Source organism: Carnobacterium sp. ISL-102 (genome assembly GCF_018612935.1).
Taxonomy (GTDB): Bacteria; Bacillota; Bacilli; order Lactobacillales; family Carnobacteriaceae; genus Carnobacterium_B; species Carnobacterium_B alterfunditum.
The window spans coordinates 1-57,671 of record NZ_JAGGRF010000003.1 but is presented as its reverse complement, the minus strand read 5'-3'; the positions used below and the strand labels follow the sequence as shown (position 1 = coordinate 57,671).

At 36.2% G+C, this 57,671-nt stretch carries 57 protein-coding genes and 1 tRNA gene (1 of these 58 running past the window's edge); 7 read left to right on the top strand and 51 right to left on the bottom strand.

Annotation, left to right across the window (positions count from 1 at the left end):
- From dprA to obgE, 10 genes are all read right to left on the bottom strand, one after another.
- Positions 1 to 515 carry the 5' portion of a DNA-processing protein DprA gene (gene dprA / locus J7E16_RS01965; protein WP_214888114.1) on the bottom strand. 355 nt of this gene lie to the left of the window's left edge, so the window shows 515 of its 870 coding nt (coding positions 1-515); it begins with the start codon at positions 513 to 515; its stop codon lies beyond the left edge, outside the window.
- Between the two features lie 156 nt (positions 516 to 671).
- Complete coding sequence (locus J7E16_RS01960) at positions 672 to 1,184, bottom strand: adenine phosphoribosyltransferase (RefSeq protein WP_214888112.1); 513 nt, start codon at positions 1,182 to 1,184, stop codon at positions 672 to 674.
- A 23-nt stretch (positions 1,185 to 1,207) separates the two neighbouring features.
- On the bottom strand, positions 1,208 to 3,289 hold the full coding sequence (recJ, locus tag J7E16_RS01955; protein WP_214888109.1) for a single-stranded-DNA-specific exonuclease RecJ: 2,082 nt from the start codon (positions 3,287 to 3,289) through the stop codon (positions 1,208 to 1,210).
- Positions 3,290 to 4,072: 783 nt separating this feature from the next.
- Positions 4,073 to 4,369 (bottom strand): single-stranded DNA exonuclease RecJ, encoded by a 297-nt coding sequence (locus tag J7E16_RS01950; RefSeq protein ID WP_214888107.1) that lies wholly within the window; start codon positions 4,367 to 4,369, stop codon positions 4,073 to 4,075.
- Between the two features lie 196 nt (positions 4,370 to 4,565).
- Positions 4,566 to 5,432: a DegV family protein gene (locus J7E16_RS01945; protein ID WP_034548735.1), complete on the bottom strand. Its 867-nt coding sequence runs from the start codon at positions 5,430 to 5,432 to the stop codon at positions 4,566 to 4,568.
- 2 nt (positions 5,433 to 5,434) lie between these two features.
- Entirely contained in the window at positions 5,435 to 6,028 is a 594-nt protein-coding gene (locus tag J7E16_RS01940; RefSeq protein WP_214888104.1) for a DUF1836 domain-containing protein, read from the bottom strand.
- Positions 6,029 to 6,251: 223 nt separating this feature from the next.
- Positions 6,252 to 6,677 (bottom strand): LapA family protein, encoded by a 426-nt coding sequence (locus J7E16_RS01935; protein ID WP_214888101.1) that lies wholly within the window; start codon positions 6,675 to 6,677, stop codon positions 6,252 to 6,254.
- Between the two features lie 85 nt (positions 6,678 to 6,762).
- Positions 6,763 to 7,566 (bottom strand): SDR family NAD(P)-dependent oxidoreductase, encoded by an 804-nt coding sequence (locus J7E16_RS01930; protein WP_214888100.1) that lies wholly within the window; start codon positions 7,564 to 7,566, stop codon positions 6,763 to 6,765.
- A gap of 21 nt (positions 7,567 to 7,587) precedes the next feature.
- On the bottom strand, positions 7,588 to 8,526 hold the full coding sequence (gene rnz / locus J7E16_RS01925) for a ribonuclease Z (RefSeq protein WP_214888097.1): 939 nt from the start codon (positions 8,524 to 8,526) through the stop codon (positions 7,588 to 7,590).
- 159 nt (positions 8,527 to 8,685) lie between these two features.
- On the bottom strand, positions 8,686 to 9,993 hold the full coding sequence (gene obgE / locus J7E16_RS01920; protein ID WP_214888831.1) for a GTPase ObgE: 1,308 nt from the start codon (positions 9,991 to 9,993) through the stop codon (positions 8,686 to 8,688).
- Positions 9,994 to 10,422: 429 nt separating this feature from the next.
- Between obgE and J7E16_RS01915 the strand changes: the two genes are divergently transcribed.
- The 5 genes from J7E16_RS01915 to J7E16_RS01895 all read left to right on the top strand — a co-directional run bounded on the left by J7E16_RS01915 (position 10,423) and on the right by J7E16_RS01895 (position 16,014).
- Positions 10,423 to 11,172: a peptidylprolyl isomerase gene (locus J7E16_RS01915; RefSeq protein WP_214888095.1), complete on the top strand. Its 750-nt coding sequence runs from the start codon at positions 10,423 to 10,425 to the stop codon at positions 11,170 to 11,172.
- 243 nt (positions 11,173 to 11,415) lie between these two features.
- A complete protein-coding gene (locus tag J7E16_RS01910) occupies positions 11,416 to 12,168 on the top strand; it encodes a DeoR/GlpR family DNA-binding transcription regulator (protein WP_214888093.1) in 753 nt (250 codons plus the stop codon).
- On the top strand, positions 12,165 to 13,079 hold the full coding sequence (gene pfkB, locus J7E16_RS01905) for a 1-phosphofructokinase (protein WP_214888091.1): 915 nt from the start codon (positions 12,165 to 12,167) through the stop codon (positions 13,077 to 13,079). Before J7E16_RS01910 ends, pfkB begins: the two co-directional genes overlap by 4 nt.
- Positions 13,080 to 13,098: 19 nt before the next feature.
- A complete protein-coding gene (locus J7E16_RS01900) occupies positions 13,099 to 14,988 on the top strand; it encodes a PTS fructose transporter subunit IIABC (protein WP_214888089.1) in 1,890 nt (629 codons plus the stop codon).
- Between the two features lie 141 nt (positions 14,989 to 15,129).
- On the top strand, positions 15,130 to 16,014 hold the full coding sequence (locus tag J7E16_RS01895) for a cation diffusion facilitator family transporter (RefSeq protein WP_214888828.1): 885 nt from the start codon (positions 15,130 to 15,132) through the stop codon (positions 16,012 to 16,014).
- A 106-nt stretch (positions 16,015 to 16,120) separates the two neighbouring features.
- Here J7E16_RS01895 and J7E16_RS01890 read toward each other — a convergent pair whose 3' ends face one another.
- Both J7E16_RS01890 and J7E16_RS01885 read right to left on the bottom strand, forming a co-directional pair.
- On the bottom strand, positions 16,121 to 16,846 hold the full coding sequence (locus tag J7E16_RS01890) for an amino acid ABC transporter ATP-binding protein (protein ID WP_214888087.1): 726 nt from the start codon (positions 16,844 to 16,846) through the stop codon (positions 16,121 to 16,123).
- Positions 16,839 to 18,320 carry an ABC transporter substrate-binding protein/permease gene (locus tag J7E16_RS01885; protein WP_214888085.1) on the bottom strand — a complete coding sequence of 494 codons (1,482 nt, stop codon included), beginning with the start codon at positions 18,318 to 18,320 and terminating at the stop codon, positions 16,839 to 16,841. The genes J7E16_RS01890 and J7E16_RS01885 overlap by 8 nt, the downstream gene beginning before the upstream one ends.
- Positions 18,321 to 18,548: 228 nt before the next feature.
- Between J7E16_RS01885 and J7E16_RS01880 the strand changes: the two genes are divergently transcribed.
- A complete protein-coding gene (locus J7E16_RS01880) occupies positions 18,549 to 18,719 on the top strand; it encodes an SPJ_0845 family protein (protein ID WP_214888083.1) in 171 nt (56 codons plus the stop codon).
- A 29-nt stretch (positions 18,720 to 18,748) separates the two neighbouring features.
- Here J7E16_RS01880 and J7E16_RS01875 read toward each other — a convergent pair whose 3' ends face one another.
- From J7E16_RS01875 to J7E16_RS01725, 31 genes are all read right to left on the bottom strand, one after another.
- A complete protein-coding gene (locus J7E16_RS01875; RefSeq protein WP_034548747.1) occupies positions 18,749 to 19,066 on the bottom strand; it encodes a nucleoside triphosphate pyrophosphohydrolase family protein in 318 nt (105 codons plus the stop codon).
- Positions 19,067 to 19,090: 24 nt separating this feature from the next.
- The gene (gene hemL / locus J7E16_RS01870; RefSeq protein ID WP_251006041.1) at positions 19,091 to 20,335 is read right to left on the bottom strand and encodes a glutamate-1-semialdehyde 2,1-aminomutase; all 1,245 of its coding nucleotides are present in this window, start codon (positions 20,333 to 20,335) and stop codon (positions 19,091 to 19,093) included.
- Between the two features lie 28 nt (positions 20,336 to 20,363).
- The gene (hemA, locus tag J7E16_RS01865) at positions 20,364 to 21,779 is read right to left on the bottom strand and encodes a glutamyl-tRNA reductase (RefSeq protein WP_214888080.1); all 1,416 of its coding nucleotides are present in this window, start codon (positions 21,777 to 21,779) and stop codon (positions 20,364 to 20,366) included.
- A 119-nt stretch (positions 21,780 to 21,898) separates the two neighbouring features.
- Positions 21,899 to 22,486 (bottom strand): ribosome biogenesis GTP-binding protein YihA/YsxC, encoded by a 588-nt coding sequence (gene yihA, locus J7E16_RS01860; RefSeq protein WP_214888076.1) that lies wholly within the window; start codon positions 22,484 to 22,486, stop codon positions 21,899 to 21,901.
- Between the two features lie 188 nt (positions 22,487 to 22,674).
- Positions 22,675 to 23,922, bottom strand: a complete 1,248-nt coding sequence (clpX, locus tag J7E16_RS01855) for an ATP-dependent protease ATP-binding subunit ClpX (protein ID WP_214888073.1) — start codon at positions 23,920 to 23,922, stop codon at positions 22,675 to 22,677.
- Positions 23,923 to 24,147: 225 nt separating this feature from the next.
- The gene (tig, locus tag J7E16_RS01850) at positions 24,148 to 25,428 is read right to left on the bottom strand and encodes a trigger factor (protein ID WP_214888070.1); all 1,281 of its coding nucleotides are present in this window, start codon (positions 25,426 to 25,428) and stop codon (positions 24,148 to 24,150) included.
- Positions 25,429 to 25,590: 162 nt separating this feature from the next.
- Positions 25,591 to 26,550: a tetratricopeptide repeat protein gene (locus tag J7E16_RS01845; RefSeq protein WP_214888067.1), complete on the bottom strand. Its 960-nt coding sequence runs from the start codon at positions 26,548 to 26,550 to the stop codon at positions 25,591 to 25,593.
- A 600-nt stretch (positions 26,551 to 27,150) separates the two neighbouring features.
- Positions 27,151 to 27,921: an acetyl-CoA carboxylase carboxyl transferase subunit alpha gene (locus J7E16_RS01840; protein ID WP_214888825.1), complete on the bottom strand. Its 771-nt coding sequence runs from the start codon at positions 27,919 to 27,921 to the stop codon at positions 27,151 to 27,153.
- Between the two features lie 51 nt (positions 27,922 to 27,972).
- Complete coding sequence (gene accD, locus J7E16_RS01835; RefSeq protein WP_214888064.1) at positions 27,973 to 28,821, bottom strand: acetyl-CoA carboxylase, carboxyltransferase subunit beta; 849 nt, start codon at positions 28,819 to 28,821, stop codon at positions 27,973 to 27,975.
- A gap of 61 nt (positions 28,822 to 28,882) precedes the next feature.
- Complete coding sequence (locus tag J7E16_RS01830; protein ID WP_214888060.1) at positions 28,883 to 30,250, bottom strand: acetyl-CoA carboxylase biotin carboxylase subunit; 1,368 nt, start codon at positions 30,248 to 30,250, stop codon at positions 28,883 to 28,885.
- A gap of 4 nt (positions 30,251 to 30,254) precedes the next feature.
- A complete protein-coding gene (fabZ, locus tag J7E16_RS01825) occupies positions 30,255 to 30,686 on the bottom strand; it encodes a 3-hydroxyacyl-ACP dehydratase FabZ (protein WP_034548756.1) in 432 nt (143 codons plus the stop codon).
- Between the two features lie 13 nt (positions 30,687 to 30,699).
- Positions 30,700 to 31,188 (bottom strand): acetyl-CoA carboxylase biotin carboxyl carrier protein, encoded by a 489-nt coding sequence (gene accB / locus J7E16_RS01820; RefSeq protein ID WP_214888056.1) that lies wholly within the window; start codon positions 31,186 to 31,188, stop codon positions 30,700 to 30,702.
- Between the two features lie 2 nt (positions 31,189 to 31,190).
- Positions 31,191 to 32,429, bottom strand: a complete 1,239-nt coding sequence (fabF, locus tag J7E16_RS01815) for a beta-ketoacyl-ACP synthase II (RefSeq protein ID WP_214888052.1) — start codon at positions 32,427 to 32,429, stop codon at positions 31,191 to 31,193.
- An 18-nt stretch (positions 32,430 to 32,447) separates the two neighbouring features.
- Positions 32,448 to 33,185 carry a 3-oxoacyl-[acyl-carrier-protein] reductase gene (fabG, locus tag J7E16_RS01810; RefSeq protein WP_214888050.1) on the bottom strand — a complete coding sequence of 246 codons (738 nt, stop codon included), beginning with the start codon at positions 33,183 to 33,185 and terminating at the stop codon, positions 32,448 to 32,450.
- 21 nt (positions 33,186 to 33,206) lie between these two features.
- Positions 33,207 to 34,151 (bottom strand): ACP S-malonyltransferase, encoded by a 945-nt coding sequence (gene fabD / locus J7E16_RS01805; RefSeq protein WP_214888047.1) that lies wholly within the window; start codon positions 34,149 to 34,151, stop codon positions 33,207 to 33,209.
- 155 nt (positions 34,152 to 34,306) lie between these two features.
- On the bottom strand, positions 34,307 to 35,266 hold the full coding sequence (gene fabK / locus J7E16_RS01800) for an enoyl-[acyl-carrier-protein] reductase FabK (RefSeq protein WP_214888045.1): 960 nt from the start codon (positions 35,264 to 35,266) through the stop codon (positions 34,307 to 34,309).
- A gap of 26 nt (positions 35,267 to 35,292) precedes the next feature.
- Entirely contained in the window at positions 35,293 to 35,523 is a 231-nt protein-coding gene (locus J7E16_RS01795; RefSeq protein ID WP_214888042.1) for an acyl carrier protein, read from the bottom strand.
- 76 nt (positions 35,524 to 35,599) lie between these two features.
- Positions 35,600 to 36,574 carry a beta-ketoacyl-ACP synthase III gene (locus tag J7E16_RS01790; RefSeq protein ID WP_214888039.1) on the bottom strand — a complete coding sequence of 325 codons (975 nt, stop codon included), beginning with the start codon at positions 36,572 to 36,574 and terminating at the stop codon, positions 35,600 to 35,602.
- Positions 36,575 to 36,591: 17 nt separating this feature from the next.
- Positions 36,592 to 37,041, bottom strand: coding sequence for a fatty acid biosynthesis transcriptional regulator FabT (gene fabT / locus J7E16_RS01785; RefSeq protein WP_214888037.1), 450 nt, complete (start codon positions 37,039 to 37,041; stop codon positions 36,592 to 36,594).
- 320 nt (positions 37,042 to 37,361) lie between these two features.
- Positions 37,362 to 37,706: a DUF2187 domain-containing protein gene (locus J7E16_RS01780; RefSeq protein WP_034548765.1), complete on the bottom strand. Its 345-nt coding sequence runs from the start codon at positions 37,704 to 37,706 to the stop codon at positions 37,362 to 37,364.
- 178 nt (positions 37,707 to 37,884) lie between these two features.
- Complete coding sequence (locus J7E16_RS01775) at positions 37,885 to 38,325, bottom strand: MarR family winged helix-turn-helix transcriptional regulator (RefSeq protein ID WP_245792792.1); 441 nt, start codon at positions 38,323 to 38,325, stop codon at positions 37,885 to 37,887.
- Between the two features lie 1,251 nt (positions 38,326 to 39,576).
- Positions 39,577 to 40,140 (bottom strand): NADPH-dependent FMN reductase, encoded by a 564-nt coding sequence (locus J7E16_RS01770; protein ID WP_214888822.1) that lies wholly within the window; start codon positions 40,138 to 40,140, stop codon positions 39,577 to 39,579.
- 201 nt (positions 40,141 to 40,341) lie between these two features.
- Positions 40,342 to 41,019 carry a CBS domain-containing protein gene (locus J7E16_RS01765; protein ID WP_214888034.1) on the bottom strand — a complete coding sequence of 226 codons (678 nt, stop codon included), beginning with the start codon at positions 41,017 to 41,019 and terminating at the stop codon, positions 40,342 to 40,344.
- Between the two features lie 27 nt (positions 41,020 to 41,046).
- Positions 41,047 to 41,601 (bottom strand): CDP-alcohol phosphatidyltransferase family protein, encoded by a 555-nt coding sequence (locus J7E16_RS01760; RefSeq protein ID WP_214888032.1) that lies wholly within the window; start codon positions 41,599 to 41,601, stop codon positions 41,047 to 41,049.
- Positions 41,602 to 41,764: 163 nt separating this feature from the next.
- Positions 41,765 to 42,439, bottom strand: coding sequence for a lipoprotein (locus J7E16_RS01755; protein ID WP_214888030.1), 675 nt, complete (start codon positions 42,437 to 42,439; stop codon positions 41,765 to 41,767).
- 650 nt (positions 42,440 to 43,089) lie between these two features.
- A complete protein-coding gene (locus tag J7E16_RS01750) occupies positions 43,090 to 44,040 on the bottom strand; it encodes a DUF975 family protein (RefSeq protein ID WP_214888028.1) in 951 nt (316 codons plus the stop codon).
- Between the two features lie 243 nt (positions 44,041 to 44,283).
- Entirely contained in the window at positions 44,284 to 45,246 is a 963-nt protein-coding gene (gene nrdF, locus J7E16_RS01745) for a class 1b ribonucleoside-diphosphate reductase subunit beta (protein ID WP_214888027.1), read from the bottom strand.
- 15 nt (positions 45,247 to 45,261) lie between these two features.
- Positions 45,262 to 47,439 carry a class 1b ribonucleoside-diphosphate reductase subunit alpha gene (gene nrdE, locus J7E16_RS01740; protein ID WP_214888025.1) on the bottom strand — a complete coding sequence of 726 codons (2,178 nt, stop codon included), beginning with the start codon at positions 47,437 to 47,439 and terminating at the stop codon, positions 45,262 to 45,264.
- Positions 47,432 to 47,797, bottom strand: coding sequence for a class Ib ribonucleoside-diphosphate reductase assembly flavoprotein NrdI (gene nrdI / locus J7E16_RS01735; RefSeq protein ID WP_214888023.1), 366 nt, complete (start codon positions 47,795 to 47,797; stop codon positions 47,432 to 47,434). The genes nrdE and nrdI overlap by 8 nt, the downstream gene beginning before the upstream one ends.
- Complete coding sequence (gene nrdH, locus J7E16_RS01730; RefSeq protein ID WP_034548774.1) at positions 47,794 to 48,027, bottom strand: glutaredoxin-like protein NrdH; 234 nt, start codon at positions 48,025 to 48,027, stop codon at positions 47,794 to 47,796. The genes nrdI and nrdH overlap by 4 nt, the downstream gene beginning before the upstream one ends.
- Positions 48,028 to 48,494: 467 nt before the next feature.
- A tRNA-Arg gene (locus J7E16_RS01725) sits at positions 48,495 to 48,568 on the bottom strand.
- Between the two features lie 159 nt (positions 48,569 to 48,727).
- Here J7E16_RS01725 and J7E16_RS01720 point away from each other — a divergent pair.
- Positions 48,728 to 49,105 carry a PH domain-containing protein gene (locus J7E16_RS01720; protein ID WP_214888021.1) on the top strand — a complete coding sequence of 126 codons (378 nt, stop codon included), beginning with the start codon at positions 48,728 to 48,730 and terminating at the stop codon, positions 49,103 to 49,105.
- 51 nt (positions 49,106 to 49,156) lie between these two features.
- Here J7E16_RS01720 and glnA (J7E16_RS01715) read toward each other — a convergent pair whose 3' ends face one another.
- The 8 genes from glnA (J7E16_RS01715) to J7E16_RS01680 form a co-directional block, all read right to left on the bottom strand.
- The gene (gene glnA / locus J7E16_RS01715; protein ID WP_214888019.1) at positions 49,157 to 50,497 is read right to left on the bottom strand and encodes a type I glutamate--ammonia ligase; all 1,341 of its coding nucleotides are present in this window, start codon (positions 50,495 to 50,497) and stop codon (positions 49,157 to 49,159) included.
- Positions 50,498 to 50,536: 39 nt separating this feature from the next.
- Positions 50,537 to 50,929, bottom strand: coding sequence for a MerR family transcriptional regulator (locus tag J7E16_RS01710; protein WP_214888017.1), 393 nt, complete (start codon positions 50,927 to 50,929; stop codon positions 50,537 to 50,539).
- A gap of 233 nt (positions 50,930 to 51,162) precedes the next feature.
- A complete protein-coding gene (gene glnA, locus J7E16_RS01705) occupies positions 51,163 to 52,497 on the bottom strand; it encodes a type I glutamate--ammonia ligase (protein ID WP_214888015.1) in 1,335 nt (444 codons plus the stop codon).
- A 79-nt stretch (positions 52,498 to 52,576) separates the two neighbouring features.
- Positions 52,577 to 52,942, bottom strand: a complete 366-nt coding sequence (locus tag J7E16_RS01700; RefSeq protein WP_214888012.1) for a MerR family transcriptional regulator — start codon at positions 52,940 to 52,942, stop codon at positions 52,577 to 52,579.
- 112 nt (positions 52,943 to 53,054) lie between these two features.
- On the bottom strand, positions 53,055 to 54,308 hold the full coding sequence (locus J7E16_RS01695) for a methionine gamma-lyase family protein (RefSeq protein ID WP_214888819.1): 1,254 nt from the start codon (positions 54,306 to 54,308) through the stop codon (positions 53,055 to 53,057).
- A complete protein-coding gene (gene hflX, locus J7E16_RS01690; protein ID WP_214888009.1) occupies positions 54,305 to 55,567 on the bottom strand; it encodes a GTPase HflX in 1,263 nt (420 codons plus the stop codon). The genes J7E16_RS01695 and hflX overlap by 4 nt, the downstream gene beginning before the upstream one ends.
- Positions 55,568 to 55,611: 44 nt before the next feature.
- Positions 55,612 to 56,565: a tRNA (adenosine(37)-N6)-dimethylallyltransferase MiaA gene (gene miaA / locus J7E16_RS01685; protein ID WP_214888006.1), complete on the bottom strand. Its 954-nt coding sequence runs from the start codon at positions 56,563 to 56,565 to the stop codon at positions 55,612 to 55,614.
- Positions 56,552 to 57,298, bottom strand: a complete 747-nt coding sequence (locus J7E16_RS01680) for a glycerophosphodiester phosphodiesterase (RefSeq protein WP_214888003.1) — start codon at positions 57,296 to 57,298, stop codon at positions 56,552 to 56,554. Before J7E16_RS01680 ends, miaA begins: the two co-directional genes overlap by 14 nt.
- Between the last annotated feature and the right edge of the window lie 373 nt (positions 57,299 to 57,671).

Here is a 57,671-nt window from a genome sequence, read left to right as displayed (position 1 = left end):
ATAACAGCTATTGTTCGGCCGCCTAATTCAATTGTTTTTTTGTGGGCCTTCTGATCGATCCCTTTAGCTAAACCACTAACAGTGATGATATTGTTAGTAATCAATTCTGGTAACAAAAGTGCTAAGGCTTCTTCGCCGTATGTGCTGTTTAAGCGGGATCCTACGATTGCTAGCAAATTACCAGTTAGGAGGGTGAGATTTCCTTGATAAAACAATAATGCCGGCGGATTATAAATATGTTTTAAATACTCTGGATAAGACTTATCCAGAATCGATACCCATTTGATTTGTTTCTTTTGGTACTCATCCAGGCTTTCTTCTATTCTAATAGCCGCAAAACTATCTAAAAATAGTTTTTTATTTGCCGAATTTAATTGGGCACATTTTGCTAAATCGTGAGCCGTTAAGCGAGGATCATCTATCAGTGATGAGAGCATACGAATACGACTGGTGGCCCCAATTCCTTTACATAATGTTAAGTGAAATAATAGTTGATCAAGATTTGTTGTTTGCATTTTACACTCTCCTTTATCATTGCAAAATCAGTTAGTATGCTAAAGTTAAAGTCCGCAAATTAAACAAAAAGATATTAAAAAAGGCTCTAGAAGATTAATCTTCCAGAGCCTTAAATTATTTTTTCAATCATTGATCGATTAGATATAGAATTTTTATTAGAACTCCATTAAAGCTAAAACGTCATAGCCCTTAATTCTGTCACGACCGTATAAATCCTTTAGTTCAACTAGAAAAGCAGTACCAACGACTTCTCCGCCTAGTTTTTCGATCAATTCGATTGTTGCAGCGATCGTTCCGCCTGTTGCTAATAAATCATCACAAACAAGAACTTTTTGCCCAGGTTTGATAGCATCTTGATGGATCTGTAACGTATCTTCACCATATTCTAAACCATAAGTCACTTCGATTGTTTTACGAGGCAATTTTCCTTTTTTACGTGCAGGTGCAAATCCGATCCCTAATTCATAGGCAACAGGACAGCCCACAATAAATCCGCGTGCTTCAGGTCCAACGATCATTTCAACGCCTTTGTCTTTTGCATATTTTACTATTTCATTCGTAGCAAAGCTGTAAGCCGCTCCATCCGCCATTAAAGGCGAAATGTCACGAAAGACGATCCCCTTTTCTGGATAATCTGGGACATCAGCGATATATTTTTTTAAATCCATTGAAAATTTTCCTCCATTCAATTTTAAGATGTTGCAATTGCTTGTTGTTTCATCCAATCTTCTAACTCAGAAAAATGACTGTAAACAAAAAAATTTTCAGCTTGAATTTGTTTTAGTCGTTTTTGATAGGTTGTCGCTTGGGTCAACTCTCTTTTTTCAACATCCTTAGTAACATTCATCACACCATCTGTCATTGTAACAAATCCTATCTCTAAAAACACTGAAATAATAAAAATCAAATTATTTTTTTTTATTTTTAAATGCGTTGCCAATAAATTCAATTTATTTCGAACATCAATATCGACATGTGCAGCTGTATATTTAAAAACTTGGCCAAATTGGTTTCGACTCGGCATCCCATTTAAATAAAGCTCTTCACGACTATAAAAACAAGCAATGATTTTTTCTGGATTTGCTCCATTTAATAAAATTTTGACCCATTCACTATCAGAAGGACAGTCTATAAAAATCAGTTGCGTTGTTTTCATTGCAAACTGAGCTAGAGCTTCATCATCCAGTAAGTGATGACTATAACTGGTATCTGGTAAAAGATGATTGTATTTTTCAAAATTCAATTGGTCAAAAAAGATGAAATCAGCGTGAGCTGTGTTCCACAATGCTGCAGGAATATTAGTGCTTCTAGAATCAAAAACTTGAACTCCTTCAATCGCTAAATCTTCTAGCATCAACTGCGTCTTACGTGACCCATTCCACTCATTTATGGCTAATTTTCCAACGACAGAAACCTCTGAATGTGACCCTATTTCATCCGCAATAGAACCAAATTGAAAACCGATGACATCTAAAAAGGCTTTTTCTTCAACAAGTTTCATCTTTAAGTGGGTTTGATCGCCACCAATCTGGCGAATATCTTGAGCTGTCATATTTTTGAAGAGAAAAGTTGGTTTACGATTCGCTGTACCAAAAGGAGCTAATCGATTTAGTTCCTCAACGACCTCAACAGTGGCTTCTGTTAGCTTAAGTTGTCCATCTACTGGTGTTTCTTCGCTCAGCTCTTCTGAAAGACCCGTTGCAGCAGCATAGTGATTCAGTTCATTTTGGATACTTTCGATATTTTCTAAAGGAATGGTTAAACCAGCAGCCATGTGGTGTCCGCCGAATGTAGTTGTGAGTTGACGAGCACTATCCAAAGCATTATATAAATGGAATGCTGGTATGCTTCTTCCAGAGCCTTTTGCCAGACCTTTAGCTTTATCGATCGTCATGACAAGAGTCGGTTTTCCAGTCTTGCCCACGATTTTACTCGCAACGATGCCTAGTACACCTTCATGCCAATCTTCTTTTGCTAAAACATACACGTCTGAGTCGGCATCTAAATCCTCGATCATCTGAAAAGCTTCATTTGTTATGGCAGAAACATAAGCTTGTCGTTCGGTGTTCTTTTCTTGAACGAACTGTGCTAAGGAAAGGGCTTTATCATCATCAAAAGTAGTCAATAATTCTACAGCCGGAGCTGCGTCACCTAAACGTCCCACGGCATTCAGACGCGGTCCTATGATAAACCCGATTGTTTCTTCATCGATCTCTTCTCGTTTGATTTTTGCTAATTTAAATAAAGCCGTTAAGCCAATGCGTTGCGTATTTTTCAAAACGACTAACCCCTGCATGACTAATGCTCTATTTTCATCCGTTAACGAGACCAGATCGGCAACAGTACCTAATGCAACCAGATCCAATAATTCAACGGGTACTTCTCCTAATAAAGCCGTTGCCAACTTAAATGCGACACCAACTCCAGCTAATTCTCCAAACGGATACGAACCTTTTGGATGTCTGGGATGGATCACAGCATATGCAGCAGGTAATGTTTTTGGCAATTCATGATGATCGGTTACAATAACATCTATTCCTAGAACTTTTGCTCGTTCTATCGCAGCATGTCCAGCGACACCGTTATCACACGTTACAATAAGTTGTGTCCCTTGTTCAATCAAACGCTCAAAGGCTTTTGTATTCGGTCCATATCCATCTGTGAAACGATTAGGGATATAGTAGTTGACTTCTCCCCCTATCATTTCAATCGTTTCTTTTAAAACGGCCGTACTTGTAACACCATATAGTGATAGGTAACCTTTTGAAGTCATCTTCAGGTTTTCCCCCACTCCACACCGTGCGTGAGACTTTCACCTCACACGGCGTTCCATCGTTTTAGAATGTCCGCTATAAATAATCTGCAATAAAGAAAGTATAATTGCTGGGAAATTAGCGTAAATAACCATTCATAAACCGACTTGAGCCCCTCCCTCGACTGCTTGTTATCACAGTTTCATTGGTACTATGGCTCTACTTTCACTTAGATAAATTAGCTTATTATACTCTCACGAGCTTTTCGTCTAAACTGTTTCATCTGCCGGTAAAAGCATCCGCATTCTAAGCTTCATACGTTCCAATTAAATTATCTTGTTCTATAGATCCTTAGGTTTCTTCTATGGGCCGTTGCACTTGATCATCCCTATAAGATAATATGGTATTTCATAACGTCAGATTTTTACTCTACCACATGCAAAGAGGATCGACTTTTGGCGCAATCCTGGCGCTGCATTTCTACACCGCTTACGTATCGACTCGTACATTCGAAGATTCGTCAGTTCCTAGTTAAGGAACATTCTAACCATAGATCATTTATAAGACCCCCAGCCTATAGGAAGCAACATCCACCTCTGGACTTTTTTCGTATAAGAATCTATCTTATCTACGGCTTCTTTCAGCTGACTTCACCGAGCTTTATACTGTTGATTATTTACCTTTCAAAAGCATATCGGAGGATTAGGGAAACCGTTTCAAGACGTTACGCTCTCATTCCAGCTTTCATTTAATCAGTTCTCCCTGTCTTTGTTAAACCAAAGACAGGTGCACAAGCTTTTCACTTATGAACGTATCGCACCTGCATCATAATCGCCGTAAATAGTGATTTGTTCATCCTGCTCAACTGCTTCAGTGATACGAGATACCGCACTTTCCATATCGTACATCAAATAAGGATCATGGATCCATGTTTCATCAGGCTGCATAAAACGTTCTATTTTTTCTTTGGAATCAAGTCCTCTTTGTAGACACAGCTCAATAAACAAAGGAGATAAACTTAAAGTATTACTTAAGTCTATTACTTTTTCCTGATCAGCTATGCGTTCATTTAATTTCCATTTTGTACGTGATTTCAACAAATTTCATCACTCCTAACTGAATCATTATAGCAAAATTATACTTGTAGTTATAGTTATATTCTAATTAAGATACTCCATAAAAAGAATCAGATAAACAGCAGCATTTGCCCTTAGCGTTACAAGAACCTATTTAAACAGCAAAAAGAGATTGAAACATAAAAGTTTCAATCTCTTGATCCACTTATAAAGTCAATTTTTAATCTTCAATAATTTGAATACCGATCCCAATTAAGCCTGGGCCCGTATGAACTCCTAAAGCTGGGCTGACTTGATCTTCAAAAATTTCAACAAAATTTGGCAATGCCTTTTTAAGGTCTGCTCGTATATCATCTAATTGTGCTTCAGCTGTTTTACCACCAAATGCAATCGCTAAGTGGTATTTTTTGGCATCCCCAGCAAATTCAGTTGCTAAATCGATTGCTTTTTGAATACTCTTTTTGTTTCCGCGTACTTTTGCAGCCGTATAATAGATGCCGTTTTCGTTACAAGAAATGACCGGTTTTAAATTCAAAACATTTCCTAGGATAGATGACACTAATCCGATACGGCCGCCTTTTTGTAAATATTCTAAAGTTGGAACATGAAAAAACATTTTTGATTTTTTTACATCATCTTGTAATTTTTCTTTGATGACTTCCCAATCCAGCTCTTTTTCAACATAATCAGCCGCTTTTACAGCTAAAAGACCACTGCCGACTCCAATATTTTTAGTATCTAAAGTAAAGACATCTAACTCTTTAACATTTTCAGCCATTAAACGTACCATGTTATTCGTACCGCTTAGTCCACTCGAAATAGTGATCGCGATTACTTTTTCATAACCTTCATTTTTAAATTCTTGCAAAAGTTCACTAATGATTTCTCCACTTGGTAAGGATGTTTTAGGGATTTCTTCATCTAGACGATCATAAACATCTTGAGCATGGATATCCACTTTATCGGTATATTCTTTATCTTTATAAATGATTTTTAAAGGGATCACTTTCATATTTGCTTTTTCAAGGATCTCTAAGGGAACATCTGATCCAGAATCAACTAAAAAGCCTATCTTTTGTTTGTTCATATTTATTCCTCCAACTTTTTGGTTTTATTTTTTTTCTTTTCTTTTTCTATTTCTTCTTTTTGTTTTTGAGCTATAGAAATCACTTTTTCAGTGACAATTTTTGTAGCTACTGCTATCGTAGCTGTTCGAACGATGAAGGTAGTATTATTTGTATTATCTGGCAACAAGGGTTTTCTATCTTCCTGTTTTATATGAGAAGCAATTGCTCTTAACGCGTATTCTTGCTCAGTACAAAACAAGTCATAGGCCTCTCTAATACCGCTTATTGAAGCCTGATAAAGAATGCCTTCTTTTACTTCAGAGATCGTCACAACTTGTTTTAAAATGGAAATCGCGATCAAATACGCTAAATGCTTCTTAGTGTATTTTTTCTTTATGGGTGGAGGGATCAATCCCAATTTAACATAATTGTTGATCATAGAAGAAGTAATGATCTGTTTTTGATCACCAACTTTAAAAATAGCCAAATAGCGTTCAATTAAATTTAAAACTTGATCCATATAAAGATCAAAGTCTGGTAATTCTTCCCATCTGGGGAAAGTATATTCGCTTATCTCATTTGACCAATCTAATAAATCTTCCTTGATTTTATGCATATAATCACCTTTTTTATCTATTTTCTATCGTATATAGTTTAACACAATTATATTCACTAGACAATCTAGTTTTATAAACTAGATTGTCTAACCCATAAAATAAACGTCTCAAAAAAGAGAACGAATACATTTTGAAAGAAAAAAGAATAAACCCTGAAGTTTATTCTTTTTTCTTTCAGTCTTTTATAAGTAAAGTGACTGATAGTTATCAGTTGATTTGTTTTTATTTTAAAGAATCATTCGGCTGATTTGCAGCGTTGACCGTTGGTTGAGTCATTCGATTGACTAATTCTTTTTCTAGACTACTGATTTTATCTGTTTGTTCACGGATGATAAGGTCTTTTTGAGTTAGCTTTTCATCATATTCGGTTCTGATTTGTGCTAATGCTTCTTCTTTTTTATTTTCAGCATTTTCTAACTCTTTTTTTGTATTCTTTAGTTCTTTTTTATTTTTATAAGTAGTACCCATAGAAATTAAAACTGTCGCTAAAGCTCCGACTAATAGTGACCCTAAAATGATCATGATCAAAGGCCAAGCTACTACTCCAAAACCAAAATTAACTGGAACTGAATCAACATTGATAACAGCAAAAAAAGCTACAACTGCAATAAGAATAATTGCTAATATCGTTCCCCATTGTCTTTTCATAACTTATGAATCTCCTTTCGATATTTTTATAACTCTATTTTAACATATTGCCACTTGTAAAAACTATGAAAGATACTCGACCCTATTATTTATTGTTAAATAGATTTCCAGCTAAGTAATCTCCGATTCGAGGGAAAAGCATATAAAATTTTCCAGCGACTTCTAGAAGTGCAGGCATATTCAATTCTCTTCTAGCTGTACCCATTAATGCAACGATACGATCAGCTACAATTTCAGCATCCAATACATAATTACCCACTTTTTCTAAATAAGTTCCGCTTTCGTCAGCGATACCAAAAAAGTTTGTCTCAATAGGACCTGGATTTACAGTTGTTACAAAAATGTTCAAAGGTTTTAATTCCAAACGCAAAGCATTTGAATAACCAATCACTGCAAATTTACTTGCAGAGTAAATAGATGATTTTGGCGTTGCCATCTTTCCTGCTTGAGAAGCGATATTGATAATATGACCTTGGTGTCGCTCAGCCATTTCAACAGCTACTAATTGTGTCACGTACATCAAGCCTAAAACATTCACGCGAAACATTCTTTCAGCTATATCCATATCAAATGTCAACGCTTCTTCAAAATGTCCAAAACCGGCATTATTGACAAGGACATCGACTACACCAACTGTTTGATAAATCTCTGTGATCACTTGCTTGACTTGTTCAGGATCTGAAACGTCCATAGGGAAAGCGTAGGCTTTTTTACCTGAATACTTTTCGCATGTTGCTTTGACATGCAAAAGTAAATCTGCTCTTCTAGCACTTAGTATCACAACAGCACCTTTTTTTGCAGCTTCATAGGCTATTTGTTCTCCTAATCCTGTTGAAGCACCTGTAATAAAAACAACTTTATCGGTAAGTGTAACTAAATTTTTTTTCATACTGAACTCCTTTTATTTGTTTTATTTATCCGTTCTAATAAGTGGGATATCGATTTCATCAAAGTCATTCACGACTTTAGTATTAGGGAATATTTTTTTAGCTTCTTTTTCTAATAAATAAATATCTCTGCCTAAATAACGAGCGCTGATATGAGTTAGCAACAGCCTGCCGACATTGGCTTCTTTAGCCACTTCAGCCGCATCTAGATTTGTGGAATGATTATAGTCTCTTGCCATCTTACGATTCGTTCCATCAAATGTACTTTCATGAACCAAAACAGAAGCATTCTCGGCAAGTAGTATGCAATTTTTTGTTTTCTTAGTGTCGCCCAAAATTGTCACAATACGGCCTTTTTGAGTTTCTCCAATAAAATCGTTGCCATTGAATACTCGGCCATCTTCCAAAGTGATTGTTTTTCCTTGTTTTAATTTTCCGAATAACGGGCCAAATGGTATTCCCGCCTCTTTTAACTTGTCGGCTTGCAGTGTTCCTTGATGATCGGCTTCTTCGATTCGGTAACCAAAGGATTGGATACCATGTTTTAATTTGCGACAAATCACTTTGAAGTGCTCATCTTCAAATAAAATGCCCTCTTCTTGTATTTCATGAAAACGCAAAGAGTATTTTAAAACGGTTCCTGATATTTTTAGAGAAGTCATTACGTAGTTTTTGATCCCCACAGGACCATAAATCGTTAAAGGGCCATCTCCTCCTTGGAAAGATCGACTACTTAAAAAACCAGGTAATCCAAAAATATGATCCCCGTGTAAATGAGTAATAAAAATTTTATCTACCTTACGCGGCTTTAAAGTCGTGTGGAGTATTTGTTGTTGCGTAGCTTCACCACAATCAAAAAGCCAGATCGTATTTCGTTCTTCTAATAATTTTAAAGCAATGCTGGTTACGTTTCGTTGTTTAGCTGGGACACCTGAACCTGTCCCTAAAAATAATAATTCCATTTTATCCTGTCCTAACCATTTAAGTATCATTCATACGAGCAAAACCCCGTATTCATCTAATCTATTTATTTTAACAAATATTCACTGAATAAGCGATAATGAGTTAAAAAAACGTCCAAGCAATCTATTTGGTGATTGCTTGGACGTTTTGATTACGTTCTATTCGACAAATTCGAATTCATATTTCATGATACGGACTAAGTCTCCATCTTTAGCTCCGCGCTCACGCATTTCTTCATCTATTCCCATCGTTCTTAACTGACGAGCAAATCTTAATACTGAAGCATCATGATCAAAATTCGTCATCTTGAATAATTTCTCAAGTTTTTCTCCACTCAATACCCATGTAGCATCAGAATCTCTGGTAATTTCGTACCCTTTTTCTTCAGCAGTATGTTTATACATAACGGTTTCCTCTTCTTGATCCAATTCATATAATGGAAATTCTGAGGTCACGTCTAATACATCGGCTGTAGCGTTCAATAAGTTTTGCGTTCCTTGATGTGTTACAGCTGAGATAGCGAAAATTTGAAGATCTTCTTCATATTCATCTTTTTTAAGAGCTTTTATTTTTTCTTTGAAAGCAATCAAATTTTCTTCTGCGTCAGGCATATCCATTTTATTTGCAACAATAATTTGTGGACGCTCCATTAAACGAAGATTGTGTGTTTCCAACTCGTTATTGATAGCCATATAATCATCAAACGGATCACGGCCTTCACTACCACTCATGTCTATCACATGTAATATGACACGAGTACGTTCAATATGGCGCAAGAATTGCGTTCCTAAACCAATTCCTTGCGAAGCTCCTTCAATTAATCCTGGTAAATCAGCCATAACAAAACTACGTCCATCTGGTGATTGAACCATACCTAAATTAGGGACTAACGTTGTAAAATGGTAGGCTCCAATTTTAGGACGAGCTGCAGATACAACTGAAAGCAAAGTAGATTTTCCTACAGAGGGAAATCCAACTAATCCTACATCAGCTAAAACTTTTAATTCCATATCGATTTTATATTCTTCTCCTGGTTCACCATTTTCGGCAATTTCTGGAGCTGGATTTCTAGGCGTAGCAAAACGGCTATTTCCACGTCCGCCACGTCCACCTTTAGCAACAACAAGTCTGTGGCCATGATGAACTAAATCACCTAAAAGCTTTCCTGTTTCTGCTTCTTTGATCGTTGTACCAGGAGGCACTTTAATAATATTGTCCCCTGCTCCTCTTCCATGCATGTTTTTACTCATACCATTTTCACCGTGTTCTGCTTTAAAATGACGATTAAAACGGAAATCCATTAATGTACGTAAACCTTCGTCTACGATAAAAACGACATCTCCACCTCTGCCACCATCTCCACCAGCAGGACCACCATCTGGTACGAATTTTTCACGACGGAAAGCGACCATTCCGTTACCGCCATCGCCGGCCTTTACATTAATTGTTACTTGATCTAAGAACATTGACATTTTTATTTTCCTCCTCATTTTTTAAATGTATGAGATTTAGTTATTTTCTAGGTTACACAATGGATCTGGCGCTTCATCTCAATATTACATTTGTTCCAATGATGTAAATAAGAAAGCCAATTATCACATATCCTCTAAAAATGAAATACATATCAGTGTAATCAAATTTAGTCCATTATCTATTGTACGTTTATTTTATTCGTTTGTCCATTTTTAATGAGGATATTATCACAATAATGGTCAATAAAGCAAAAAAAAAAATATCTGTACTCATTATCCCATCATTTCATTTTAACTATTTAATTCATCTCTCATTTGTAGTAAGATTTAAAAGGAACTTTTTCTATATCATTCGACTTTTATATAGAAGAGTTAATTTTTATTATTAAGCTAGTCAGTTTAACCAATATAAGGATGTGTATCATGAAGAGGAATAAAGGTTATATAATTGGGGCTACATTATTTATCATCGTAATAGGTTTAATGGTTTTTGGAGTCCACACACTGTCAAAAAGTACCGGAGCAAGTTTCACAACGATGTTTTCTCCTGAAAGTTCGCTGACTCAAACGCCTTCGCTTGATGAAGACCAAATAGATTTGCCCCAACTCACTAAAGAAGTGAATGAAAATGAAATAGAAATTAAAATCATTACAACTTTAGGGACTATTCGAGCCAAGGTATTCCCTGATTTGGCTCCAAAGGCAGTAGAAAATTTTCTTACCCATAGTGATGAAGGCTATTATGATGAGACAACTTTCCACCGCATCTTAACTAATTTTATGATCCAAGGCGGTGATCCTACCGGAGATGGCACTGGTGGTGAAAGTATCTGGGGGGAACCATTCGAAACAGAAATCTCTTCTCAACTATTCCATATACGTGGCGCTTTAGCTATGGCTAAAACGAATGCCCCTGTTTCGATAGGGAGCCAATTCTATATCGTTCAAAATCCATCAGATGTCAGTGCATTAGCTGATCCTTCTAAGACGCCAGATAAAATAATCAATGCTTATACTACAGGTGGCTACCCTTCACTAGATCAACTCTATACCGTTTTTGGTCAAGTGATCGAAGGCATGGACGTCGTTGATGCAATAAGCGAAGTTGAAACGGATTCGCTCGACAAACCAGTACAAAAAGTCAAAATTGAATCTATTGAAGTAATAGATTGAGCTTTCTTAAAAAACAATTGAAAGCAGCTCACACTAGAAAAGAAATCGAAATGATTTCTTTTCTTTTTTTGTCATTAGTTAACTGTTCAAACATAATTTACTCTGATGTGAATTGGTATACATCAATTATCTGCTCATTGCAATTGTTTTTTTAAAAAAAACGTTAAAAAACAATGAAATCGGTTTATATTTGATTGCTTTTGACTGGTTTTGGTGGTAAAGTAACGCTATTGGAGGGATGACATGCTTACCGAAGAACGTTACAACTTCATAACAGAAAAATTGGATCATTATGGAGTGATTAAGTCTCAAGAACTCATGTTAGAAATGGATTGTTCAGAGTCCACGATCCGACGCGATCTGGCTTCGCTGGAAGAACAAGGAAAACTTATACGTGTGCACGGCGGCGCTAAAAGAGTTTATACTGTGGAACAAGAACAAACGCTTAATGAGAAATCAATCAAAAACATCCAAAACAAGAAAAAAATTGCGGAATTGGCAGCCTCTTTTGTTGAAGATGGGGATACTATTTTTTTGGATGCCGGATCAACAACTTTTTTTATGGTACCTTTTTTAAAGGAAAAAAAGATACGCATTGTAACGAATGCAGTTCAGCATGCTCTTCTGCTTTCAGATCAAAACAATGACGTTTCATTAATTGGTGGAAAGTTAAAAAATACTACCCAAGCCATTATTGGAGCTGCAAGTATCGAACAATTAGCTCGCTACCGCTTTACGAAATCTTTTTTAGGTATGAATGGCGTGGATAGAGATTTTGGGTTTACCACTCCTGATCCAGAAGAAGCTTCAGTTAAACAGCAAGCTGTGATGAACAGCTCAAAAGTGTATGTTTTAGCTGACAAAACAAAATTTGATAAAGTTACTTTTGTAAAGGTTTGTAATATCGAAGATGCTTTGATTATTACAGATCATCTAACAGATAAAAATCATCAAAGTTATTTTAATAATACAACCATATTGGAGGCAAAATCATGATATATACCGTAACACTAAATCCATCGATCGACTACATTGTTCATGTCTCTTCTGTGCAATTAGGCGCATTGAATCGGATGGATAAAGATTTAAAACTTCCCGGAGGCAAAGGAATCAATGTTTCTCGCGTCTTAAACCACATCAACCAACCGTCAACAGCTTTAGGCTTTCTAGGCGGCTTCACTGGAAATTTCATTTCTGACTGGTTAGAAAAAGAAGGCGTCCATACACAATTCGTTTCTATTGAAGGCGATACACGTATCAATGTTAAATTAAAGTCGGATACTGAGACTGAATTAAACGCTCAAGGTCCGGTCATTACAAAATCGGAAGCAGATCAATTAATGGATCAAATAGAGTTAATGACAGCTGAGGATATTATTATTTTTTCCGGAAACAAACCCCCTTCTTTACCTGAAGATTTTTATCAAAAAATGATTGCGAAAATTGTTTCAAAAAAAGCAAATTTTGTGATCGATACTGCAGGTACAGAATTATTGAATGCATTAGCACATAAACCGTTGTTAGTGAAACCAAACCACCATGAGTTAGCTGATCTTTTTGGTGTTGCGATTGGATCAGTTGAGGAATCTATTCCTTATGGGAAAAAACTTCTTGCTTTAGGTGCCCAACATGCACTTGTTTCAATGGCTGGTGATGGAGCTTTATTCTTCACCGGGGAAAAAGTTTACCGAGCAACTGTTCCTAAAGGGATCGTGAAAAATTCAGTGGGAGCTGGAGATTCTATGGTCGCTGGTTTTATTGGAGCGTTAGTTGACACTAAAGATCCGCTAAAAGCTTTCAAAAAAAGTGTTGCTACTGGAAGTGCCACCGCTTTTTCTGATGATCTAGCAACTCGTTCTGAAATAGAAAACTTATTAAAAGAAGTTATAGTAACAGAAATCACTTGATAAAATAGGAGGAAAAACAATGAATATTATTGACTTATTAGTTAAAGACGCTATGATATTGAATCTAAGAGCAACAACAAAAGAAGGCGTTATTGATGAAATGATTGCCAGCTTACAGGCGAATAACCGTATCAATGATGCTACTAAATTTAAAGAAGGCATCATGCATCGCGAATCACTTACTTCTACTGGTTTAGGAGACGGAATTGCTATGCCGCATGCTAAAACAACTGCTGTAAATGAGGCGACCGTTTTATTTGCTAAAAGTACGAATGGCATTGACTATAATTCATTAGATGGCCAACCTGCTCATTTATTCTTTATGATCGCAGCTCCTGAAGGTGCAAATGATACTCATTTACAAGCACTGGCTAATCTTTCTCGCTTACTGATTCATCCTGAGTTTGTTTCATCTTTAAAAGAAGCAAAAACAGCTGAAGAAGTCGTTTCACTCTTTGCAGCTGCTCAAGAAGTCCAAGAAAAAGAAGCTACCGCTGAAATCAAAGCAGCTAAAGCTCCAAAATCAGAGCAAGATACAAAAAAACCGTTTGTTATCGCAGTAACAGCTTGCCCAACAGGCATTGCACATACGTATATGGCTGAAGATTCTTTAAAGAAAAAAGCAGCTGAAATGGGTGTTGAGATCAAGGTTGAAACAAATGGTTCTGATGGAATTCAAAATCGTTTGACAGCTGAGGATATTAAAAGAGCTGACGGTGTGATCATTGCAGCAGACAAAAAAGTAGAATTAGCTCGTTTTGATGGAAAACCTATGCTGCAGCGTCCAGTCAGTGATGGAATTCGTAAATCAGAAGAATTGATTACAAAAGCTATGAACAAACAAGCTCCTATTTACTCATCAGATGGTCAGAAAGATGAATCAAATGAAGAAGTATCTGGTTCATGGGCCAATAAGATTTATAAAGATTTAATGAATGGTATTTCTACCATGCTTCCTTTTGTTGTAGGTGGAGGAATATTGTTGGCTATTTCTTTCTTAGTTGAAAGAACGTTGGGTGACACGAGTTCACTATTCTTGTTCTTAAACAGTGTTGGAGGCAATGCCTTTAACTTCTTGATCCCTATCTTAGCTGGTTATATTGCATTAAGCATTGCAGATCGTCCTGGTTTAATGCCTGGTATGGTTGGTGGATTGATTGCTGTAAACAGTAATGCTGGTTTCCTTGGTGGACTTGCAGCAGGTTTCCTAGCAGGTTACACGATCCTAGCCTTGAAAAAAGGACTAAAAGGATTACCACAGTCTCTTAATGGATTAAAATCAATCCTCTTCTACCCTATTCTTGGTTTATTGATCGCTGGTGGGCTAATGTTCTTTATCGTTGGGCCAATCTTCGCAACTATCAATGTTGCAATGATCTCTTTCTTAGAAAATCTTGGGACAGGTAATGCAGTACTCTTAGGGGCTTTACTTGGTGGCATGATGGCCATTGATATGGGTGGTCCTTTCAATAAAGCCGCTTATGCTTTTTCAATTGGTATTTTTACCGATACTGGTGATGGAAGTTTAATGGCTGCAGTAATGGCTGGTGGAATGATTCCACCATTAGCGATCGCTTTATCAAGTACATTCTTTAGAAATAAATTTAATGAAGATGAAAAAAAATCTGCATTGGCAAACTACGTGATGGGATTATCATTTATTACAGAAGGTGCAATTCCTTTCGCAGCTGCTGATCCTATGCGTACGATTGGTTCTTCAATTGTTGGAGCCGCTATTGCTGGTGGATTGACACAATTTTGGGACATTACGATCCCTGCTCCACATGGAGGAATTTTTGTTGTAGCACTTTCAAATCATTGGTTCTTATTCTTAGTAGCCTTAGCTATTGGATCTGCTATCTCAGCAATCATTCTTGGCCTTTGGAGAAAACCAGTTACGACTAATTAATAAACGATCTACTGAAACCCATGAATTTTTTCATGGGTTTTTTTGTACCCTACTATAAATAAATTGCTAAAAAAATTCACGTTAGGTATACTAGTTGTTATTGTTTCATTTTTATTTTGAAAGGAAGAAACTAGTATGACGATGATAAATGATCGTTATGAAGAATTAAAACATGCTGAACGCGGTGCTTTGCTCAGCATTGTAACTTATCTATTTATTGCTACCTTAAAACTGATTGTTGCCAACTATTCAGGTTCGAGCGCTTTACGAGCTGATGGATTGAATAATACAACAGATACTATTGCTTCAATAGCTGTTCTTATTGGTCTAAGACTGGCTAGAAGACCGCCAGATGACAACCATCCTTATGGTCACTGGAAAGCTGAAACAGTTGCCAGCATGGTTACTTCTTTCATTATGCTAGCTGTTGGACTAGAGGTTCTTATTTCTGCAGTACAGCATTTTTTAAATCCTGAAAGAACCTCTCCTGATTTAATTGCAGGCTATGTGGGACTATTCTCTAGCGTTGTTTTGATGTCTGTTTATCTATACAATAACAAATTAGCCAGAAAACAAAAAAGTCAGGCCTTAAAAGCTGCTTCAAAAGATACTTTTAACGATAGTTTGATCAGTTTATCAACAGCGATGGCTATTTTTGCTTCTAATTTCAATATGGCCTGGTTAGACAGTATAATGGCTATTTTTGTTTCACTTATTATACTAAAGACTGCCATTGAAATATTTAGAGGAAGTGCTTTTGAATTATCTGATGGATTTAATGAAGATAGCCTAATAAAATTTCAGCAAACTATCCTAACGTTGCATGAAGTTTTAGAAGTTGAATCCATTAAAGGAAGAACTTATGGAACCATTATCTATGTCGAAGTCATTATAAAAACTAATCCAGAAATGACGGTTAAAAGAAGTCACGAATTAACAGAACAAGTTGAAAATCTTTTAGCAGCTGATTTTGGTGTCTTTGATACAAAGGTCCATGTTGAACCAAGCGACCTAAATGATAATTAATTTGCTCCAGAATGGTGCTTTTATGGAGCAGCAAAAGACCTGCAATGTTTTATTGCAGGTCTCTTTTATACGATTTTAGTTCATAAAATAGGCCATTACTGACTCGTCATAATATTTTAGCTAAAAAATCTTGCGTTCTTTCGTGTTGGGGATCATTAAAAATCTCTTCGGGTCTCCCCTGCTCAACAATATAACCGTCATCCATAAAAACCACACGATCAGCCACTTCTTTTGCAAATCCCATTTCATGAGTCACAACGACCATAGTCATGCCGGAATCAGCTAATTCTTGCATAACTTTCAACACTTCTCCAACCATTTCAGGATCTAACGCTGAAGTGGGTTCGTCAAAAAGCATTACATCTGGATTCATAGCTAATGCACGTGCGATCGCGACCCGTTGTTGTTGTCCACCGGATAGACTTGCAGGATAAGCATCAGCTTTATCTGATAAGCCAACTTGTTCTAATAGTTTGATGGCTGTTGATTGTGCTTCTTCACTAGCCATTCCTTTGACTTTTATAGGTGCTACTTTTAAATTTTCTAAAACAGTCATATGGGGAAATAAATTAAAACCTTGAAATACCATGCCCATTTTTTCACGTAATTGATTCATTTTTGTTTCATTTAAACCGGTTAAAGCAGTCCCTTCAAAGATGATCTCTCCACTCGTTGGTATTTCTAACAAATTCAAGCAACGAAGCAATGTGCTTTTTCCTGATCCTGACGGGCCTATGATCACCACTACTTCTCCTTTTTTTACTTCTTGGTTGATGTCTGTTAATACTTCATTAGCACCAAAAGCCTTTTTTAAATGATTTATTTTAATCATGATCCATCTTCCCTTCGTAATGATTTAATAGCTTAGTCAAACTGAATGTTAAAATAAAGTAAATGATCATTGTAATAACTAAAGGAGCGATCCCTCTATATGAAATAGATGTTACAACTTTCGTCTGGAAAATTAGATCACTTACACCAATAATAGAGACGATAGAGCTTTCTTTAATAACGGTAATAAATTCATTTCCTAATGCCGGCCAAATATTTTTAAGTGCTTGTGGGAAAATGATTTGACGCATCGAAATCTTTTGACTCATGCCTAAACTTCTTGCTGCTTCAGCTTGTCCTTTAGGTACCGAATTTAAACCAGAACGGATAATTTCACAAATATACGCTGCACTATTTAATGAAACAGCGATGATACCTGATGCTAAAGCCGGAATATTTATCAGGTAACCTACTGCGAAATAGATAAACATAACTTGGATCATCATAGGTGTTCCACGAACAAATTCGACATAAGCTGTTGCTAAAAATTTTATGATTTTGTTCTTACTCGTTCTCATAAAGGATAAAATGACTCCTAATATTGAACCGAAAAAGACACTCACAACTGAAATAAGAATGGTATATCCTGTACCATTTAAAAAGTACCGCCAATAGTTGAAAATACTATTGCTGCTATCCGATTCTTCATCTGTTCCTTGTGATGCAGCTTGTAAATGAGATCCAGCTTCTTCCAGATAACTAGCAATCAATTTTTCTTCCTCGATTGCTTTTAAGGAAGTATTCACAGCAGCTACTAAAGATTGCGTATCTTTTTTGAAAGCAATCGCCGATCCTTGTTCTCCTTCTTCTAAAATAAATTCTCCATCAAACGTTACTAACTGACTATCATTTTCAATGTAAGCTTCTGCACTGGGTTTTTCCATCAAGATGGCTTCAATTTTATTTGTTTTTAAAGCTAAAATCAAATCTGTCATTTTTGATAAACTCAATAGCTCGGAATCGAGCATTTGTTCTTGAGCAATCGTTTCTTGGAGAGAAGCTGTTTGAACACCCACTTTCATTCCTTTTAAATCACTCGTACTTGTGTGGACATCTTTATCGGTCTCTCTGACAACGATATTTTGTCCACCCGTATAGTAAACGTTGGAGAAATCAACACTTTTCTTACGTTCATTGGTTGGGCTCATACCCGAAATGACCATATCGATTTTTTCTGATTCTAAAGCTGGTAAGAGGCTGTCAAAACCGATATCATCAATTTTTAATTCTACACCCAAATCTGCTGCAATCTTTTGCGCAATCGAGATATCCATCCCAACTATTGTATCTTTCCCATCTACCGCAGCATGGAATTCGTACGGTGGAAAATCAGCACTAGTACCGATAACCAGCGTCCCTTTCTTTTGAATGTCCTCTAATGCTGTATCAGCGGCGGATACTGTTTCGACTGGTACAAATAACCCGAAAACAGTCATCAAACTAAGTATAATTAAATATAATGATTTCTTTTTCATCTGTTTTCCTCTTTTCTGATTTTAGTTGCTCTTGAACTTATAAATCATAATAACAGAATAAGAATATTTATACAATATTTTTTAACAATATTTACTTATTTGCGCTATAATCAGCTATATATGCATATTATTATGTATATATTAGGTTTAAGTAAATTTTGTGCGGAAAGTATTGTTTTAATTGAAATTTGACGCTACTATAAGACTATACGAAAAAGGAGGCAGCATATGGGACTAATTCATAAATCAGAAACAAGCTTAGATGATTTGTTTAGTAAATTCGCTATTGATCCTGAGGAAGAGATTATTGTTCCTCAACCTGAAAAAGACGCTCTTTTCGATGAAAATAAAAAAACGATTTCTTTAGAAAAAAATGACAAAAAAAGAAACAATGGATGATGATCATCATCCATTGTTTCTTTTTTTGGTTATTCGACCCGATGCCGGCTTCTTTCTTCAGAAAACCCATCCGGATAACGTTGTCTCAATTTTTCAATATTTTGTACTGCTGCTTCTTCAAAAGGAATGTCAGCCCATTCTGCAATTTGAGATAAGTACCATAAAACGTCCCCAAGTTCTTTGGTTAGTTCTTTTTTATCTAGATCATGACCATGAAAAGTATACTTTTTAACTAAATCGACTAATTCACCAGCTTCACTAGCTACTCCTAAAGCGCAATTGGTTAATACTTGTTCATTTCCATATAAAGTACGATTGGCTAATTTTTGATATTCATTAAATTCCATTTTGAAATAACTCCTTTAGTCTTTCTATTCTACATTTTTCAATAATCTAAAACTTGCTTCCATAGCATCCAAAGTTTGTTCAATGTCTTCTATAGTATGAGTAGTGGATAAAAAGATTCCTTCAAATTGAGAAGGAGGCAACAATACACCATGATTGATCATTTCTTTATAATAGTCAGCAAAAAATTGTGCATCACTTGCTTTACTTTGCGCATAATTGGTTACTGGACCTTCATTAAAAAATAATCCAATCATACTTCCTGCACGGTTGACCGTAATAGGAACATCATATAGAGCGCTTAAGGAAAGGATTCCTTTTTCTAAGACATTTCCTAGATCCTCAAAGTAAGTATAATTTTCTTCAGTTAATTGAGAAAGTGTAGCAATCCCTGCAGACATCGCAATTGGATTGCCTGATAGTGTACCTGCTTGATAAACGCTGCCCGCTGGTGCAATATGTTCCATGATATCTTTTCTTCCGCCATAAGCTCCTACAGGAACGCCTCCACCAATAACTTTTCCTAAACAAGTTAAATCCGGCAGTACATTATAGTACCCTTGAGCACTGTGGTAGCCTACTCTAAAGCCAGACATTACTTCGTCAAATATCAATAAAGCACCGTCTTTTTCGGTTAATGACCGCAAGCCTTCTAAAAAACCTTTCAATGGTGGTATAACGCCCATATTGCCCGCTACAGGTTCTATGATGACAGCTGCAATGTCACCGGGATAAGTTTGAAAAAGCTCCTTGATCGCTTCTAGATCATTATAAGGGGCAACCAGTGTATTTGATGTTGTACTTTTTGGGACCCCAGGTGAATCGGGTAAGCCTAGTGTCGCAACACCAGAGCCAACTTTTACCAATAAAGCATCATCATGACCATGATAGCTTCCTTCTAACTTAACGATTTTATCTCGATTTGTAAAACCTCTTGCCAAACGTAACGCGCTCATTGTTGCTTCTGTTCCGGAGTTTACAAAACGAACCATTTCTACAGAGGGAACGCGTTGGATGACCAATTCAGCTAATTGGTTTTCTAAAAGAGTTGGCATCCCAAAACTTGTTCCAAGACTTGCTGTACGTTGAATTTCCTTGATAACTTGATCATTTGCATGACCTAAGATCAATGGACCCCAACCTAGAACATAATCAATGTAGTCATTTCCATCTATATCAACAACATGGCTTCCTTTACCTTTTTGAATAAATACAGGAGGCACATCTACTGATTTAAATGCTCTTACCGGACTGTTTACTCCCCCAGGCATTAAATTTAACGCCTTTTCAAAAGCTTGTTCAGATTGTTTTGTTTGTCGTCTCAACGCTGATCCCCTGACTTTCTGCCACAAGTACTTCAGCGGGCTGTTCTGTTTCTTCTGACCCGACTGAGATCCCTAATGCTTTGGCGAATAATTCTAGCTCATTTTTTGATTCTTTTGATGTATTTTTCCTGGCATACTCTTTCAATGATTCGATTGGTTTCCGTTTCATTTGATTGATCATACTGTGCATATGCTTGTTGATCAAAAGGATTTGATGTGCCGTTAATTCTGGCAATTTTCGCTCTAAACTAGTTAACGTCTTTTCTTTTAATTCTAGCATGTGCTCATTTAGTTCGTCTAAATAAGGAACAGCATTTCGTTCTTGGTACCATTGTTTAAAGGCTACTACTTCTTCATTCAGATCCGTTGTAATTTTTCTAACGATTTTTTCTTTATCGGAATCGACTTCCTCTAAACGAAAACTAATTTGATCCATATCAAAAACTTGGATCCCTTCAATATATTGGATGCTGGGTTCAATATTTCTTGGGACAGCAAAATCCATAAATAGTTGCTTTTTCATCGTTAAACGAATAGCCGCCATCTCTTCAATTGTCTTTTCTGTTATTAAGTGATAGGGTGCTTTTGTAGCAGCGATCACACCGTCTGCAACAGCTATAGACATCGGCAAATGGTCAAAGTCAGCTGTAAAAAAATAACGGTTCAACACATCCGAATGACGTGTTGTTTGTGCCCATAAATTTAGTTCGTGTGCTAAATCATTAACTTTCTGTTCATTACGACCAGTTAGTGTTATATGAGTAGACCCTTGATAGAATAACGTTTTTGCCGTTAATCGAACCATCTTTCCTGATCCAATCAAAAGAAATCGTTTATCTACAATACTTTCCCACTCTTCTTTATATAGTTTGACCGCAGCTGTTCCAGGGTTATAAGATAATTGATCTAAGTTCGTTTTAGTATGCATTTTTTTAGAAAAAGAAATGGCTTTATTAAATAAAGAATTTAGAATGGGGCCAGATGTCTTTTGTTCGATAGCGACAGCAAAAGCTTGTTTTACTTGGCTTAGAATTTGAGTTTCGCCAATGATCAACGAATCAAGTCCTGTAGCAACCTTAAAAAGATGTTCAGCAGCTTCATAATTAGACTTCCCATAACTTGTTGATATAACTTCAGAAATTTCATACCCTGTATGATCTGAAAGATAACGCAACATCTCTCCATGCATAAATTTAGTTTGATCAATATAAAGATAGTATTCTATCCGATTGCACGTTGACAGAATCACCGCCTCTTCAACTCCTAAAAATGATTTGATTTCAGCAAGTTGTTCAGGCAATTTTTTCTCTTCAATTGTATAGTTTTCTCTAATTTCTATTGGCGTCGTTTTATGACTGACCCCGTATAATAAGATTTTCAATAGTACCATCCTCTTATTTTTCATCATTCTAATGGATAACGCTAGAAAAGATAGAATTCTACCTTCTATCTTTTCTAGCGCTATCCTATCAATTGTTTTTGACTTATTTACGTTACTTAGAGAAGTAATCAGCTTTTAATGTATGATTCGATTAGACTCCATGCTTGCTCTTTTCCTTCTCCTGTTTCAGAAGAAAAAAGAACGAAATCGTCTTCTTCTCTTAAATTCAACTTATCTTTAACGATTTTTATGTGTTTGTTCCATTTCCCTCTGGGGATCTTATCTGCTTTTGTAGCGACTACGATAACCGGAATAGAATGGTACTTTAAAAACTCATACATTTGCACATCATCTTCTGTTGGTGGGTGTCTTAGATCTACTATCGAAAGAGCTGCTTTTAAAGGCTCTCTTTGAGTAAAGTAAGTTTCAAGCATTTGTCCCCATTTTGCACGTTCCGTTTTAGATACTTTAGCATACCCGTATCCTGGAACATCTACGAAATAAAAACTATCTTCTATTATATAATAATTTAATGTTTGAGTTTTTCCTGGTTTTCCTGAAGTTCTAGCTAACCCTTTTCGGTTGATCAATGTATTAATGAATGACGATTTTCCAACATTTGAACGTCCGGCTAAAGCTATTTCAGGTAACCCTGTTTTTGGATATTGGGCAGGCGAAACCGCACTGATGACAATATCAGCTTTATTTACTTTCATTTTCTAATCTCCATCTCTAAATATAAATTCTTTTATCATTTTAACATATTAATGCAATCAATGACATTTTAAATTTAAATCAATCTTGACTTTGTGCATAGAATCTCACAATTTAATGAACAAATAAACAGAGCCGAGACAAAATAACTTGTCTCAGCTCTGTTTATGGTTCTTTTTGATTAGTAAAATCAGTTGATCTTTTTGCCTTCAATGTCAAAGAAATCAGGAAGACCTGAACCACTAACTGTATCTTTTGTGATCACACATTTAACGATTTCTGGGCGACTAGGTAAGTCAAACATGATTTCTAACATGATTGATTCAATAATAGACCGTAAACCACGTGCACCAGTATTGCGCTCGATAGCTTTTTTAGCGATCTCTGTTAAGGAATCCTCTTCAAATTCTAGCTCAACTTCATCCAAACTTAATAATTTTTTGTATTGTTTGACAAGAGCATTTTTAGGTTTTGTTAAAATATGGACTAAATCATCTTCAGTTAATTTTTCTAACGCAGCCATTACTGGTAAACGTCCGATAAATTCTGGGATCAATCCAAATTTCAATAGATCTTCTGGGATAATTTGTTGCATAACGCTTTGGCCTTCTTCTATTTTTTTCTTAGCAGAACCAAAACCAATTACTTTTTCTCCCATACGATTTTTAACGATCGTTTCGATCCCGTCAAAAGCACCACCTACAATAAATAATATATTGCTTGTGTCTAATTGAATAAACTCTTGATGAGGGTGTTTTCTGCCGCCTTGTGGCGGAACATTTGCAACAGTACCTTCTAAAATTTTAAGCAAGGCTTGTTGCACACCTTCTCCACTTACATCACGTGTAATCGATACATTTTCACCTTTACGCGCAATTTTATCGATTTCATCAATATAAATGATCCCTTTTTGAGCTCGTTCTACATCATAATCGGCTGCTTGCATTAGTTTTAAAAGAATGTTTTCAACATCTTCACCAACATAACCGGCTTCTGTTAAACTAGTAGCATCTGCAATTGCAAATGGAACATTTAAAATACGAGCCAAACTTTGAGCAAGGAAAGTTTTTCCTGATCCCGTTGGACCAATCAAACAAATATTGCTTTTTTGTAATTCTATGTCATCTTTTTCGTCTCCACCAATTTGATTTACGCGTTTATAATGGTTGTAGACTGCTACAGATAATGATTTTTTAGCTTGTTCTTGTCCGATAACATAATCATTTAATATTGCTCTGATTTCATGAGGTTTAGGCACTTCTAAAAATTCCCCATATCCTGCATCACCAAATTCTTCGTCAATGATTTCTTTGCACAAATCAATGCATTCATTACAAATGTATACACCTGGACCAGCAACAATTTTTTTTACTTGATCTTGTGATTTGCCACAAAATGAGCAGCTCACAGGACCTTTTATTTCTTCATCATTAAACATTCATGTCCACCTCTATTCTCATTCATCCCACTTATAATAGTAGCAGATTTGTCACCCATAATACAATGAGATTCGTTCAAATCTTAAATAGCATAGCATAATAATTTCCTTAATGCTATGATTTAACCTGCTTCTCTTTCAATCAAAAGGAAAGAACTCCAAAAGGTATTCCTTTTTGAAGTCCTTTCCTTTTAGTATTTTTGTTTATCAGTAGTGAATAAGCATTTATTTTTCTTTAGCTGTTTCAGTAATTAGATCGATAGCTTTTTTCATTGAGATGTCATGTTTCAACATTTCTGGAGTCAATGCAGCACGGACAGCTTTTTCATCCATACCATATTGTTCGCCTAAGTTGTTGATTTCTGCATTTACTTCTTCTTCAGAAGTTTCAAATTTCTCTGCTTCAACAATAGCTTCTAGAACTAAGTTTGTACGAGTTCTTAAGTCAGCGTCAGCTTCCATTTGTTTGTGCAGATCTTTTTCTGTAGTACCTGTAATTTGGTAGTACATTTCAGGTTCAACACCTTGGCGCTTCATATCATTTAAGAATACATCCATTTGACGGTGAACTTCGTCGTGAACCATTGCCCATGGAAGATCTTCAATTTTTGCATTGTCAACTGCTTGACGGATAGCTGCTTCTTCGATTGCTTCATCTGCAGCAGTCGTTTTAGCTTCTGTTAATTCAGTTTTAATTTTTTCTTTTAATTCTGCTAATGTTTCAACTTCTTCATCAACATCTTTAGCGAATTCATCATCTAGCTTTGGTAATTCTTTAGCTTTAACTTCGTGCACTTTTACTTTAAATGTTACAGCAGCGCCTTTTAAATCTTCAGCATGGTAATCTTCAGGGAAAGTTAAATCAACATCTAATTCATCTCCAGCTTTAACGCCAACAAGTTTTTCTTCAAAACCTGGAATGAATGAGTTTGAACCTAATTCTAATGAATGATTTTCGCCTTTGCCGCCTTCAAAAACAACGCCGTCTTTAAATCCTTCATAATCAATAACGACTGTATCGCCATTAACTGCAGCATCTTCTTTCAATACTAATTCAGCTTGTGCAGCACGTTTTTCTTCAATATTTTTTTCAACGTCTTCATCTGTTACTTCACGATCTTGTTTTTCAACTGTTAAGCCTTTGTATTCACCTAATTCAACTTCAGGTTTCACAGTAACTTCAGCTTCAATAACCCAAGGCTCGCCTTTTTCCATAGATTTAACGTCTATTTTTGGTTGTGAAACTGGATCAAGACCAGCTTCTACTACTGCAGCATCATATGCTTCTGGTAATACAGCATTCAATGCATCTTCATATAAAGCTTCTTCACCATATTGTTTGTTAAAAATTGTACGAGGAACTTTTCCTTTACGGAATCCTGGTACGCTGATTGTAGATTTTACTTTGTTAAAAGCAGTATCTAAACCTTCTTTAATTTTTTCTTCTGAAATTTCAAATGTTAAGACACCATCATTAGTGCCCTTTTTTTCCCAATTTACAGTCATATTATATTTCCCTCCGAAACACTCTATTTTTCGCAATAAAAAAGCAATTGCATACTCATTAATAGTACACTAAAGGCAGAAATTTGTAAATAAAAACAACGAATTAAGGGTAAAACAGATCTACTTATCGTTCTTATTTTAAGCTGACTACTTGAAAAATAATCAACCTAAATCTATTAATTCTTGATCGACCCTATGCATCCATTCTTCCATCTTTTTAGTATCGGAATGAGATCCACTGGCTACTAGGTAAAAATTATCATAGCGTTTTTGATACAATTCGACCCATTTTAGCGGAGAAGTGATAACTTCCTCAATGAAGGGATAAAGCATGAAGAGATGAAGAGAAGCTTCTTGAACCATAGCTTGGTACAACGAAGGGTCATCTTGTTCGACACGTTCAGATAGCAAAGACATCACTTCTTGAAAAATCACATTATTTTCAATTGATGTTAATACTGAGGGCTGGATCGTTCTTTTTTCTTTCATCCAATAAATATCAAAATGGCCCTCTACATGTTCCATAGCTAGACGTTCAATGGCAGTCGCTTTAATGATGCCATTGACGAAAGGATTTGACAATATCGGTTCTGCAGCTTCGATAAAAGAGCCTATTGGAATCTTTTCTAATTCTTTCATAATGGTGGACTGTTCCGCAAAAGATTTATTTCCCAAAGAATAAGCTTCTTTTATTAAATGTTCAATTTTCTTCTGCTTTTCAAGCTCAATTTTAGTCCGTTCTTCCTCTAACATCTCTTGAACGGCCATCCAATTTTCCTCCGTAGTGTCTTTTGAAGGATACTTTTTTTTGCGGAATAGCAGAGCCTGTTCCGCTTGAAGAAATAGGTGGCACTTTATTAAAATGGCTGTATAGAAAATAGCTAATGATTCTTCCTTTTCATAAAAAGAACATTTATCATCTGCTATTTCTTTCGCTTTTTGGTAATCTCCAACTTGGTATAATGCAGTTGTATAATTTGTATTTAACAATTCATCCTGTTCCAATTGATATGCCCTCTCGAAGAATGGAATAGCTTCTTCCATTCTTCCTGTTAAGAAACAATCCATTGCTTCTTTTTTATACCATGCATAATTTTTTGGAAAAGGTACCGTTTCTCCCATGTTGTCACGCTCCTGCATTTGTGTCATTTGATTGTACTTGTTGCTCTTCTTTTTTTACTTAGTTTCATTTTAGCATACTAATGTTTGATTAAGTCATAGAAACTGGATCCTCTAAAATTTTTAGTTTTTATAGATCAGCTGCTTAAATTTTGTTGGAGAACACTATGTGTTAAATGAGGCTGTCTAATTTTTGGTTTGGATGAATAAATTAATCAAAAGACTCACCCAAAATTGCTGGAGGAATAGGGTTGCTTGTAGCCATGTAAAGGATTCAATGAGAATTACAAACCGTTGGCGCTTTAGCGCGATCACGGTTTGTTTGAAGCTTGAAAGGAAGCACTGTGGGCAAATAATGCCCAAGTATATCATGTTTGTAAGCTGCTAAAGCAGCAACAACCATGACAACTACAGGCTTACAGGCGGTACCATGGCTCCACAAGCAAACCCGTCCATTCCAGAAGAAATTTTATCTTGAAGCATCCACACCATTTGACATACAGCCTTAAATGACTTAAAGGAATCACAAATTTATTTGCAACTATAAAAAGGACCGAAAAGCATTTTTCCTGCTTTTTGGTCCTTTTTATGATCGAATAAAAATCAATATTTTCTAAACCTTTGGTAACGTTCTTCAACCAGTTGTTCCGGCGTTTTTGTAGAAAGTTCCTTTAAAGTTGAACTGATTTGCTCGCGCATATCTTTAAGGATATGCTCTTGAGACAGCAACTCTTCCTTATTGGTTTCTGGCAGTATAAAATCAATTACATCAAGACCTAATAAATCTTGGGCAGTTAATTTCATCAATTCAGCTGCTTCTTTCGATCTTGATGCATTTTTCCATAGTATAGAAGAAAAACCTTCAGGGGAAAGAACGGAATACATCGTATGTTCCATCATCCATACCTGATTTCCCATAGCTAAAGCTAAAGCTCCTCCACTACCACCTTCACCAATTATAATGGAAAGAATAGGTACTTTTAATTTACTCATCTCAATCAGATTACGTGCAATAGCTTCTCCTTGCCCACGTTCTTCGGCTTCAACTCCACAGTAAGCACCAGAAGTATTGACAAAGGTTATGACAGGTCGATTAAATTTTTCGGCTTGTTTCATCAAACGCAACGCTTTTCGATAACCTTCAGGATGAGGAGATCCAAAATTACGCAAGATGTTTTCTTTTATCTCATGCCCTTTTTGATTCCCTATGACGGTTACTGGTTGTCCATTCAATGTAGCTATTCCACCGACAATTGCTTTATCATCATGAAAAGAACGATCGCCATGGAATTCAATAAAATCGTTAAAGACGGATTCCATTATTTCTAAAGCTGTTAATCGCGATGTTTTTCTTGATAGAGCAACGATTTCCATAGCTTCTTTCAACTCGTTCACCTTCTTTATAAAAATACGTACAAGAAAAATCTATTGATGGATCCGTAAAATTTGACTCAAAGTTTCTTTTAAGTCTTTTCTTAATACGATTTTATCAATAAATCCATTTTCTAAAACAGACTCTGCAAGCTGAAAATCATCAGGCAGTTCTTCGTTTATGGTTTGTTCAATAACACGTCTTCCCGCAAAACCAACTAATGCTTGAGGTTCAGATAAAATAATATCTCCCTGCATAGCAAAACTAGCCGTTACACCACCTGTTGTCGGATCAGTTAATACAGTAACATATAAAAGCCCAGCATCACTATGACGTGCAACAGATCCGCTGATTTTTGCCATTTGCATCAACGATAAGATACTTTCTTGCATCCTAGCTCCGCCAGAGGCCGTAAAGATGATCATTGGCAACTTTTCATTAGTTGCTCTTTCAAATGTCCTGGTAATTTTTTCACCAACTACTTTTCCCATACTTCCCATTATAAAATGGGAATCCATCACACAAATAGCTGTTTCCAATCCATCGATCGATCCTTTTCCGGTCAAAACAGCTTCATGAAGATCTGTGTTCATTTGAGCTTGTTTGATTTTTTTATCATAATTCGGAAAATCCAGTGGGTTTTCGAACGGAATATCTTGATTCCATTCTTCAAAACTGCCTTCATCGAGAGTCAAATGGATCCGTTTTTGAGCCCGGATCCTAAAAGTATACCCGCATTCTGGACAGATTTTCTGCGTCCCTAAATCTTTTGTATAAATAGCTTTTTTACAACTAGGACATTGTGCAAACATACCATCCGGTACCATTGGAGCATCAATTTCTTCATCCTTTTGTATATGTTTAGTAATTGGTATATACGCTCTTTTTTTAAATAACTGCATATTGTCACCTCTTTTATTTGCTGCTTTTTGAATGAGATGTTCTTGTTAATCCAAAACAAGTTTATTCAACACGAGGTTCCCATTCTTTCAGAAAGACATCTTGTAAAAAGCTTGTATCGTATTCTCCATTGACAAATCGTTTATCCATTAATAAATCTTCTTGGAAAAATTGATTGCTGATAATACCATCAATAACCATTTCGCCTAAAGCTCGCTGCATTTTAGCAATTGCTTCAGTACGATCCGCACCTTTTGTAATGATTTTAGCAATCATGGCATCGTAATAAGGCGGGATATCGGCGCCAGCAAACATTGCACTGTCGACCCTTAATCCATTTCCTCCGCTAGGCATCATTAAGTACTGTATCGTACCAGGTGAAGGCGCAAAATTAAAAGCAGGATTTTCAGCGTTGATTCGACATTCGATCGTGTGTCCGGTCAAACGGACATCACTTTGTTTGATCGATAATTCTGCCCCACTTGCAATCAATAATTGTTCTTTTACAATATCGATTTCAGTAGCCATTTCCGTTACCGGGTGTTCAACTTGGATCCGCGTATTCATTTCCATAAAATAGAACTCGCCGTTTTGATCTAGTAAAAATTCAATCGTCCCAGCATTTTTATAGCCTACCGACTTTGCAGCACGAACAGCCGTTTCTCCAAGCTTCTTTCGTTGTTCTTCATTAATAGCAACAGAAGGTGACTCTTCGATCACTTTTTGATTGTTGCGTTGCAAAGAACAATCGCGTTCACCCAGATGGATCACATTTCCATAATGGTCACCTAGCAATTGTACTTCAATGTGGCGTGCATGTTCAATGATTTTTTCCATATACATCTGGTCATCGCCAAAAGCTGCTTTAGCTTCGTTTTTGGCATTATTGAAGGCTGTTACTAACTCTTCGCTTCTAAGCACTTTTCGCATGCCTTTTCCGCCACCACCAGCTGCGGCTTTTACCATTACTGGATAACCTAATCGATCTGCCAGTTGTTTAGCTTCATTAGTATCGGTAATGAAACCTTCACTTCCTGGAATAACTGGTACGTTTGCTTCAATCATAAGAGCCCGCGCGTTTGCTTTATTTCCCATTTGATCAATAGTGACCGCATCTGGTCCGATGAATGTAACATTCATCTCTTTACACATGGTCGCAAAGGTACTGTTTTCAGATAAAAAACCAAAACCTGGATGAATAGCTTGAGCGTTTGTCACAACAGCAGCACTTAAAATGCTTTGCATATTCAAATAAGAATCAGTCGCTTTGGCTGGGCCGATACAAATGGCTTCGTCTGCTAACTGCATATGCAAGGCATCGCGGTCTGCTTCAGAATAAACAGCAACTGTTTGGATTCCCATCTCACGGCAAGCACGAATAATACGAACGGCGATTTCTCCTCGATTGGCGATCAATATTTTTTTAAACATGGGCTTATCTTCCAATAATGAACGTTAATTCAGCTTCACAAACTTTTTTTCCATCTACGTACGCTACAGCTTTTCCGATACCAGCGTAATCTTTCAATTTGATAATGTCGACTTGCAACATCAGTTGGTCACCAGGAACAACTTTTTTACGGAATTTAACTTTGTTCATTCCACCTAAGTAAGCTGTTTGACCCTTGAATCGGTCTAACGTCAATAATGGAATCGATCCTGCTTGAGCAAGTGATTCTAAAATGTAAACTCCTGGCAATACAGGTTCGCCGGGAAAATGTCCTTGGAATATTTCTTCATTGATAGTCACATTTTTAAGAGCTAAAACATGTTCACCGGGGATCATTTCGTCAACACGGTCAATAAAGTAGATTGGGTAACGATTCGGGATCAAATCTTGGATTTCTTTAATATTCATTTTTGTCATTAGTGTTTTCCTCCTAGGCAATTCTGAACAATGGTTGATTGAATTCAACAACTTGTTCATCTTCTATTAGTATTTCAGTAATTGTTCCATCTACTTCACTTTTGATTTCATTCATCAACTTCATTGCTTCAATAATGCAAAGAGTTTCTCCTATCGTCACCTTATCGCCAACTTTTTTAAAGGCAGGCTGATCTGGTGAAGGTGCCATATAAACGATACCTACGATCGGAGAATGAATCATTGCTCCCTCGGCAACTATTTCAGCAAGGGGTTCTGAAATAGGCATTTCCTCAAAGGCGGGAGAGGTGTGTTGAATATTTTCTTTACGTACTGGTTCATTAAACCGAGTTTCTTGATCAGTAAGAACTGTTTGATTGCTTAATGGATGAGCAATTGTATTTTTACTCATGCGTAACGTTACATTATCCATTTGCAAATCAAATTCAGTTAATTCTGATTTATCAACTAATTCAAGAATTTCCTTAACTTGATCAAAATCCATGCTTACTGCCCCTCCCATTTCTTAAAGCAAGTTACAGCGTTGTGTCCGCCAAAGCCTAAAGAATTGTTTAATGTGTATTGAATAGCCGTTTTGCGTCCAATGTTAGGAATGTAATCTAAATCGCAAGCTTCATCGGGTACTTGGAATCCGATTGTCGGTGGTAAAAAGCTTTCTTGAAGAGCTTTTATACATGCGATAGCCTCAATAGCTCCAGCAGCACCTAATAAATGACCGGTCATACTCTTTGTACTTGAAATAGCAACATTTTTTGCTTCTTCACCAAAAGCGTATTTGATCGCCATAGTTTCGGCTGAATCGTTAGCTCCTGTACTCGTTCCGTGTGCATTGATGTAACCAACGTCTGCTGGTGTAATACTGGCTTCAGCCATTGCATCTTGCATCGCACGTCCAGCTCCGCTTCCGTCTGGTGTTGGAGTAGTCATATGGTACCCGTCTCCAGTTGAACCATACCCTACGATCTCAGCATAAATGGTTGCACCGCGTTCTAACGCATGATCTAACCGTTCCAGCATCAATACGCCAGCACCTTCGCCCATTACAAAGCCATTCCGTTCTTTATCAAAAGGGATCGAAGCGCGATCTGGATCAGTACTTGTTGATAGAGCTGTCAAGGCAGCAAATCCAGAAATACCGATCTCATTGATTGTTCCTTCTGCTCCACCTGCTAAAATAACATCTGAATAGCCGTGTTTGATGTTGCGGTAAGCTTCACCGATAGAATTATTACCAGAAGCACAAGCTGTCACGATAGAGGTATTGATTCCTTTAGTACCGATTGCAATTGAAATATTGCCAGCAGCCATATTGCCGATCGCCATAGGAACAAAGAAAGGCGCTACACGTTGAGGTCCTTTTGCATTCATCTTGGTGATTTGTTCTTGCATAGCATTCAATCCGCCAATACCTGAACCAACAATAACACCAAAACGATTCATGTCTGTTTTTTCGCGATCAATGCCGCTTTCTTCAAATGCTTGAACAGCTGCAGCGACCCCATATCTAGAAAATTCATCCATTCTTTTTGAAATTTTACGTTGCATATATTTTGTTGCATCGAAATCTTTCAACTCACCTGCAACAGTAATACCTGTTTCAGATGCATCAAATTTTGTAATAGGGGCAATGCCGTTTTTTCCAGCTTTTAGTCCATCCCAAAATTCATCTACCGTATTTCCTAAAGGTGTAACAGCACCCATTCCAGTAATTACTACACGATTCATAGTTGTTCTTCCTCCTTATTAACCATTCATAACCATTCCGCCATCTACATTGATAACTTGTCCAGTAATGTATTTATTCTCGCTTAGAAAAATAGCTGCTCGCGCAACATCTTCTACATTACCTAAGTGTTTCAATGGAATTTGACTAACAGCTTGTTCTTTCATCTTGTCAGATAATACATCTGTCATTTCTGTATCAATAAAACCAGGAGCGATAGCATTCACGGTGATACCTCTAGCAGCTAATTCTCGAGCTGCAGATTTCGTCAATCCAACAACACCGGCTTTACTTGCAGCATAGTTTGCTTGTCCAACATTTCCAACAAGTCCGACTACACTAGCCATATTGATGATCGTCCCGCTTTTTTGTTTGAGCATAACTTTTGAAGCATGACGAATCGTATTGAACGTTCCTTTTAAATTGATCGAGATCGTTTGATCAAAATCTTTTTCCGACATCCGCATTAAAAGCATATCATTTGTCACACCGGCATTATTAACTAAAATATCGACACTTCCAAAAAACGTTTTTGTTTCATCGATCAATTGTTTGGCAAAATCAAAATCACTGACGTCTCCTAAAATAGTGTGCGTCTTTACACCGTAACTTTCTATTTCAGAGATGAGTTCTTCAGAAATTGGTTTTCTGCCGTTTAAAACAATATTCGCACCAGCTTTAGCAAATTCTACAGCAACTGCTTTTCCTATGCCTCTTGAACTGCCTGTAACAATAACTGTTTGATTTTTTAAAGTCATGTACTCATCCCTTTTAATGTATTAGGCCAATGCATTTAATTCAGCCAGTTTATCTAATGTTTTTGCTAAGGTCTTTTCATTTTCGACATTTAATATGGTCACTGTTTTATCAATTTTTTTGATAAAACTGCTTAATGTCTTTCCAGGTCCAACTTCAATAAATGTATCTACTCCCAGATCGATCATGGTTTTCACACTATCTTCCCAATACACAGGAGACATCACTTGTTTGACCATCATTTCTTTGATCTGCTCTTTGTCTTGAAAAACTTCAGCAAGCGTATTACTGACGATAGGAAGAGTTGGTTCATTCATTGAAACAGATGTAATAGCTTCTTTTAATTGGATCGAAGCAGGTTCTAGCAGTTGTGTATGGAAGGGACCGCTCACTTGCAAAGGCACAACACGTTTTGCGCCTCGTTCAAGCAATAGTTCACCGGCTTTTTCAACAGCTTCTTTGATACCGCCAATGGCGATCTGTCCAGGCATGTTGTAATTAGCTGGAGAGACGACTCCGATTTCACTTGCTTCAGCACATGTATCTTCGACCGTTTGGCGATCAAGTCCCATGACTGCACTCATAGCACCTTCACCTAAGGGAACAGCATCTGTCATATATTGGCCTCTTTTTTTTACCAAGCTGACCGCGTCTTTAAATGAAAGCACATTTGCTTTAACGAAAGCACTATACTCGCCTAAACTTAAACCAGCTACAACATCCGGTTCAATACCTTTTTCTTTTAGTAATGCATCGATCGCTAGACTAGTCGTTAAAATAGCCGGCTGAGTATAGGTCGTTTGATGCAGAAAGTCATTTTCTTCAAAGCACAATTTTGCTATGTCTAAATCTAAATAGGCACTTGCTTGATCAAAAACTTCTCGGACTACAGGATACTTTTCATACAATTCTTGACCCATACCAAAGTATTGAGCTCCTTGTCCACTATATACAAAGGCAATTTTCATGTGGATCTCGTCTCCTTTATAACGGTAATTTGGCTATAAAAAAAATCATCCCTTTTATACATATCAATAAGAGAAATAATCGAAAAAAACCAGAAAACTATTTGAAGCAAAAAGAACTCCTTTTAGCTTTCTAGTTTTTTTCATTTAAGTTCACCTTATTTTGAAATAAGGTTGGCTTGTTCTTTAATTACTTCTTGATATTGATGCATTAATTCTTGGATGATCTCATGACAACTTTGTTCTTTAAAAACTAAACCAGCACTTTGTCCAGACATAAATGATCCAGTTTCTTTATCCCCGTCAACAACTGCCCGTCTTAAAGCACCTTTGCCAAGTTCTTCTAAACGATTAAAATCTGGTTTTTCATCACTAGTAATATCTTTTTCAATTTTTAAGTACTTACGTGTTAGTTTATTACGAAGTACACGTACTGGATGACCAGTAATTTGACCGGTAACCACAGTATCGATGTCTTTTGCTTTCAAAATAGCATCTTTAAAATTTTGATGTACTGTACTTTCGTGAGCAACAACAAAACGCGTACCTAATTGAACAGCTGAAGCGCCCAACATAAAGGCAGCTGCAACACCACGTCCATCGGCGATACCGCCTGCTGCAATGACGGGTACTGAAACAGCATCCACCACTTGCGGCACTAAGTTCATCGTTGTCGTTTTACCGATATGTCCGCCAGCTTCCATACCTTCACAAATAATTGCATCTGCACCCTCATTTTCCATTCTTCTAGCTAATGCTACTGAAGCAACAACTGGAATAACGACTGTACCAACACTTTTAAATTGATTCATGTATTTCCCTGGGCTTCCAGCACCAGTAGTTACTACTCTTACTTTTTCTTCACAGATAACTTTTACAATGTCATCTACGTTTGGTGATGTTAATAGAACGTTGATACCGAAAGGTTTATCTGTTAATTTTTTCGTTTCTTTAATCAGTTCTCGCACAATTTCACCTGAAGCATATCCGCAAGCAAGTATTCCAAGACCGCCAGCATTTGAAACGGCACTCACTAAACTAGGATTAGCGACCCAAGACATTGCGCCTTGTATAATTGGGTATTTGATTCCAAGTTTTTCAATTAATTCGGACTGCATACAGGTACCTGCTTTCTTTTAAATGTTTATTTTTTTGCTAATTCAATTTCGACAAAAGTAACGATATTTTGAACAGTTATTAAACCTTCTTCAGATTCGATCTTGATATCAAATTCATCTTCGATATCATTGATGATTTGGAATAAGTCTAAGCTATCTGCTTCTAAATCTTCACGGAAATTTGTTTCTAATTGTACTTCTTCTACCTCTTTGTCTAATTGGTCCACGATGATTGCTTGAATTTTTTCGAATGTCATTTTATATTTCCTCCATTTATAGTTGTTTTTTTTATTTGCTTATTTTTTTAAGCCTAAGCAGGCCGTTGTAACCTCTTTAAAGTTGAATAAGGATGGAACCCCAAGTGAGTCCTCCACCAAATCCAGTCAAAATAACTTTTTTCTCACTGCCTAAAACTAATTCCCCATTTGTCAAAAGTTCATCTAACAAAATTGGAATACTAGCCGCAGAAGTATTGCCGTATTCGGCGATATTCGTTGCAAATTTTTCAACTGGTATTTTCATCTTCTTAGCAATTGCTTTCAGAATGCGGTAGTTCGCTTGATGAGCAATGATACAATCAATATCTTCAGTACTGCTATTCGATGTTTCAATAACTGTTCTAATGCTTTCAGGCACACTGCGTATCGCAAAATCAAATATTGCTCTTCCATCCATTTGAAGAAAATCATTTTTTTTAGCTTGCTCCAGTTGGAAGTTAGAAACAACACGTCTGCCTGCTGTAAGAGCTTCTCCGCGGCTGCCATCAGAATGGATATCTTCTCCTAGAAAGCTGCCCTCTGTTTCTGTTGCTCCTAGCAGAACTCCGCCCGCTCCATCACCGAACAAAACGGCTGTGCTGCGGTCTTGCCAATCAATCATTTTCGACATGACTTCTCCGCCAAGAACTAAGCCGTATTGATAAGCACCACTTTGGATCAGTTTTTCAGCAATTGATAATGCATAAATAAAACCAGAACATGCTGCATTTACATCAAAAGCCATTACGGGTTTCGCTCCGATATAATCTTGAACTAAACAAGCTGTTGAAGGACTTGATCCATCAGGGGTCATTGTCGCCACAATAATAAAATCAATTTCTTTAGCAGAAATACCTGTTTTCCCAAGAATATCCAATGCTGCTTTGCCGCAAAGAATCGAGGTGTCTTCGCCATCACTGATGTGACGGTTTTCTATACCTGTACGAGTTCTGATCCATTCATCGCTGGTATCCATTATTTCTTCTAGCATAGCGTTTGAAACTTTTTTTTTCGGAATGTAACTTCCGGCACCCATGATTTTTGCCTTCATTGATTTCATCCCTGTTCTTATAAATTATTTTTTGTACGGTGTAAGAAAACATGAAGATTTTCTAGGCTTTTAATCAACATTTCTGCTTCTTCTTTATTTAAGCCTTCAAGCGTTTCTTTCACCATATCTCGATGAAATTTATTATGAAGACGATACAATAATCGACCTTTTTTTGTTAAGCCCAACTTGACCACTCGTCGATCATTATCGTTTCGGATGCGTTCAACATATCCTTTTTTTACTAGGTTATTAACGGAGACCGTTAAGGTTCCGACTGTGATTGCCAGTTTCTTTGAAACTTCTGTAGTTGTATGAACACCATACATCCCAATAGCTTCAATTGTGTGCATTTCTTTTATTGAAATATCCTTAAACGTGCTGTTTTGAAGAGCACCTTCTTCAATTGTCAGGACTTCATTAAAAATCGTTACTAAGTAAGAATTAATTTCAGGAATTAATTCGTCCACATCAACTCCTCCGTTCTTTCGAATTATCAAATTGGTCAATTACTTTGAACATCAAATTGTTTGACCATCAAACTATATTATTTTTTATCTAAAGTGTCAAGAATAAATATAGATTATTTTTTTAGATTTAATTCAAAATGCTTTTTTACCAATAGATACAGCGCTAAAAAATAATTTGATTATCAAAGTATTTTATCGTAAAAAGCAATTTTTTATATTTTTAAGCTAAGAAAAAAGATTGTTTTCAGAATTTTTTTAACAATTATTTATTAATGTATACAAAAAAAGTTGAGACGATTTGTCCCAACTTTTTCTTGCTATTATTTAGCTTCAACGGATATAAATTCTTCTATGTCTTTAAAGTTAACAATAGTTTTACTTTCCATTATGTCTTTCATTTTATCAGAAGACTTTTCCCAATAGATTTCAACCACGGCACTATTATTCAATAATTTGATGATTGTTCCAGCCATTTTTTCATCTCTGAAAGAAAAAATGATTCTATCTCCTACATCAGGTCTAAAAGAAGCTTTTATTTCATCAATAATAATGATTGCTTCATCATACGGCACGCCTAAAAGGGTCGCAATTCTTGATTTGCTGGCACCTTTTCGAAGTTCAACCTCAACTAAAGACTGAATTTCTTCGGTAATAATTTTCCCCATGTAAATCCCCTCATCTCTTTGGTTCTTATTTGAGCGTTTTCCAATAAATTCTCTTAATGGAATCCATCATACCATATTTAAGCAAGAAAATGAAGCACAAGAAAATGAGAGTCCCTACCAGCACTCTTACAGTGAAAGATTAGAGGGATTTTTCATAGGAGCAATTAAATAAGTTTTTTTACTTAAATGAACTAGCACGATACCCAACTTTTTTTAATAATTCAATCAAAGTGCTTTTTTCATCTTCACTAAGCACACTAAATAGATTTGAAATCAATTTTTCGTGCTGGGGGAAAGCTTCTTGCATAAAAGCTGTACCTTTTTCAGAGATTGAAATAGTTGTCACACGGCGATCGGTAGCTGACGGAGTTCGTTTTATAAATTCCTTCTTTTCCAATTTGTCTACGACATACGTAATGCTGCTGCTGGCTAGTAATATTTTTTTACCAATATATTGAATAGGTTGATCTCCTTTACTATAAAGAAGCTCTAAAACTGAAAATTCAGTAGGGTTTACGCCATATTTTGTCATATCTTTTTTTATAACATCTTGTACACTTGAAGAAGATTTCAGTAATACTGTTAAGGTTTTTAATGCTTTAGCTGTGTCATCCATCATGTCTTATCACCTTTCCATTCGAACATATCTAAAAAGCTTATTACTTTAAATGAATTTATCTTCATTTCGAGATAAATATACCATTATGAATAGATAACTGTCAACTAATCTGATACGAATCAAAGATGCTTAAAAGATAGAGTTGGATTTAAATTACTGGTTCTACGTCAAATGATATAGATACTTCAATATAAGATTTCTTCTGGAGTGGGCGGGGTTGCTTGTGGGACCAAGGGAACGCTACTAAGCCTAAAAAAAGTTGTCATGGTTGTTGCTGCTTTAGCAGCTTACAAACATGATACACTTGGGCATTATTTGCCCACAGTGCCTCATTTTAGGCCACAAGCAACTCTATTCCGTCAAAATTTTGGGTGGGTAATTTAAGTGATTTATCGGCACTAAAAATTGTAGGCCTCTTTAATTGATCCATATTTCAAAAAAAGAAGAACGTTCTAGAAATCAGAACGTTCTTCTTAAAACTAATAGAATGGTTCTAGCAAATCCCTAGCATCAACTTATTAATCGGCTGATCTCTTTGACTCTTCTATCAGCTAGAACTACATGCTACTATAATATATGAGCTCAAACATTTAGTACTTCTGATTGTGTTTCATTAATAATGGTTCGTCAATCATCTAAATGAATGAGCTTGGACAGAATAGCTTCACTCGACTATTCGTCCTAGAAGCCACTTTCACTAGCTTCTATAAAGAGCGTCATGCTCTCTTACTGTGCATGTCTCTCTTTACATATATAATATACCATGTAAGCGTAAACAAGTCAATTAATAAAGCTTTCTATTAAAATTATTGTTTGGTATGCGGTGTTCATATAATCGATCTGACTAATCAGCCATCACTAGCCAGAATAGAACAAAAAAAGAGAGCCTCTTATTCTTAAAAGAAGCTCTCCCTTCATTTTGTAGCTAGTTCCTTTTTTATTTCTTGTTTTTTCTAGCATTTTTACTTCATCTGCTAAAAGGTTATTTTACACATGAATTATATTTCTATTCATGTGCGTTTTGGATACTTCAATCTCGACTCATTCTATTTCAGGAACTTAGCCACTACATGAAGTTCAGTTAATAGTGTACTATCCACTATCAACTTTAGAGTCGATTACGCTGACTCTAGTAAAGAAGACATTTTACCTTGTACTTCTTTACACCATTATAATACCAGTAAAATACTAAAATTTCAATTTTAAAGATTGGAAATTTACTTTTTAGAATGTCTTAAATCAGTCTCAGATTTACCCATTATTTCTTAACGGTTTTAGCACGGTTGACCACGCAATGAGTTGATCTAAAAGAGTATTTACTGGAGCTATATGCAGGTCAGCTGGTTTAAATTCATTCATATTTACAAAATCAGTGAATAAAGACATTGCAGGATGTGTACGAACATCTGCAACTTGTAATTCAGCTAAAACAACTCGTAAAGCCTCTGCAGCTCTTACCCCACCAGATGAACCATAGCTCACAATTCCTGCTGCTTTATTATTCCATTCAGGATAAAGATAATCAATTGCATTCTTTAAAGCTGATGTAATACCATGATTGTATTCGGGAGTAATAAAGACATATCCATCTAATTCAGCTATTTTTTCAGACCATGGAATAGCTTCTGGCGTAATATAATTTTGACTATACGCTGCTGAAATAGGTTCGTTATATAAAGGCAGATTATATTCTGCGATATCGACAATTTCATATTCTGCATCCCCGCGTTTGTCAGCCAATTTTTTTACCCATTGTGCTACTTGTAAGCTATTTCGTCCTGGACGCGTACTACCAGTAATTATTCCGATCTTCATCATATTTGTTTCTTCCTCCTCTATATGTACCTATTGACTGACTGGATAAATAATCAAGCAACAAATGAATGCGTTGTATTAAATAATTCAAAGCAACTATAACGTACTGGTTTTTAATTTTCAACTAATTGACCTCACTTGAAAAAGTTTATTTTTGCTTGTAATTATTGATTTGTTTTAATAGTTAAAACTTGATTGTTTTTATAAATCTGAAGGAGTGATAATACCCAAAGGAGTTTCTGATACTTTGCCATTTTCTGTTATCAATAAGGCATCCAATCGACGATCTTTTTTCAATAAGTCTGCGGCAATTTCAACGGACATACTTTTTTTGATAAATAAATAGTTGCTTCTATTTTTATCTTTTACAATAATTTCACCCACTAATGTTTTCTTTAAATAGATCGTTTCATCCTGTAACTGATTGGCTAACCACACTGTGATTCCTTTCTCAGTTAATAAACCGATCAGTTCATTATCCTTATAAATAGGAAAATGGGTAAACCTTTTTTCATTGATGGTTTTTAATACGGCTGTAAATAAATCATCGGAATTGAAGTGGACTACATCTCTCTTGAATAATGGGTAGACTTTTTGTGGGCTTTTTATTTCTTCTTCAATTTGTTCAATATGTTCGACTACTTTATCTGTCGGTTGTGCAATATAGCTATTAGGAATTAGTTTTTTGTGTACCATAACGTTTCTAAGATCTGCAAAAATTTGCAAATCATTTTTATATTTTTTTACCGCAGGATTGCGGTGTTCATTTTCATCTAATAGTCGATAAAAAGGTTTTTTATGTTCCTTTTCATTTTCTGAAAAGCTTAGGTGATTGTGGATCCGATTAAAACTGGCAATAAAGCGCTCTGCGTTATTCATTCTATTCCCCTTCTCTGATTCAATACACTATTTTTGATACATTCTGAAGAACTCTCGCCCATATAACAGGAAAGACAACCCCAAGAAAAAACCTGTAATGATCATTAAGCTAGTGGCAGTACTTAACTGAATGGTTGGAAAGGCTACTAAAAAAGTCATACACGCATAAAAGACTGCAGTAGCTATTTTGCCAAACCATTTAGCCCCATCGAGTTTTTTACCTTGTCGATAAAGAATAATAGCATTTATTGCCATGAATAATTCTTTGGCTATAAATAATAAAATAACGATCCACATCTTTTCATATCGTGACATCAAACAAATAATAACGGCAATTTGAGTGAGTTTATCAGCAACAGGATCAAGCAGTTTACCCACCTCAGTTATTTGATTCAACTTGCGAGCAATAATCCCATCTAATAAATCTGTCAAACCTGAAAAAACGACGATCATACCTGCTAAATAATAATCTTTGGTTTCCGTTGCTGTAAGGTATTGGACCGTAAAAATCGGAATAAGAAGCAGCCGGATATAAGATAAAATATTGGGAACAGTAAAAAAATCTCTTACAGGACTTTTCAATTTGCATCACCTCTCAAATAGAGTTACATCTTACACTAATATCCTACCACTTTTACTGTCAATTAGGCTGATTTTTCATCCATTTTATATTCAACAAAAAACAAACTTTTGAATGCCTTATCTTTGCGTTCAAAAGTTTATTCTCATATCTTGATCAAAAAAATCACCTTTCTTCAAAATCAAATTCGTCGATCGTATAAATTAAATCATCCATATTCGACGTACTGAAGAATGCTTCTTCATTTTCAGGCTGAATTTTCAAATACATCGGCATGGCTGTATCTGGTTCTAATACCCCAAAAGATTCTTCTGTCAGATAAAACTGTGCTTTATCTAAAATAGTGGACCCATTAACCGTACTAAAACTGATCGTAATATTAATATTTGTCATAGCCATATCCATTCTGTTCACAATAATAAAGATTGCTTGCATATTCCCTCTTTCACCTAAATACATGCCGGTAAAGTGAATAGCCACATCATTTTCGATCCCGAGGTCTTTTGATTCTTTCATCCTAATTTCTATTTCTTGTAATACGGAATCATTTTCTAATGTCAAATTCTGGTCTAGCTCCATTTTTTGAGGTACAAGTGGGATTTCCATGTCTGAGATTAGTTCACTAGAAGCACTTGAACTTGATATAGATTCTTCTGAGCTGACTAGGCTTGATTCAGAAGAAGCAAGCTCTGAACTCATCATCGTCTCGGTTGACGTAGCGCTTGAACTTGACATAGCGCTTGAATTTGATTCGCTAGAAGGCGTGGTTTCTCCCCCTCCAATTAAATCACAACCTGCCAATACAACAACAGTACCTAAAAGTATCAATATCTTTTTCATTTTGATCACCCTTTCCCTTCTCAACTAAAAATAAACCCTATCCCTAATAGATTTCCTTTTACTCTAGCACTTCGTAATCAAATACATCAAATCCATACCAAAAACCAGCATCTTCCATCATAATATCAGGGCAACTAAAGATAAAATAATTCAAATTCGCTCGTCATCTATCCATTTCAAATTTTGGATCGCTCATTTTTGGTGTTGGTAAATTGGGTAAATATATAAGGTGAAATTTATGGAGGAATAAGACGATTTTGTAGGCATGTAACGCGTGCAACGCGCAGAAGCACTATTGGCTAAAACGCCTAAGTGTGTCATGTGAAAACGTAGCTGAAGCTACTATAGGCATACAAAAAGTGGACGAGGGCTGTGGTTTTTTAGAACACGTTTTAGAACAAGGATCCAAGCGGTTTCTTGACTCGCCACAAGCAAACCCGTTGTTCCATCAGAAATTTATTTTTGAATTGGCAATCTTATCTGTTAATTAACCTAAATTTTTAAAATTGATTGCTGTAACTTTTATAAAAGAACTTTTGCAACATGGTATTCTTACTTTTATTGTAGCGTATTGTTCAGTAATAATAAAAACATACAACTTTAAATAACCTTATTTTATTTGAAAAAAGATTAAAAGATAACAATCGTGTTTAAAACACTTGATATCCTTTGATCCTTTTAGCCTTGCTAATCTTTTTTAAATCATCGTCCAGTCGACTGTCTTTGTATGCATCATTATACTGACTATTATCTTCAGCGTGATTGATCGATTGTATAGGGTCATAAGTATCCCCGTCCGTTAATGTACGGTAAAATACTTGTTGCGCAGTTGTCCGATACGGTTCAACATAAAAAGAAATCAGAATTACAAACAGAATGACCACTAAAAATAACAACACAAAACCTACGATAATTGCGATACCTTCATTAGTACTAGTTTCCATACTTGCACTAATCGTTCGAATGCTTCCTAATACGATCAGAGTATAGATCACAACAGGTAAAATGTACCACCAGATAAATGAAAGTTGTAATAGAAAATAATTCCATTTTTTTCCTTTCATCAATTTACGACTTTGATCTAGTGCGTCCATAATGCTGATCGAAGGATCATCTTTCATTAAATTTAACGCTTGGCTGTAACTGTAAGTTTTGATGATGCCCGGTATGATCAATAATAGAGACCACAACGCAATTAAAACAGCCGTCACAACAATCAATCCTGTTGTTTTGAAAATCCGTTCTCGTTTAAACGTTTGGAACATACCTTCTATTGAGAGCTTAGCCCCATCGATCATGTCTAAAATATTCCAGGCGTATCCGGCATACAGTAGACTTGAAATGAATCCTACCAAGATGCTGACGAGCGTGGACAATAAGCCAGCTGTCACCGATGGTCCAGCTATCATACGCGAATCGTTCAAATTACCTTCTAGGACTGATTCAATCATTGTCATAGAATCGCCTGTTCCCAATATAGTCAGTATAATTTGACTGGTTGCGCCTGTTAAAACAGAGATAATAATTAAATTTAAAATAGCAACTTTCCAATTCCCTTTTAAAAGCTTCTTCGCCGTACGCTTTATTTCACGTCTTTCCATTTCAATTCCTCCCCATTGCTGTAACTTGATCTTTGCCTTATCATAACTGAAACTGGGTCTCTTAACAATTTTTATCTATTCAACAAAGGATCATATGCTTGCTTCTGTTAAATAGGCTTTTAGCTAGTCAAACTAGAGCAGCTGTATGATTTTTGGTATGGCTGTAGCTAAAATAACTCAAATTTACTGCAAAAAGAAGAGCTTGATCGGAAAAATCCCAACCAAGCTCTTCTTTTCGTTTATTTAAACAGTCCATTTTTCGTAATCATCATTTTCCATCGACTCGACCATACCGAGTAAATAACCATTTCCTACTTGTGAGAAAAAATCATGGTTAGAGGTACCAGTAGAGATCCCGTTCATAACAACAGGATCAACATCATTAGCTGTATCTGGGAACAAAGGATCAAAGCCTAGATTTTGTAAGGCTTTGTTTGCATTGTATCTAAGAAAGACTTTGACACGTTCTGTCCAGCCAATTTCATCATACAAATATTCCGCATATTTCACTTCATTTTGATACAATTTAAAGAGTAAATCATACGTCCAATTCTTTATTTCTTCTTTTTCATCATTTGGCAATTGATTGAACGCAATTTGAAATTTATACCCAATATACGTTCCATGAACAGATTCATCTCTTAAAATCAATTTAATGATCTCTGCTACGTTTGGCAGTTTATTATTCCCTAAATAATGTAACGGAGCAAAAAAACCTGAATAGAATAGGAACGATTCTAACATTACGCTAGCTACTTTTCGCTGTAACTCTGTTCCGTTATGGTAGATTTCATTGATTGTTGAAGCTTTCATTTGCAATAGTTCATTTGTATTTGTCCATTGAAAGATTTCATCAATTTCAACTTTGCTATTTAACGTACTAAAAATAGCACTGTAACTTTTTGCATGCATCGATTCCATAAACTGAATATTATTGTAGACAGCTTCTTCGTGTTGCGTGCGAATAGAAGGTTTTAGAGCTTGGACACCATCTTGTGACTGAAGAGTATCTAATAACGTCAAGCCACCAAAAACTTTCCCTACCATATCTTTTTCGACTTTTGGAAGACGTGCCCAATCGTCTAAATCATTTGATACTGGGATACGTGTATCCGTCCAAAATTGTTCGACCAATTTTTCCCAAGTCAGCTTGTCGATCATATCTTCAATGTTGTTCCAATTGATAGCTGTATAATTCGTTGTCATTCGAGTTCTCTCCTTTTAAATGGTGCAGCTTTCACAAGCATTTGAACCAATTTCTTCTGAATTTTCAGTAAATGTACGAACATAATAAATGGATTTTACACCTTTTTTCCAAGCATAATGACGTAAGATATTTAAGTCACGTGTTGTTTGTTTTGTTGTACGTCCATTTTTCCATTCATACAGACCTTCAGGAATTTCAGAGCGTAAGAAGAGCGTTAAGCTCATACCTTGATCGATATGTTCTTGAGCTGCCGCATAAACATCAATGACTTTTCGCATATCCATATCGTAAGCAGAAATGTAATAAGGCATAGTTTCATTTGATAAGAAAGCCGCAGGGTAATAAGTCTTACCTGTTTTTTTCTCTTGGCGCTCTTCAATCAAACGCGTGATTGGATGTAAACTAGCAGACGTTTCATTGACGTAACTGATTGAACCCGTTGGCGCTACAGCTAAACGATTTTGATGATACAAACCATCTTTCTTAACAGCTTCGCTTAAAGCTTTCCAATCTTCTTGAGTGGGAATGTGGATACCTTCAAATAACTGTTGAACTTTTTCGCTTTTTAAAGCAGAACTTCCATTGATATATTTTTCAAAATAAGTTCCGTCAGCATAAGTTGATTTCTCAAAGTTATAAAAAGTTGTCTTTCTTTCACGGGCCACTTTATTGCTAGAGACCAATGTATAATAATTTAATAGTTTAAAATAAATACCCGTAAATTCAACTGACTCTGGTGAGCCGTAATGGATTTGATTCAACGCTAAGAAGGTGTGCAGGCCCATTGCGCCTAATCCAATCGTATGGTACTTGTCATTTCCGTTCTTAATTGATGGAACTGCATCAATGCTTGATTGATCAGTAACCATTGTTAATGCTCGAACCATTGTATCGATCGATTGCCCAAAATCAGGTGATTTCATTAAATTCACAATATTTGTTGAACCGAGGTTGCAACTAATATCGGTCCCTAAATGTTCATAGGTTTGATCGTTATTGATCAGTGAAGGTTCTTGGATCTGTAAAATCTCGCTGCATAAATTGCTCATCGTGATCGTACCGTAGACTGGATTTTCACGATTAGCAGTATCAACGTTAATGATATAGGGATAACCAGATTCCTGTTGCAATTTAGAAATCTCATTCTCTAACTCACGGGCGCTGATTTTCGATTTACGTATTTCTTCATTATTCACCATGTTGTCATACTCTTTAGTGATATCGATATATGCAAATGGCTCTCCATAGATGCGTTCTACATCATATGGACTAAATAAATACATTTGTTCATCATGAGCAGCTAATTCATAAAATTTATCTGGTACGACTAAACCAAGCGAAAGTGTTTTGACACGGATCTTTTCATCAGCATTTTCTTTTTTTGTTGAAAGAAATGAAACGATATCCGGATGAAAAACATTTAAATAAACTGCTCCTGCTCCATTACGTTGACCAAGCTGATTTGAATAACTGAAACTGTCTTCAAGTAATTTCATTACTGGAACGACTCCGCTAGAAGCATTTTCAATTTTCTTGATTGGATCGCCAGCAGCTCGTAAATTCGATAAATTCACTCCTACCCCACCGCCAATACGCGACAATTGTAAGGCACTATTCACGACGCGACCGATACTGTTCATATCATCTGTTGCTTGAATCAAGAAGCAAGAAACCAACTCTCCTCGTCTTTTGCGACCAGCATTCAAGAACGTCGGTGTAGCTGGTTGGTAACGTTGGTTAACGAGCTCATCTGCAATTCTGCTAGCTACTTCAGTGTTACCATCTGCTAGATACAGTGCATTAAAAACGATCCGGTCTTCGTAACGTTCTAAAAACCGCTCTCCGTCATTCGTCTTCAAAGCATATTGTGTGTAAAATTTAAAGGCTGACATAAACGAACGGAATCTGAATTTCCGGCTGTAAATATCGTCAAATAATGAACGAACAAATGCTTTATCGTATTTCAGTAAAAATTCTTCTTCTAGGTACTCTTCTTTGATCAGATAATTTAATTTTTCTTCAAGTGTATAGAAAAAAACGGTATTCGGATTAACGTGTTCTAAAAAGTAAGCTCGTACTGCTTCACGGTCTTTATTTAAGGGGATCTTTCCGTCCACCGGTCTATTTAATTCATTATTTAATTTAAAATAAGTGACCTCTTTTACCTTTGAGGCTAATTTAGGTTTATCCAATATTCTTCACCGCTTTCTCTAATTGTGCAACATCTTCTTCGTTACCTTGAAATTCAAAGGTATGTAATAACGGAACTTGGTAATCACGCGCTAGATTTTTTGCTGTAAAAGCGAAAAGTTGGCCAAAATTCAAATTCCCGCCACCGGCTACTCCCTTAAAATACTTTTTGTTATCAGCCGTCTCAATAAAGTCATTCAATAGATCAGTCGCTTCTTTATCATAGGTTGGTGTAACAATAATGAATGGTTCTCCTAAAGCAACATATGGATTCGTTGGCGTCAATTCCAGCGAATCCATACTTAGTTTTCTAACAAACTTTCGCGTTTGGCCAGTTAGGCTGATGTAAACAACTTTCATGCTAGTTGATCAAGAAGATCTGGACGGAATCCATTGAATGCTTCATGCCCCTCAATAGCAATAACAGGAACCGAACTGAATCCTAGTTCTTTTACTTCGTTTAACGCCTCTTCTGATTCAAAAATATCTTTAACTTCATAAGCAATACCTTTATCTTCTAGATATTTTTTTGTGAAATTGCATTGCATACAGTTTGGTTTAGAATAAACAATAATACTTTTTTTTGCCATAAGACATTCTCCTCCCAGGTCTCTTTTAAACCTGTTTTTCTCTTATTTCTCTCTTCGTATTCTACACCTATTCTCTCTAACAGGCAAACAAATAAACCACTATATATAGTGGTTTATCTCTTGACATATCTGTTTCTTTCTATATGTAGTGCTTAGAAAGACTGTTTGTGAAGAATAGCGCGTGAAGAAACCCTTGTATATTTGTATCTAAAAACCAGCTTCGTGTATTTTTCACATTTGAAAAAAGAAAATAAAAAAGCGAATATTTTTCAACTCTGAACTAAAAGGCTTAAGTTACAACAATAGAATATTTTTACATTTTTTTTGAATAAATTCTCAAACTATTTTTCAGCTATTAAAACGATGATTCATTTTTCGTCATTTACAATAAAAAACTTTTTTGTGAGAATTTTCCATAAAAAAAATTAGAAAAGCTGAATAACCAGCTTTTCTAATTTTTAAATTGATGCCTCAGGGGAGATTCGAACTCTCGACCGTCCGCTTAGAAGGCGGATGCTCTATCCAGCTGAGCTACTGAGACATGTTCTATCAACAAAATTAATTATAGATAATAATGAATAAAAAGTCAACACTTTTTAGGAAGAAATTCATTTTTCAACAAATAATATTATTTTTATCAGTTGTGTTAAAAAAAAGCTCGGTTTACAATGAGCAGTAGAATAGCTAAGGAGGATTTGTCATGGGATTAATTAGTGGTCTTTTAGGGAATGCTAGAAACATTAGTGAAGTTGATGCTCGAAAAAAATTAGCGGGTGTCATTTTAGAGACTGAAACAATTGATTTGGCCTTTAAGTTGGTCCGCGATTTAATTATTTTTACTGATAAGCGGATAATTGTTATCGACAAACAAGGAGTTACTGGTAAGAAAACAACTTATCACTCTTTGCCGTATAAATCAGTTAGTCGCTTTTTAGTGGAAACAACTGGACATTTTGATTTAGATGCTGAATTAAAAATTTTTATTTCTAGCGCTAACGAACCAGCTATTACATTACAGTTCACGAATGATAAGCACATTTTTGCTATACAGCAAGCATTAGCATTAGCCGTACTTTAAAAAGCTAAAAAGGAATCCAACGATTTTTTTTATCGTTGGATTCCTTTTTTGTTAATACATTTTTAAGTATTGTTCTCTTTCCCATTCAGTAACTTGTTCACGGAAAGCAGACCATTCGATTTTCTTAGCATTGACAAAGTTTTCGTAAATATGTCCTCCTAAGCCATCTTTGATCGTACTATCTTTTGCTAGGTATCCCAAGGCGTCATACAAAGTTCCCGGCAGATCATAAATACCATTGTTGTAACGATCTTCCTCGCTCATCATATAGATATTGCGGTTGATCGGTTTAGGGGCTTGCATTTCGTTCTTGATGCCATCTAATCCTGCTTTTAATAAAACGGCCATAGCTAAGTATGGATTTGCACTAGGGTCAACACTGCGTAATTCTACACGTGTAGACATCCCTCTTGATTGTGGTACCCGAATCAATGGCGAACGGTTACAGCCACTCCATGCAATGTATACTGGTGCTTCATAGCCAGGTACAAGGCGTTTATAAGAATTTACTGTAGGATTTACAATTGCTGTAAAAGCCTTAGCATGATTTAAGATCCCAGCTAAGAATTGACGTGCTGTATCACTTAATTCCATATCTCCATTTTTATCATAAAAAGCATTTCCATCTTTGGTAAATAAAGATAAGTTAAAGTGCATACCAGATCCATTTACACCGTATAAAGGTTTAGGCATAAATGTAGCATGCAAGCCATATTTACGTGCCACTGTTTTAACGATCAGTTTAAACGTTTGGATATTGTCACATGCTTCTATCGCACTAGCGTATTTCCAATCGATCTCATGTTGCCCTGGTGCTACTTCATGGTGACTGGCTTCAATTTCAAAACCAAGATCTTCTAATTGCAGCACGATATCGCGACGGCAATTTTCACCTAAATCTGTTGGAGCTAGATCAAAATAACCACCATGGTCATTCAATTCTAATGTTGGCTCATTTTTTTCGTCCAGTTTAAAAAGGAAAAATTCAGGTTCAGGTCCTAAGTTAAAGTCAGTAAAACCTAATTCTTTCATTTCGTTTAAGATTCGTTTCAAGTTAGAACGAGGATCTCCAGCAAAAGGAGTACCATCCGGATTGTAAATGTCACAGATCAATCGAGCGATTTTACCAGATTCTTTAGAAGTTTCCCACGGAAAAATCATCCATGTATCTAAATCAGGTCTTAAGTACATGTCACTTTCTTCGATGCGGACAAATCCTTCTATAGATGATCCGTCAAACATCATTTTATTTTCCATAACCTTCTCTAATTGACTAATGGGTACCTCGACATTTTTGATAACTCCTAAAATGTCAGTGAACATTAATCTCAAGAAACGGACATTTTCTTTTTTTGATGCTTCTTTTATTTCTTTTGCCGTAAATTTAGCCATATCCTTTTTCGCCCCTTTTATTAGTATTTTTTATTAAGTTTATCCCATTCGATTCTGATCAAGAAATAAATGTGGTTTTTTTGTGTTCAAGCCACTAACGGCTAAAAATTCATCATGCAGTATTTTACGTACGTCATCGTCAGTCATCATTTTGGTCATTTCTTGCTCACGATTTTTTTCTTTGCTTTCTTGTAGCTTATAAATCCGTTTTACACCAGCCATATTAATTCCATCAGATAAATAATCTTTGATTTCAAGAAGAACATCAATATTATTTAAAGAATACATGCGCCGGTTTCCTTCATTACGCATTGGAACAATCAAATCTTGCTCTTCATAATAACGAATCTGTCGAGCAGATAAATCAGTTAATTTCATAACTGTACCAATCGGAAAAACCGACATTGAACGTCTTAGCTCTTTCTCACTCATTTATGTCCTCCTTTTGATTACATTTATAGAATAGCAGTCTTTTTTTTCGATGTCAACAAAAAATACTTCAAATGTAAGGAAACCTAACATATAAAAACGAACGTCTCTTTTTTTCGTTGTTCTATCGTTCCGATTATAAAAACGAAATTGAACTATACCAATTTTAAAAAACTGCAAAAAAAAGAACTAGTAGATGAAAAATCCACTAGTTCTTTTTTTATTCTCAACACTTTTCAGTATAATGTCAAATATTTCTCTTTCTCCCACTCAGAAACTTGTTCCCGATAAGCTGCCCATTCTATATGCTTAGCACTTACAAAACTTTTATAAATATGATTCCCTAAAGCTTCTTGTACGACCTTATCTTCTTGCAAGTATTTGACCGCATTGTGTAACGTAGTAGGAAGATCTTTAATACCTTGTTTATATCTTTCTTCTGAAGACATACGGTAAATATTGCGGTCGATTGGTTTAGGAGCTATACTTTCTTTTTTCACACCATCTAATCCTGATTGCAACAACACTGCTACTGCTAAATAAGGATTTGCACTAGGATCGACACTGCGTAATTCGATTCGTGTAGATACACCTCTTGAACTTGGGATACGCACTAAAGGTGAACGGTTACGAGCACTCCATGCTATATAAACAGGAGCTTCATAGCCTGGAATCAATCGTTTATAAGAGTTAACAGTTGGATTACAGACAGCAGTATATCCTAAAGCATGATCCAATATACCAGCTAAGAAATGTTGGGCTGTTTTGCTTAAGCCAAGTTCATTTTCTTCGTCGCAAAAAACATTTCCCTCTTTGTTGAATAACGACATATTAAAGTGCATCCCAGAGCCGCCTACTCCATATACTGGTTTAGGCATAAAGGTTGCATGAAGTCCATGTTTACGAGCAACCGTTTTAACTATCAGTTTGAAGGTTTGGATATTATCACACGCTTCTATTGCACCAGCATATTTCCAATCGATCTCATGTTGTCCAGGTGCCGTTTCGTGATGGCTGGCTTCAATTTCAAACCCTAAATTTTCAAGTTGCAGCACGATATCGCGACGACAATTTTCACCTAAATCTGTTGGCGCAAAATCGAAATAGCCGCCATGATCATTTACTTCAGTTGTCGGATTTCCGTTTTCATCTAATTTGAATAAGAAAAATTCCGGTTCGGGTCCTAAATTAAATTCTGTATAGCCTTCTTCTTCCATTTCTTTTAGAACGCGTTTCAAATTATTTCTAGGGTCTCCAGAAAAAGGAGTTCCGTCTGGATTATAGATATCGCAAATCAAACGTGCGACTTTTCCATTAACTTCTTCCCAAGGGAATATTAACCAAGTGGATAAATCGGGGCGCAAAATCATGTCGCTTTCTTCAATTCTTACGAATCCATCAATAGATGATCCGTCAAACATCATTTTATTTTCCATAACTTTTTCTAATTGACTGATTGGCACTTCAACATTTTTTATCGTTCCATCTATATCCGTAAACATCAATCTTAAATAACGAACATTTTGTTCTTTTGCACCAATTTCGATTTCTTCTCTTGTGAAAGTTTTCATTTTAATTATTTTTTCCCCTTTTATTAACTATTTTATATCTTGTTATTTCTAATCACATACTCTATACGTTAAGAAATGCTTAAAAAAAACGTGAAGTTCCTTTTAGATTCATACCTCGTAAAGCTAAAAATTCATCTTGTAAAATTCGACGAACATCTTCATCTGTTAAAGTAGACTTTTCTTCATGCTCAATTTCTTTTTCTTTCAATTCATAAATACGCTTGATACCAGCCATATTGATTCCATCTGCTAAGTAGTCCTTTATTTCAAGGAGTACGTCTATATCATTTAAGGAATACATTCTTCTATTCCCATCATTACGTTCAGGACAAATCAAATCTTGTTCTTCGTAATATCGAATTTGACGCGCAGATAGATCAGTCAGTGTCATTACCGTTCCAATTGGAAATACAGACATGGAACGCCTTAGCTCTTTCTCGTTCATGAGATCCTCCCATCTGGCATAGTACTACAGTAACAATGTCTTTTTAAAATGTCAAAAATTATATCCATCTAGATGAGAATTTTCATTGTACTGAGCTGCAGAATATTCTCTATTAGCGGAAAAACAATTCTTCAACAGCTGAACTGACTGCTAATTTAATATGCTCATAAGTTAAACCGCCTTGGACATAAAGCGTGTAAGGCGAGCGAATCGGACCATCTGCCGTTAATTCCATACTAGAACCTTGGATGAACGTTCCTGCCGCCATAATAACGTCATCTTCATATCCCGGCATGTATGCACCAATAGGAGAGACATGTGCGTTGATAGGAGAATATTTTTGAATAGTCTGTGCGAATTTAACCATTTTATCTTTATCATTCAATGAAATCATCTGGATCAAATCGGTTCGCTTGTCGTCCCATTTGGGTGTACTCTCAATTCCACAGGCTTCTAAAAGTGCTGCTGTATATACAGCTCCCTTCACGGCTTCTCCAACTGTATGAGGAGCCATAAAAAAGCCTTGATACATTTCTTGTAAACTGTATAAAGAAGCACCTGCTTCTCTTCCAATGCCCGGCGTAGTCAAGCGGTACCCGCAAGCTTCGATCAAAGCTGTTTTCCCAACAATGTACCCACCTGTCTTAGCTAATCCGCCACCTGGATTTTTGATCAATGAACCTGCCATCAAGTCTGCTCCAACTTCAATTGGTTCTTTTTCTTCAACAAATTCTCCGTAGCAATTATCGACAAATACGATCACTTCCGGATCGATCCCTTTAACAAACTGAATCATCTCTTCAATTTGGCTTATAGTGAACGAAGGTCTGCTTGCATACCCTCTAGAGCGTTGAATAGCGACCATTTTTGTTTTTGAAGTCATTTTTTCTTTTACTGTATCAAAATCAACTTTCCCATTCGATAATAAATCAACTTGATCAAAACCCATTTGGTATTCCTTAAATGATCCAATGCCATTTCCAGTAACACCAACGATTTCAAGTAATGTATCATAAGGAGTTCCGGAAATGTACAACAAGTCATCTCCAGGACGCATGACACCAAATAAAGCCGTTGAAATAGCATGTGTACCTGAAATAATCTGAGGCCGAACTAATCCAGCTTCAGCCCCAAAAACTTCAGCATAAACCGCTTCTAAAGTATCTCTTCCAAAGTCATCGTATCCGTAACCGGTTGTTGGATTAAAATGTTGCTCAGTAACTTTTTTATTTCTAAAGCTTTGCAAGACTTTTTGTTGATTTGTCAAAGCCACTTCATGGATTTGGTCATGGATCGGTTTGATTTTTTCTTCTACTACTTTAATTTTCTTGATTAATTCAGGTGCATAATGATCGTTCCAACTCATGACGTTTGATTCTCTCCATTCCATTTCGACCCTGCTTTTGCATAGCCTTTTACTACATAAACATTTTTTTCTTCATCATATTCTTCAGAGTCAACAAGCGTTTCTCTTTTTAAACGAACTAATTTTTCTCCTTGGGTAACTTCAATTTCAATTCGGTAAGGAACCATCAATTCTTTCATCTTACTCATGATCTCTGACAACAATAATTCGATATCTCCAGGATCATTAGCTGAAATAACTATATTAGGGAAAAGCGATGGATAAAATGAATCTTCAACTAAATCTTTTTTGTTATAAATAGTGATCATAGGGATCGTTTCCATACCCAATTCTTTTAATAGTTGGATAACGGTCTTTTCATGTCCAGCCATATTTTCAGCAGACGCATCTACTACATGTAACAGTAGATCAACATTTTTTGTTTCTTCTAGAGTTGATTTAAAAGACTCGATCAATTGCGTCGGTAAATCTTGAATAAAACCAACTGTATCGGTAAGTGTGACCATCATGCCACTTGGCAAGAGTAATTTACGTGTCAACGGATCCAAGGTCGCAAATAATTGGTTTTCTTCATACGTATCTGCTTGAGTCAATTTATTTAACAACGTTGATTTCCCAGCATTCGTATAACCCATCAAACCAATTTGAAACGTTCCGCTTTCCTTGCGTTGTTCTCGAGCACGACTACGGTGTTTTTCCGTTTCAGCTAGATCACGCTTGATGTCGGTAATTTGGTCACGAATGTGTCGGCGGTCGGTTTCTAATTTCGTTTCACCTGGGCCACGTGTCCCAATTCCTCCACCTAATCGAGATAAATTGACGCCTTGCCCAGCTAGTCGAGGCATTAAGTATTGCAGTTGAGCTAACTCAACTTGTAATTTACCTTCTCTGCTTTTAGCCCGCATGGCAAAAATATCCAAGATCAATTGGATACGATCAATGACTTTCACTTCATCCAATAAAATCTTTTGGATATTTTTCGTTTGACCAGGTGTTAAACCTTGATTAAAGATAACGGTATCTACTTCTAGTTCGTCCACCAGCGAAACCAATTCTTCCATTTTTCCTTTACCTAAAAAGGTACGCGAATCTGCTCGATCTCTTTTCTGGGTAAGTTCTCCTACTACTTCTCCATTAGCTGTTTCAGTCAATTGTGCCAATTCTTTTAACGAATATTGGAAATCTTGATTAGTTTCATTTGTTTGTACACCTACAAGGATAACGCGTTCTACTGTTTCAGCGGTTTCTTTCGTTTCCATTCCGTTCACCTTCTATTCTAGTATTTTGAACAAAGCAGCCATGCTTATTTCATCAGAAATTTTTCGACTTCATTTTTTAGTAGTTCTTCATTTTCAGGGAATGCCACCAAGTCCCACCACTCAACATTTTCTAATCGATTTCTAAACCAAGTCAGTTGACGCTTGGCATATCTTCTCGAATTTTGTTGGATGGCTTCTTTGGCTTCTTGCAAATCCGTCTTTTCTTCAAAGTAAGGAACCAATTCTTTATATCCGATTCCCCTTGAAGCTTGTGCATCTGGTAAATTTTGCTGGTAGAGCCATTTGGCTTCTTCGATCAATCCTGCTTCGAACATTTGCTCTACACGAAGATCGATGCGCTTATATAGTTCTTCGCGTTCAGTCATTAAGCCTATAATTTTAACTTCATAAAGGGGCTCTTTTTCTTTACGTTCACTTTGATAGCTCGAAAAAGGCTGTCCTGTTACGTGATACACTTCAAGCGCTCGAATGATCCGCCGGCGATTGTTAAAGTGGATCCTATCAGCAGCAGTAGGATCTACATTAGCTAATTGTTCCCATAAATAAAAATTTCCTTTTTCTACAGCAATCTTTTCTTGAGCTTCTCGAAAGGCTGTATCATTTTTGCCGCTTCCACCAAAAGTAACATCATATATCAAAGATTCGATATATAATCCTGTACCCCCGACAATGATCGGCACTTTTCCTCTTGCAGTGATATCTTCAATTAAAAAACGGGCTCGTTTTTGAAAATCAGATACAGCATAGCTCGTTGTAACATCCACTTCATCGATCAAATAATGTGGGATCCCTTTTTGTTCAGCCTTAGTTACTTTAGCTGTTCCGATAGTCAGATGGCGGTAGATTTGCATAGAATCGCCACTGATTATCTCTCCATTGACTGCCTTAGCTAACGACAGACTTAAACTTGTTTTCCCAACAGCTGTTGGTCCTACGATGATAATGATTTTTTTCTTTTCCACGCTATTCTCCTTCATTTTGCCATTTATCTCTCATTTCAAGAGCTTTCTGAGGATAATCCGTGATGACACCTGCTACTTGTTTGCGAAAGCAAAATTGAAGGTCCTCACTTTTATTGATCGTCCACACGCGTACCGGTAATTCAGGCACTTGAAAAGGGCTGATGCTTTTAAACCAGCTCAATTTAGGGTGCCACATGTTAACGGGAATATTCAGGTTTAAAAAGGTCTTATTTTCTCCATGCTCTTTAAATAATAGCGCTATTTTACAAGTATCATCCAAAATTTTTAATTGGATCAACGTTTGGTAATTAAAACTGGAATATTCTACAGTGAATGGCCAATTTTTTTCAGCTACAAACGCTGCCACGTTCTCTTCGATCCCTGGATAAGGAAGTTTATCTGTTTTCAGTTCAATATTGACTAACCCTTTATAATCGACCTTTTCGAGAAAATAAAAAATCTCTTGCAAAGTTGGGATCTGGCAATTGCTGTATTCAGGAGAGTACCAGCTGCCTGCATCAAATTGTTTTAATTCGGCTAAGGTCAAATTTTGAATACTGCCTTTTCCATTTGTAGTGCGATCGATCGTTTCATCGTGAATAACGATCAGTTCTTTATCTAAACTTAAGTGAACATCTATTTCGATACCATCGCTTCGAACTCGAACAGCTTCTTTGACCGCTTCTAAGGTGTTCTCTGGATGTGTTCCTTTACTTCCTCTATGAGCAATAATTTTTGTTTGGTCCATAACTGATGCCCTCCATTGCTGAGTTCTTAGTAATTATAGCATATTTCTATTCTATGCCCTATAGATAGCTTTTCTTCCATCGTATGAAATAGTCGTTTTTTTCTCTAAATTGACGTACAATAGAATCTCTACAAAGGAGGAAGGCACATGTATCTAACTATTGAAGAAACAGCTGATTATCTAGAACTTTCTATAACTGATATTATGCGACTTATTCGTGAAAAGCAAATTCGTACCTTGTCAGTCTGTGTCAAGTTTTTCTCGGTCGTCCTATTATCCTGCTAGTTTAGGCGTTCTACTTTTGTACACTCGTCTACTACCGCACGGCTCCGCCGTTTGCTGGCCCATCCGTTTGGAGAAGGTTCCTAAAACA

Coding starts and splice junctions, on each gene's coding strand:
- clpX (WP_214888073.1), bottom strand. CDS start 23,922: ATGTTTAATGATGAAGAAATAAAAGGTCCTGTGAGCTGCTCATTTTGT.
- pfkB (WP_214888091.1), top strand. CDS start 12,165: ATGATATATACCGTAACACTAAATCCATCGATCGACTACATTGTTCAT.
- J7E16_RS01880 (WP_214888083.1), top strand. CDS start 18,549: ATGGGACTAATTCATAAATCAGAAACAAGCTTAGATGATTTGTTTAGT.
- miaA (WP_214888006.1), bottom strand. CDS start 56,565: ATGAAGGAGAATAGCGTGGAAAAGAAAAAAATCATTATCATCGTAGGA.
- accD (WP_214888064.1), bottom strand. CDS start 28,821: ATGCAGTTATTTAAAAAAAGAGCGTATATACCAATTACTAAACATATA.
- fabG (WP_214888050.1), bottom strand. CDS start 33,185: ATGACTTTAAAAAATCAAACAGTTATTGTTACAGGCAGTTCAAGAGGC.
- J7E16_RS01945 (WP_034548735.1), bottom strand. CDS start 5,432: ATGAACAAACAAAAGATAGGCTTTTTAGTTGATTCTGGATCAGATGTT.
- J7E16_RS01875 (WP_034548747.1), bottom strand. CDS start 19,066: ATGGAATTTAATGAATATCAAAAATTAGCCAATCGTACTTTATATGGA.
- fabK (WP_214888045.1), bottom strand. CDS start 35,266: ATGCAGTCCGAATTAATTGAAAAACTTGGAATCAAATACCCAATTATA.
- hemL (WP_251006041.1), bottom strand. CDS start 20,335: ATGCCTGGGGGAGTAAACAGTCCGGTAAGAGCATTTAAATCAGTAGAT.
- J7E16_RS01765 (WP_214888034.1), bottom strand. CDS start 41,019: ATGAATAACGCAGAGCGCTTTATTGCCAGTTTTAATCGGATCCACAAT.
- J7E16_RS01795 (WP_214888042.1), bottom strand. CDS start 35,523: ATGACATTCGAAAAAATTCAAGCAATCATCGTGGACCAATTAGACAAA.
- nrdI (WP_214888023.1), bottom strand. CDS start 47,797: ATGAAAGTTGTTTACATCAGCCTAACTGGCCAAACGCGAAAGTTTGTT.
- J7E16_RS01755 (WP_214888030.1), bottom strand. CDS start 42,439: ATGAAAAAGATATTGATACTTTTAGGTACTGTTGTTGTATTGGCAGGT.
- recJ (WP_214888109.1), bottom strand. CDS start 3,289: ATGACTTCAAAAGGTTACCTATCACTATATGGTGTTACAAGTACGGCC.
- hflX (WP_214888009.1), bottom strand. CDS start 55,567: ATGGAAACGAAAGAAACCGCTGAAACAGTAGAACGCGTTATCCTTGTA.
- tig (WP_214888070.1), bottom strand. CDS start 25,428: ATGACTGTAAATTGGGAAAAAAAGGGCACTAATGATGGTGTCTTAACA.
- obgE (WP_214888831.1), bottom strand. CDS start 9,993: ATGTTCTTAGATCAAGTAACAATTAATGTAAAGGCCGGCGATGGCGGT.
- J7E16_RS01710 (WP_214888017.1), bottom strand. CDS start 50,929: ATGAGTGAGAAAGAGCTAAGACGTTCAATGTCGGTTTTTCCGATTGGT.
- nrdH (WP_034548774.1), bottom strand. CDS start 48,027: ATGGCAAAAAAAAGTATTATTGTTTATTCTAAACCAAACTGTATGCAA.
- J7E16_RS01720 (WP_214888021.1), top strand. CDS start 48,728: ATGGGATTAATTAGTGGTCTTTTAGGGAATGCTAGAAACATTAGTGAA.
- J7E16_RS01845 (WP_214888067.1), bottom strand. CDS start 26,550: ATGGGAGAAACGGTACCTTTTCCAAAAAATTATGCATGGTATAAAAAA.
- rnz (WP_214888097.1), bottom strand. CDS start 8,526: ATGGAATTATTATTTTTAGGGACAGGTTCAGGTGTCCCAGCTAAACAA.
- fabD (WP_214888047.1), bottom strand. CDS start 34,151: ATGAAAATTGCCTTTGTATATAGTGGACAAGGAGCTCAATACTTTGGT.
- J7E16_RS01910 (WP_214888093.1), top strand. CDS start 11,416: ATGCTTACCGAAGAACGTTACAACTTCATAACAGAAAAATTGGATCAT.
- J7E16_RS01750 (WP_214888028.1), bottom strand. CDS start 44,040: ATGGAAAGACGTGAAATAAAGCGTACGGCGAAGAAGCTTTTAAAAGGG.
- fabF (WP_214888052.1), bottom strand. CDS start 32,429: ATGAATCGTGTAGTAATTACTGGAATGGGTGCTGTTACACCTTTAGGA.
- hemA (WP_214888080.1), bottom strand. CDS start 21,779: ATGGTACTATTGAAAATCTTATTATACGGGGTCAGTCATAAAACGACG.
- J7E16_RS01885 (WP_214888085.1), bottom strand. CDS start 18,320: ATGAAAAAGAAATCATTATATTTAATTATACTTAGTTTGATGACTGTT.
- J7E16_RS01915 (WP_214888095.1), top strand. CDS start 10,423: ATGAAGAGGAATAAAGGTTATATAATTGGGGCTACATTATTTATCATC.
- J7E16_RS01895 (WP_214888828.1), top strand. CDS start 15,130: ATGATAAATGATCGTTATGAAGAATTAAAACATGCTGAACGCGGTGCT.
- J7E16_RS01930 (WP_214888100.1), bottom strand. CDS start 7,566: ATGAAAAAAAATTTAGTTACACTTACCGATAAAGTTGTTTTTATTACA.
- J7E16_RS01775 (WP_245792792.1), bottom strand. CDS start 38,325: ATGATGGATGACACAGCTAAAGCATTAAAAACCTTAACAGTATTACTG.
- fabZ (WP_034548756.1), bottom strand. CDS start 30,686: ATGACAAAAATGAATATTAAAGAAATCCAAGATTTGATCCCGAATCGT.
- J7E16_RS01695 (WP_214888819.1), bottom strand. CDS start 54,308: ATGAGTTGGAACGATCATTATGCACCTGAATTAATCAAGAAAATTAAA.
- J7E16_RS01680 (WP_214888003.1), bottom strand. CDS start 57,298: ATGGACCAAACAAAAATTATTGCTCATAGAGGAAGTAAAGGAACACAT.
- glnA (WP_214888019.1), bottom strand. CDS start 50,497: ATGGCTAAATTTACGGCAAAAGAAATAAAAGAAGCATCAAAAAAAGAA.
- J7E16_RS01960 (WP_214888112.1), bottom strand. CDS start 1,184: ATGGATTTAAAAAAATATATCGCTGATGTCCCAGATTATCCAGAAAAG.
- J7E16_RS01830 (WP_214888060.1), bottom strand. CDS start 30,250: ATGTTTAAAAAAATATTGATCGCCAATCGAGGAGAAATCGCCGTTCGT.
- J7E16_RS01840 (WP_214888825.1), bottom strand. CDS start 27,921: ATGGAAATCGTTGCTCTATCAAGAAAAACATCGCGATTAACAGCTTTA.
- J7E16_RS01940 (WP_214888104.1), bottom strand. CDS start 6,028: ATGCATAAAATCAAGGAAGATTTATTAGATTGGTCAAATGAGATAAGC.
- J7E16_RS01890 (WP_214888087.1), bottom strand. CDS start 16,846: ATGATTAAAATAAATCATTTAAAAAAGGCTTTTGGTGCTAATGAAGTA.
- J7E16_RS01900 (WP_214888089.1), top strand. CDS start 13,099: ATGAATATTATTGACTTATTAGTTAAAGACGCTATGATATTGAATCTA.
- J7E16_RS01780 (WP_034548765.1), bottom strand. CDS start 37,706: ATGGGGAAAATTATTACCGAAGAAATTCAGTCTTTAGTTGAGGTTGAA.
- J7E16_RS01700 (WP_214888012.1), bottom strand. CDS start 52,942: ATGAACGAGAAAGAGCTAAGGCGTTCCATGTCTGTATTTCCAATTGGA.
- J7E16_RS01790 (WP_214888039.1), bottom strand. CDS start 36,574: ATGAAGGCAAAAATCATGGGTGCCGGAAGTTACATTCCGAAAAAAAAA.
- nrdF (WP_214888027.1), bottom strand. CDS start 45,246: ATGACAACGAATTATACAGCTATCAATTGGAACAACATTGAAGATATG.
- J7E16_RS01770 (WP_214888822.1), bottom strand. CDS start 40,140: ATGAAGATCGGAATAATTACTGGTAGTACGCGTCCAGGACGAAATAGC.
- yihA (WP_214888076.1), bottom strand. CDS start 22,486: ATGAAAGTAAATAAAGCTGATATTGTCATCAGTGCGGTTTCGCCTGCC.
- accB (WP_214888056.1), bottom strand. CDS start 31,188: ATGGATTTTGATCAAGTTAAGGAAATTCTTGAATTAGTTGATAAATCA.
- J7E16_RS01935 (WP_214888101.1), bottom strand. CDS start 6,677: ATGAAAAGACAATGGGGAACGATATTAGCAATTATTCTTATTGCAGTT.
- glnA (WP_214888015.1), bottom strand. CDS start 52,497: ATGAAAACTTTCACAAGAGAAGAAATCGAAATTGGTGCAAAAGAACAA.